Genomic DNA, 57,671 nt, shown 5'->3' with positions numbered 1-57,671 from the left:
TGGGTAAAGGCCATCGCTTCGAGGAGTGTGTGACTTCCATAGACGGCGTCAATGTAGAGACAAAAAGCGGTGTAGTTATCCATTCCTACGGCATCCGTGCGTGAGAGCCAAGCGGAGGAAAAGCGTGGAGCAAACGCGATGCGAGAGATAAGCGGGAAGATTTGAAGATTGAGATAAGCTGTGAGGTCATCGCGAGTACAAAATGGGAGGCCAGACGAAGGTATTTCGCCATTTATCATATCACGCGAGAGCCAGTAGAGAAAGAGTCGCTCGCCAAGCACGCCGTTTGCCCACGGTTCTGGGGCTGTGTAGCCGGTTACTCCGGGAAGAATGTAGTGGCCATATTCATGAGCCAGCTCGCGGCACCATTCGATAGAAGAGCGTTTGGCGTAGATATTGTAAATGTAAATTTGATCTCGGAACTGTTCCCCGCCAACGTCGGCATTTGCATAGTTTGTTGGGGAGAGCCAAACAGAAACCGGTTGTTGGGCTGGATGATCGAAATGGAGATGTTGGTGTACCTCATGGTAGAGAAACAGGTAAAAACGACCTACTTTGTCCGCAAGCTCGGCATCCGAGGTGTCAGGAGCATAGATGCGGAAGCGGAGTGAGTTGTCTTCAAAGGGGGCCGTGTAGCCCAAAAGTTCAAAATGATACATCTGCCGATCGTGGGGGTTAAAAATGGATGTCGTTTTATCGAGAGGAACTAATTTCCCAAGTTCTTTTAGGGTGGCTGTTTGATAGATTAATAGGGAGGAGCTACCTAAGAGCCGCCTCATGATGCAGTAGGATGGAGATGTGAGCGGGAGGCAGAGGGCGTGCTGAGATTGGGCAAGTGGCAGAAAACAGCACAGGAGTTTAAGTAAAAAAGGTCTCATTCGGTAGCACAAAAGTGCCGAAAATAGATCACAAAGTCGGTATAGGGTTTGAAACATGGAGCTTTCTCAACTCGAAATACGGATTGCACGCACGCCATCCCTGCCTTTGCTGTCGAGCGCAGCGAGCGAGATCATGGGGATGGCCGATCACCATACAAATATTCGCGAATATGAACGTATTATCCTACGTGATCCCGCGTTAGCCGCAAATATTCTGCGAGCGGCCAACTCTGCTTATTATGGCGGTGATGGAAGCCTGACCAATTTGTCGCAGGCGATCGCGCGACTTGGGATCAACACCGTGCGCTCCATCTGTATTACGGCCGCTTTCCATTGTTCTCTCAACGGAAGGCGCCTTCACAAACTCTTCGATTCGCAATCGTTTTGGCAGCATTCGCTGGCGGTGGCCTGTAGTTGTAAGATACTTGCAGCCATGATCCATTACTCAGATCCCGAGCTGGCCTTCATTGCAGGGCTGTTGCATGACATAGGCAAACCTGCGCTCTACATGTTTCTGCCATTACAGATGAATCTGGTTCATGAGACGGTGCAATCGGAAAACTTAACTCAATTTCAGGCGGAGTATGCCATCATGCAGTTTACGCATCAAGAGTGTGGGAGGTTGGTTGCAGGCCGTTGGCAGCTGCCGGCTGTGTATCATGAGGCTATAGGGAATCATCATGACCCGATGTCATACGGGCAGGAACCTGATACGCTTGCCTTGCTCGTTCATATGGGCAACGCTTTGGCGCATCGTGCCGGGATAACCTGCATTCTTGGCGAGGCTGACGCAGGATTTGATGAAGCTGTAGTGGCCGAACTGGATTTGGATGTTGAACAGTTCGATGCTCTTGCGAAAATCATCGCTGCGGAGGTTGCGAAGCTGAGCTTTCAACAGTAGGGCAAGATGTTGCTACGGACAAGAGCGTACGAAGCCTTGAGGTGTTATATCTGGGCATGCGTTGCAGGAGAGAGAAAGCTTCAGGGAATGTGAGGCGGATGAAAAGTTTTTAACTGTGCGAGCGAGGTGGGGGGGACGATTTTGCCTTCAATGATCATCTGCTGAATGACCGCCAATTTTTTCAGAACAGCAGGTGGAATAAGCTGTTTCGTATACCGCATCTCACTTAGTCCGACGCCACCCTCTTTCAGTCCGTAGATATGCTCACCGGGGGTGAAGCGGTTGTCTACGACACGTTGGATGGTATCACAAACCGCCCGGTCTACGTGCTTGACCATGCTGGTAAGAACGCGGCCTGGGGCAAGATAGTCCTGATCCTGGTCAACTCCAATAGCAAAATAGCCCGGCCCTCGCGCCTTGGCCGCCTCGATAACGCCTAATCCCGCTTTTCCTGCGGCATGATAGATAATATCGTCTCCGGCAGCAAACTGCTGTTCGGCCTGACTACGCCCTTTGAGCACATCGTTCCAATCGCCGGTGTAGGTTGCAGTGACTTTCACCGAGGGGTCTGCAGTCTCCGCCCCGGCCCGATAGCCCGCTTCAAACTTCTCGATGAGAGGGATTTGTTGCCCACCCACAAAACCGATTTTCTTTGTTTTACTCATGGAAGCGGCCAGGAAACCGGCAAGGAAGGAGCCTTCTTGTTCTTTAAAAACGAGGCCGGCGCAGTTAGGGAGATTAGGACCGGGGTCATCTATGATGGCGAATTTCGTGTTAGGAAACTGGGGAGCCACCTGTTTAAGGGCATCTTCCATGGCGTAGCCTACGGCAAAAACCACTTTATAACCTTGACGGGCCATGTTGGTAAGATTAGTTTGGTAATCGGAGGGGCTGTGGGATTCGACCCATTTCAGAGAGTCTGGTGCGAGGTGCAGCTTCTGTTGGGCGCACTTAAGGCCGTTGATGGCGCTCTGGTTGAAGGAGCGATCATCAGGCCCACCGACATCGAGCACCAGGGCGGCGATTTTGGGCGCGGTTGGCGCCTTCGCACACCCAGTGGCGAGGGCGGCACCGAGCAGAAGTAAGGCCACGGCGAGTAAGTGACGACGTTGCATTGGGCTAGGGTCTCAGTTTATGAATGGCAATCCCTTGGGTATCTAGGGCCGCTTCGCCCATGGCTTCGGAAAGCGTTGGATGCGCATGAATAGTAGACATTAGCTCCTCGACAGTCGACTCAAGCTTGATGGCGACTACGGCCTCGTGAATCAGCTCCGTGGCATAAGGGCCAACGATATGCACGCCGAGTACCTCGCCGTATTTTCTTTCCGAGACCACCTTGATCATGCCTTCTTGTTCGTTGATAGCCATGGCACGGCCAAGGGGACGAAACGGAAAACGGCCGATAACCACATCGTATCCTTTGTCGCGTGCCTCCTCTTCGGTGAGGCCTACGGATGCCACTTCGGGTGAGGTGAAAATGGGGGCAGGAACGGCACGGTAGTCCATTTTAACCCTGTGCCCCATTGCATTTTCGGCAGCCACGATGCCCATATGTGAGGCGAGGTGGGCGAGAAGTTGCTTGCCCGTTACATCTCCGATGGCGTAGACATGGGGCACATTGGTCTGCAGGTACTCGTCCACCACGATGCCACGGCGCGAGAGAGGGCCGTCGGTGACCGTTTGAACTCCGATGGTTTCAAGGCCGAGGTCTGCTATGCGGGGGCGCCGTCCGGTGCCCACGAGAACGACATCGGTTTCTATTTCCATCTGCTTGCCGTTCCCGTCTTCGATGGTGACCAAGCGGGAGGAACGTTTGTGTTGAACGGCGGTTACTTTTGAGTTGATATGGAAAGTGATACCCTGTCGGGTCAATGCCTTTCGAAGCTCTGCGGCGATCTCTCTATCACCGGTAGGAAGGATTTCGGGAGCTATTTCTACAACGGTTACATCCGCACCAAGTCCACGGAAGGTATAGGCGAACTCAAGCCCTACAGCACCCGCTCCGAGAATGACCATGCGTTTTGGGCATTCTTTGGCGGAAACCGCTTCATCGCTTGTCCAGATGCCGTTACTGCTTTCCCCTCGCTTGTCTTTGGGATTCCGTTCGAGGCCGGGAATAGGAGGGAAGATCGGCTCTGAGCCGGTGGCAATGATTGTGTTTTGGGTTGTAACGATCTCTGTGGAGCCATCGGGTTTGGTAATTTCGATAGTATGGGCATCTTTGAAGCGGCCTGTACCGATGATGCTTCGCACGTGATTGCTTTTAAGGAGAGATTGCACTCCTTTGCGGAGCGTGGTAACGACCTTTTGTTTGCGTTGCATCATCACATCGAAATTGAAGGCGATGGTACCCTGAATCTGCACCCCCATAACGTCGGCCTGCCTAACGTGATGCAGTCGCTCGACGCTAGCGATCATGGTTTTGGTTGGGATACAGCCCCAGTTAAGGCAGGTTCCACCCCATTCGGCGTCTTCTTTTTCAATGCAGACGGTTCGGGCACCAAGTTGAGCGGCACGAATGGCGCAAACGTAGCCCCCTGGGCCGGAGCCGATCACGACTACATCGGCATCAAAGGAGGATGGCGACGTCATAAGTTGTTAGTTCTCCGAAGATTGTTGTTTCTGGAATCGGTGTACAAAGGCAGTAGAAACGCAGGTTATGAGAGTGAAGAGGATAGTATTATAGGGACACGTTGACCTCATGTTGAAAGTATAGCACACATTTTCTGAGGAGGTCAATGTAGAGAACGGAGAGGAGTGCCGTTTGTAGGATTAGCTGGCGGCTTGCAGCAGCGCTTCTAATTCGCGAATGTGGGTAATACGGTTGCGTCCGTTCTGCTTGGAGTGATAGAGCGCGCGATCCGCTTTTTCTATGAGTTCAGCGCGATGCTGGATCTCCGGCGTAAGGGAGGCCACGCCGATGCTGATGGTGATGGGCCGAAAAGCCCAATTCTCCGAAGCGATCGTGGTGCGGTACCTTTCTGCGAGTGCTAAAGCTCCATCGGCAGGGGTGTTAGGTAAGATGACGGCAAACTCTTCACCACCATACCGGCAGACGAAATCTGTCTGTCGCGCCACTAAAGTCAGCAGGCGTGCCACATGCTGAAGGACTTCATCCCCGGCGAGATGGCCATAGGTGTCGTTATAAAGTTTAAAGTGGTCAACATCGAGCATGAGCAGGGAGAGCGGCAGTTGATAGCGCCTTGCTCGGCGGAACTCGATCTCGAGTTGTTCCTGAAAGACACGATGGTTTTTTAAGCCCGTAAGGCCGTCTATAGTAGCTAGGGTAGAAAGCCGAGCATTCACGCGTTCCAGTTCGCGCTTTTGGCGGGTCAGCTCTTTTCGGCTAGCGTTAAGTTTAGCTAAGAGATTCTCGCGCTCGGTTACATCACGGGAGGCGCAAAGGATGGCCTCGGGACGTCCCTCGTTGTCTACAAGAAGTGTAGCCTTTGTTTCTAGGTAAAGGAAGTGCCCGTCCTTATGACGGCATCGCCAAACGATCGTACGCGTTTTATTACGGCTCTGCTGCATCAACGCAAGGGGACGCAGACGTTTGAGATCGGAGGGGTGCGCAAGGTCGGTAATAGCGCTATGCATAAGTTCAGAAGGAAGGTAGCCAAGGACTTTCTGGACTGAAGGACTAACGAACAGGAAGGCTCCATTAAGTGTGTGAAGGCTCACGACGTCATCTATCGCAGTAGCTACCAGTTCATAGATATCGGCGACATTGGTGAACTGTGGGGTTGGGCGGCTAGATTTCTCAGCAGCTGTAATCATCTGCAACACCGGTTCTCCGGTGTCTCCTGTGCATTTCTTCATGATAGACTTTTCATCCCCAGAAGGGGGCTGTTTGTACACTGCGGTCACCGACTTATCCTATTGGCTGCATTCTACTGATATTGACCGATTGAAAGTCCAATAAGTTCAGTCGGCCCGTCCTCAGTTTTATACGTTAGATCAGGCTCTATCTTCGCAAAAAGCTTTGTAGGGCAAACCAGAGGTTGGCAGGACGTTCGGCCAGTCGGCGCATTGTGTAGGGGTACCAATGATCGCCAAAGGGGGTGTAGATGCGAATGTTGTAACCTTCCTTTGCGATCTGCTGTTGGAGAGGGCGTCGAACACCGTAGAGCATCTGGAATTCAAATCGGTCTTTCGAGATGTTATGCTCTTTGGCAAAAAGTTTCGCCGCGGTGATTAGTTGCAGGTCGTGTGTGGCTAGGGCCGGGTAGTTCCCCTCGAGCAGAAGACGTTGCATAAGTTTGAGGTAGTTAGCACGGATGTCGTCCGGTTTCTGAAAGGCGATGGCGGGTGGCTCTTTATAGGCCCCTTTGCACAATCGGACACGTGCTTTAAGGCGAATCAACTCCTCGATGTCTGCCTCGCTGCGATAGAGATAGGCCTGAATGACGACACCGAGATGGTTCTGATATTCCGGTCGTTTTTTGAGTATCGTGTAGAAAATGTCGAGAGTTTTTTGCGTATAGGCAGAGCCTTCCATGTCTATACGAATGAATAGGTCGGGCAGTGCTGCCTTCACCAGGGTGTCGAGGTTTCGTTGTGCAAGATCGGGGTCAATATCGAGGCCAAGCGAAGTGAGTTTAAGCGAGATGCTTGCTTTCAACTGTTCTCGGCGGATGAGGCTCATGAGATTGAAGTAAGTGGTAACAACCTGTTCAACCTCTTTTGGGGAGGTGATGCTTTCGCCAAGATAATCGAGGGTAGCGGTCATACCGGCCTGATTCAGTGCACGGACGGGTTCTACGATCTCTTCAAGGGTCTCCCCGGCAATGAAACGCCGAGCGATGCGGACTGCAAGGGAGTTTTTGCGGGCGAAAGTTTCGAGGCCACGATTTTGGGCCATTTGCAGTAGAAGGGTACGGGTTAGCATGAGAAACTCTCCTCATTGAGAAGTTTCGGCAAGGCTCTTGTTAAACTTAAGCATAAGGATACCATTTGAACCCTCTTCATTTCGGAGTACGTATGGAAGCACAACGGAGGTTTCAAAGAAGGAGATGTGGATAGAATGGAGAAATTAAGTAAAAAAAGAAGTCACTAGAGGAGTGGCAGTTGAAATATCACGCGCTTGATACACCTGCGCTGCTTGTTGATCGCGAGCGGTTGGAGGCCAACATCCGTAACATGGCAGAGCTAACTCGTTGTCATGGCAAGATGTTGCGACCCCATGCGAAGACCCATAAAACACCGGAGATCGCCCATATGCAGCTTGCCGCCGGGGCGGTAGGTTTGACCGTTGCGAAGTTAGGTGAAGCGGAGGTTTTCGCCGAAGCAGGGTGCACGGAACTATTTATTGCTAACCAAGTTGTAGGAGAGCACAAGTTAGAACGCTTAGTAAGGCTTGCACGCAACTGCAAGGTTCGGGTTGGGGTGGATAGCCTGGAGGTAGCCGTTCCTCTGAATGAGGCAGCTAAGCGTGCGCGCGTTCGCATCGGTGTGCGGTTAGAGGTAGATACGGGCTTGCATCGGGCCGGCGTTCGCACAAAGGACGAGGCGATGGAGGTGGCACATGCCCTCGCGCGGCTGTCGAATCTGGAATTGGACGGCCTTTTTACTTACGAGGGACATCTCTACCAGGCAAACAGCGATCAAGAACGCGCTTCTGCGATCGCGAAGATGGCAGAGGAGTTGATCGATCTAAGAGAAAGTCTCGTAAGACAAGGGATTCCAATTTCTGTTGTCAGTGTCGGTTCCACTCCGGGGGCGCGGTTTACCGCTCCGATTCCGGGGCTTGATGAGTTGCGGTGCGGGGTTTACGTTTTTAATGATCGCATGCAGGTGGCGCGGGGAGCGCCACATGAGAGTTGTGCCCTAGCGGTGCTGGCAACGGTGACAAGCGTTCGACCGGATGGCCGGGTTATTGTGGATGCTGGCACCAAAGCCTTGGCCGGTGATAAGCCGTTTGCCGATCAGACGATGGGGGAGATTTTGGAAGACCCCTCTCTGCGTTTTGTGGCAGCAAGTGAGGAGCATGGGCATTTGCAGGCCGAAGGAGGCACCCGATTACGGGTGGGAGATAAGGTGAGAATTGTGCCGAACCATGCCTGCACTTGTGTGAATCTGCACGAGCGCATGTATGTGGTGAAGGGAGAGGAGGTGGAGGATGTTTGGGAGATCAAGGCTAGAGGGAAGTTTCTTTAGGAAGGCAGGAGTCCGCACCTCGCTCTTTGGTATGTGCGGTGACGATGGGCTAGATGAGATTTGCGTATGAGAAGTCAAAAGTTTAAGGCAAGGGGGTATGACAGGTGAAAAAATTTTTAGTCTGTTTCACAAGCCTCTTAACCGCGCTCTATGGGGGACCTGCGGCGAGCGCCAGCCCGCCTAAGCATCCGCATGCGAGAGTTGCAAATCAGGCGATAGTTGTGAAGGCTGGGACGCCGAAAGCTTTGCGGGAAGAGCTGCATGCCCTACACGGGCATGTGGTGTTGATCAACTTTTGGGCTACATGGTGTGGTCCGTGCGTCGCCGAATTCCCAGAGCTTGTGGCACTGGCCAAAAAGTATACATCTCACGGACTGCGCTTGATAGCGGTATCGGTGGATCAGCCTAGCGATAAGAAGCAAGTTGTCGCTTTCTTAAAAAAGCACCGTGCACCGATGTCTGCCTATATCGCTTCCACCAACGACGCACTACAGTTTTTAAAGCCCTATGATCCGAAGATGGACGGGGCTATACCTCGGACTTACGTTTTCGACAAAGCCGGCAGGTTGAGAGCGCGTATTGTGGGGCAAATTGACCCCACTAAGCTTGAGTTAGAGATACGCGATTTGCTGGCAGTAAAGAGCCGACTATCAAAGAAATAGATAAGAGGACACAGTCATGCCGACCGAAGCCCAACTGCTTGATCCCGCTTTTCTAAGAAAGCTTGAGCAACTATCCTTGGTGTGTAGGAAACCGTTTCCGGGCCAGATGAAGGGCGAGAAACGTTCCACACGTCGTGGGAGCAGCGTGGAGTTCACCGATTATCGCGAGTATATCCCAGGTGATGATCTGCGTTATGTGGATTGGAATATGGCGGCTAGAAGCGAGCGTTTCTATCTTAAGCTATTTGTCGAAGAGGAAGACCTCTTCCTGGCGTTGTTGGTGGATAGTAGTCGTTCAATGGGGTTCGGAGAGCCACGCAAAATAGACTATGCCAGACGGCTTGCGGCAGCAGTAGGATACATCGGGCTTGTTAATTACGATAGAGTGGTCGTTCAGCCCTATTCATCCTCACTGGAGAAACCTTTGCCTGTTCAGCGGGGAAGGGTTGGGATCGCGCCCCTTTTTGCCTATCTGCGCCAGTTGGAGGCTGCGGAGCGAACCGACTTTGCGGTAGCCCTTCATCGCTTTGCTGCTGGGACGCGAAGTAGGGGGCTGGCTATGGTCATTTCCGACTTTTTCGACCCACACTGGCGTGATGGCTTGAAATCGCTGTTTGCCAGAGGTTTTCAGGTAACCGTGTTACACCTGCTGGCTCCTGACGAAATAGAGCCTGTGTTAAGGGGGGACTTGAGAATTATTGATAGCGAAACAAGTGAAAACCGCGAACTCAGCATAACGCCTCAACTTTTGCAGCGTTACCGGCAAACGTTAGATAGTTTTTGCGGGGAGATTGCCGCCTATTGTCGCCGATATGGTGCAGATTATCTGCGCATCTCTTCCGAGCAGTCGTTGGAGGAGGTGACTTTACGCTCCTTACGAAGGATGGGTTTATTACATTAATCTCATGTGCGGGAGAAGGATATAATGTGGCCTAAGTATAAATTTTTGAGAACGACTTGCAAAATAAAATGCGATCTGGTATACTAGAAAAGAACTCAAACGAACAGACGTGTGGTAGGTTCGTTCGAGGAATTAAAAGTGTGGATGCTGCTATCCATGCAAAGCAAATTCAAACTCGTTTATAGGTAGGTACCTGGATCATGTCTCGAGTGAAGCATTTCATGGGCGACATTGAGGAGTGGGAGCGATCGCCGGTAACGGCGCAGGAGTTGTCTGCATTAGCTCCTCAAAGTGACGATCTGTCGTTGCGGGAGCAGGCGGAGCGACTAGAAGAGCTGCTGCCTTATCTCGTGCGCTGGCTTTACGCGCTATCTCTGGATCATCCCACCAGTGAGATGCCGCTTGCCCAGTTGCGGATGTGCACGCTGCTGCAGTACGGCCCTCGAAACCTTTCGTCGTTAAGCGAGGAGATGGGCATCACGGTAAGTGCGGTTACACAGCTTGCAGATCGTTTGGAGCAGGCCGGACTCGTGGTACGGATGGTAGGGAACCAGGACAAGCGCACGCGCATGCTGCAGCTGTCGGAAAAGGGGCGACAACTGATGGAGGAGCGCAGAGCTTTGCGTGTACAACGTGCCGAAGCAGCCTTGGCGCAACTTCCTCAGGCGAGGCGTCGTGCCCTTTTACAGTCGCTACAGATGCTTTTGCGGACGGCACCCACAGTGGCGGACTGGTATGCACCCTCTCCTCGATATGGGATGAGACGCAAGGGGGGGCAGCGTCTGGGTTAGTCCCTTATCACCTGTTTATGCCCGTTGGCTAACCGTTCCTCCTAGAAAGTGTTGGGATGTAGGTGCGACGTAATGCTGGTCGGCTTGCGTCGTAGAAGAGGTCGTCCTGTTTTTTTTAAGTTGGTCGTCCCTCGTTTCAGGGGGACGACCTTCTGTTTTTGGTATAATTTGTCAGGGCTGACAGGGTATTCTGTCTCAGTACCGCGTGAGCCAGAGAGGAGTTCGAAAAGGAGAGGATGGTGCCTGCTGTAGATCGTGTTGTGGGGGTGCATTCGCGCTCACTGGTTACCGGAGCCGGAGCGATATGGCGTTTTCGCGAGGTTCCTCGTCCGAATGTTTCTCCGTCCACACAGCTTGATTGGCTGCCGGCATCGGTGCCGGGGTTTGTACACCTAGACCTGTTGCGGCAGAAGGCGATACCGCACCCCTATATCGATCTCCAGGAACGCAGCGTGCAGTGGGTAGACGAGCGCGATTGGGAATATGAGGGAGTGTTCTTCTTAGAATCCCTACCAGATGGAGTTGTCTATCTTTGTTTTGAAGGACTCGATACAGTTGCCGAAATCGAGCTGAATGGTCGGCCTTTAGGGATGGTGGATAATATGTTTGTGCCCCACGAGTTTGAGGTGAGGGAGCTTTTGAACTATGGGGACGGGGAGGCGGGGAGGAACGTATTGCGTGTTCGATTCTACTCAGCGCTACGTATTGGCCGCGAACGTTTACACGCATGGGGCAAGGCTGGCAACGTTACGCTCCCCGAACAGTGGTTTAGTTGGGGGCCGCGAGCCTTTGTTCGCAAAGCTCAGTACATGTATGGTTGGGATTGGGGCCCAGAGTTGGTTTCTTGTGGAATTTGGAAAGACGTGAAATTACTGTTTGTGCCGGTAGCGCGCTTCCTGCATCTTCGATACCAGATACTTTCGTTGTCAGAGGAGCGGGCTATCGTGCGGCTATATGCAGAGGTCGAGCGCAATCCTCAGTGGAAGCAGCATGCTCTGACTCTAAAGGTGAGAATGCGCGGAAAGAGCGGCACGATCTTTGGCGAAACGGAGATACCGCCCGATTCGCAGCATATGGAGGCCAGTCTAGATGTAACGATTGAGAAGCCCCATTTATGGTGGCCTAATGGGTGTGTGGATGTAAGTGAAAGGGGAACTGCCTATAGGACAGAGTGGATTCTGGAGTGCGAGGGACGAACACTAAATGTTGCTCGCTGCCAGATAGGTTTGCGAAAAGTAGAGCTTGTGAGGCAGCCGGACGAATACGGTGAGAGTTTTGGATTTCGGGTAAACGGTCGAGAGCTGTTTATGAAGGGAGCAAACTGGATTCCGGCAAGTTCTTTTCCTGAACACTCGGCCTCTACCCATACCGACGCAGACTCCGTCTATAATCTCCTACGTCAAGCGGCTGATGCCGGTATAAATATGCTGCGGGTATGGGGGGGTGGGCTTTATGAGTCCGAGCAGTTTTACTCGTTATGTGATCAGTTTGGCATCCTCGTGTGGCAAGATTTTCCTTATGCTTGTTCCTACTACCCAGATACGGACGAGTATGCTGAGAAGGCGGCCGCAGAAGCCCGGACGGCTATTCGTCGTTTGCGCCTGCATCCTTCGCTGGCCTTGTGGTGTGGGAACAATGAGAACCAGCAGATGCATTATGATGGCTGGGTCGGTAAGTCGAATCTCCCGGCACGATTTTTGGGCGAGAAGCTCTATGAGGAGATACTGCCTAGGGTTGTGGCGGAGGAGGACCCTGATCGGCCTTACTGGCCTGGATCACCTTATGGAGGGGAGAACCCAAACAGTGAAGAGAGGGGAGATCGGCATAACTGGAACGTATGGCATGGTGCCGGCGACTGGGTGCACTATCGCGAGGATAAAGGCCGCTTCATTTCCGAGTTTGGGTTCGCTTCCTCTTGCAGCTTAACTTGTTGGGAACGGTGGCTTTCACCCGAGATGCGCTGGGCCCATTCGCCTGCCGTAAGATGGCATGATAAGACCCGAAAAGGGTATGAGACCTATTTGGGGTTGATCGCTCTCCATTTTCCCTACCCCCGTCAGTTGGAAGACCTTGTCTACTATTCACAGTTGAATCAGGCAGAGGCACTGCGTTGTGGCATTGAGCATTGGCGGCGAAATAAGGCGCGATGTCGGGGCACGCTCTTTTGGCAATGGAACGACTGTTGGCCGGTGCAGTCCTGGTCTGTTATAGATTATGAGGGCGTACCAAAAGCGGCTTATTATGCTGTCAAGCGCGCCTACGCACCGCTTCTGGTATCTTTATTCTTAGAGGAGAATGCCCTTGTGGTTTGGCTCGTGCAGGATTCGGAGGAACCGTTGCAGGGCGTTCTGCATGTACAGGTTTGCGATTTTTGTGGGCAGGTTCTCGTGCAGAAGTCTTATGAGGTGCAGGTAGCTGCTGATGGCGCTGTGGAGGTTGACCGCTTATCTTTAGGCTTATCCGAAGCGATGCGTCGAGAAAGTTTTGCGTGGGGGCGTTTTGAAGGGGCACACGGTAAGCATTCCGAGTCCTTAATTCTATTATGTGAGCCAAAAGATATCGTTCGATCCGACCCCGGCTTGGAGTGGGAACTTATTGGGGGAATCGAGCGATGGATTATACGATGTCGCGCACAACGTTTTGCCCCCTATGTCTGGCTGCGTTTGGAGGGGGGAGTGCCCGGACGGTTCAGCGATAACTTTTTCTGTTTACGTCCAGGTGAGGAAAAGCAGGTTTCGCTCGAGCTGGAGGAAGCAGCGATTTCAGAGGAGACCCTACGTCAAGCTCTGCGTATTAGAGTGTTTTAAGAAGATTAAGAAAGGGTAGAAGTGTTCTATGACGGAGTACGAGGCTTGTATCGGTATGGAATGCCATGCCGAACTTCTGACAGAAAGCAAAATGTTTTGCGGCTGTAGAAACGAATTCGGAGGAGAGCCGAACACGCGTTGCTGCCCGGTCTGCACGGGAATGCCGGGAAGTTTGCCGGTGGCAAACCGGCAGGCGGTGGAACATGTAATCCGGGCCGCGCTGGCTCTTAACTGTGAAATCAATCCGAAGGCCAAGTTCGACCGTAAAAACTACTTCTATCCCGACTTACCGAAAGGTTACCAAATCAGCGAATACGATGAGCCGATCGGTCGTAACGGGTATCTGGATATCGAGGTCAATGGCGAGATTAAGAGGGTACGTATTCGTAGGGTGCATCTAGAGGAGGATACGGGCAAACTGTTTCATATGCCTGGAAACGAAAGCTACATTGACCTCAATCGCAGTGGTGTTCCGCTGATGGAGATCGTAACCGATTTTCCGCCCGATATCCACACACCCGAAGAGGCGAGGGCCTATTTGGTGAAGCTCCGAGCTATTTTGACTTATATCGGCGTATGCGATGGCAAGATGGAGCAAGGTTCTCTTCGGTGTGAGCCAAATGTTTCTGTGCGGGTAAAGGGAACAAAAGAGTATGGAACGAAGACCGAGATAAAGAACTTGAACTCTTTCCGCTCCGTTCAGAAGGGAATAGAGTATGAGATCGCACGACAGATCGCCTTACTGGAACGAGGAGAGAGGGTTGTGCAAGAGACGCGCGGGTGGAACGAAGCGCGACAGGCTACATTTCCTCAGCGTTCTAAAGAGGTTGAGCAAGAGTACCGCTATTTTCCCGATCCAGACCTGGTGCCGCTGCAGATCACCCCAGAGTGGATTGAGGCGATAAAGGCCACGATGCCGGAACTGCCCGATGTCAAGAAGGCACGGTTTATGCGCGAGTACGGCCTATCGGATTACGATGCCTCCTACCTGACGGAGACAAGGGCGCTCGCCGACTATTTTGAGGAAACCGCGAAACATGCCGGCGATGCCAAGGCCGCTGCCAATTGGATTATGGGCGACTTGAGTCGGCTTTTGAATGCCGAAGGGAAAGAGATAGATGCCTGCCCTATAACGCCGCAACAGCTCGGCAGTATGATTCGGATGATAGCCGATGGCACGATTAGTGGTAAAATCGCAAAAACGCTCATCGAGTATATGTACCAGAGTGGGGAAGACCCCGACAAAATTGCGGCTCGAGAGGGGCTTATCACGCTACGTGACGAATCGGCGATACGGCAGATGGTTCAACAGGTGTTTACAGAGAATCCGAAGATTGTGGCCGATATCTTGGAAAAAGGACTCGTACAGAAAAAAGGCTTCCTTGTAGGTCAAGTGATGAAGCTCTCGCAAGGCAAGGCCGATCCAAAAGAGGTAAATCGTTTGATAGATGAGATTTTGGCAGCCGAGCAAAAGGTTCGTTAGGCCCATCTTGAGATGCCTTCTTCTCAAGGCCGAACCTAGGTTTCCCAGGAGAGCCTATGCTCTTCTAAGACAGGGCACTCTTTCTTTTACCCGCAGAAGAATGGGCAAGATGCCGGTGATGCTGTGGGTAGTTTGCCTCTTATGGGGTGTTCTGACGGTAACGGCAGCCAGGGCCGATCGGATTGATGAGTTAATCCATGCCCTCTCTTCACCGCAGGTCTCGTTACGTGTAGATGCTGCCCAGGCACTGGCGACGGTGAAAAGCCCACGCGCCATACCGGCTCTGCTGAAGGCCTTAGGCGATCCGGTTGCCTCTGTTCGGGCCAACGCGTTGCGCGGGCTAGCCAATACGCTAAAACCCAAAGAGGCACCGTTGCTTGTGCCCTATCTTAGAGACCAAAGCGTTTATCGCCGTGCTGGAGCAGCAGAACTCTTGGGGATTCTGGGTGATCGAAGGGCACTACCCGCGCTCGAAACGGCTGTTAATGATAGGTCACCTCTCGTTCGAGTTGAGGCGGTAACCGCCCTAGGAGAGATAGGGGATCCAAGTGCGGCAAAGGTTTTATGGGGGAGGCTAACGGACGTTAGTCCGCGTGTGAGGTTAGAGACGGTTGTTGCCTTAGGGCGACTGCGTGACGCCGCGTCTGCAGATAGGCTGTTGCCTCTTTTACAAGATTCCAATGAGAACGTGCGGATCGCCGCAGCCGTTTCTATCGCACAGATCGGCAATCGGAGTGTGGTGCCCGCTTTGTTACACCGGATGCAGATGGTGAGCACCGACCCTGATTTGAAGTATTATGCTGCCTATGCTCTTGGTCGTTTGGGAGATAAGCGTGCCGAATCCACCCTCATCAACGCGCTTAAGTATGGCAAAAATCGCTATCTTCGCGCACAAGCTGCCGCCGCTTTGGGAGGGTTGGGAATGAAAAGCACCGTGCCGGCATTGATCTTTGGGCTGCGAGATCGCTTTGTATTGGTGCGGTTTGCTTCCGCTCAGGCGTTAGGATGGTTGCGTGATAGACGTGCGGTTCCTGCACTCATACGTTCCCTGCATGACCCCAACGAGGATGTGCGGGAGCAGAGCGCCAAAGCGTTAGGACTTATTGGTGACAAGGCAGCTGTGCCTGCCCTCATCTATGCCGCATTTCACGATACGGACGATGCGATTCCCAAAGCAGCGGCGCTTGCCCTTGGACGTATAAAAGATAGGCGTGCGTTGCCTGCGCTTGAGAAACTTTCACGAAGCGCCGACCCGATTGTGCATGAGGCGGCCAAGTGGGCATTAACGCAGTTCAAACGGTAGTGAGTCTCAAGGTGCAGGCTGTGGTAGACAAAAATAGAGTTGTGGGAATCCGTTCATTTTACCGTATACTTAGTTTGAATGGATTTCTTCGGCGAGTGGGATTTTAACAAGGATGTGGAGATTATGTACCAAGACCAGATTGACCGCTTAAGAGGTGCTGTCGGGCGCTGTATCGGCTTGATAATCATCCTGATGTCATCTACCCTTATAATCGGTAGCGCGTTGGGTGAGGGGCCTTCTGGCAATAAGAAGCCGCACCCCGTCTCTTTCTCAAACGCCAAAACGCCGGAACAGGTAGATGCGATTGGTAGCCGGATATTAAGAGACGTGGCTGCCGAGCCGGCTACGGCAGATGCCATAACAGCAGAGGCGTTACGCGATCTGTATGAACAAGCCGATGCACATTTCGATGCGGGCGAGTACAATCACTGTATCAACCTCAACCAGATCGTCGCCCAGGGTGATCCTCATAATGTTGAGACCTACGCAAACAACGCTTGGCTTTTATGGTCTACCGATCGGGCACAGGAGGGGATCGCTACTCTGAAACGGGGTATTGCAGCGAATCCAGATACCTATTATATGTACGATGAGATGGGGGATTTCTATTGGCTCTATTTGAAGGACCCCAAGTCGGCCATTCCGTATTATGAAAAAGCCGTTCAGTTCAAGTGTCCTTGGTTCACATGGCATAATCTTGCCCACTGTTACGAGCAGTTAGGGGAATGGAGCAAAGCAGCAACAGCTTGGGAGCACGCAGCGCAGTATCCTGACGACCCCATTGCAAGCATTCATCTGAAACGCGTGAAAGAAAAGCTGGCCCAGCAGCATTTGGGAGGATAGGACAATGTATTTCGGGGAACCGATGGGGATAGGTAGCATTATTCTGTGGGTCTTGAACCTACTAAACCTGCTTTTGTTGGTCTATGTGATCGTCTCATGGCTTCAAGTGTTCCGCGTGGATTTGGGGCCGTTTCGTCCGGTAGCGCGTTTTTTGGATTCCATCTTCGAGCCGATGTTAGCTCCCATACGTAGGCTTGTTCCACCGGAGAAATTAGGTGGTTTAGACTTGTCACCTCTCATTCTAATTATAGCCTTACAATTTGTGGCTCAGTTGGTGGTACGTTTGATCGGCCCCTAGTAACTGATAGGTAAGTATCTGTATCCCCATTAAGATTAAGTATCAAAAAAAACCGCCCCGGAGCTGCTAACGGGGCGGTTTGCTCAGAAGTGAGCCATTTTAAGGATGAGCTGGAGCTGCTTGTTGTCTCGTCTGATTCATCATTCTCTGTTGGGCCTCTTCATTGATCTTTTGGATCATTTTGAGTGCCTCCGGTGGTGGACCTCCTGGAGGCGGTTTGCTCTCCATGCGCTTTATGTCCGCAGGCGACATGGTGTTATCCACGTTGCAGCCCATAAGGCTTATGGTTGCGCTCAATGTGGCTAATAAGGCGAGCGCCAGCCGTTTATATTGGACTTTAGGCATTTTGATCCTAGACCTTTCTTGGAATATCGGTGCTAAACTTACTGCCGCGTTGCATCCCACATATTATTTTGAGGTTGGTTGATCGGGTCTGGATCGGTAGCCGTAGGCGTCATAGCTTTTACATGACCGTCGGCAAAGGCAAAGTTAGCTTTTTGTGCGTGCACGGCAGTGACGGCTCCGTTAGGCCCGTTGGGATCGTAGGGATTGGTAACAGAGTTGGCCGGGATGGTGCCATTCGGAATCTCGCCAGGCGAGAAGCCATCCCACCAGTTCACACCGGTGAACATACAGCCGGGGCCAAAGTCGAGCAGGTTGCCCGGAATCGAGTTGATGTTAGGTTGCAGGGCATCCTTCTCGGTAAAGAGAATGGTTTCTGCAGGGCGCCCGATCCGAGCTTGTGATGTGGTAGTGTTGCCCATCCAGCTTTGCGACATGCCCATAACACCAAAGACGCTCCAGTTGGAACCATCCCATTTCATATAGCCATTGGAGGCATAGGAAAGGCGAATTCCACCCCAAGGTTGGGTCCAGGAGGGAGGGGTTCCAATGGGATCATCGGGGCAGCGAAACACCTGCAGATTTTGCACGTAGGGTTGTACGAGCACGTACCAGGTATTCGCATACCAGCTCTGTTGCAGGCCGGTGGGGAAAACCTCGTCATAGTCTTGGGTATACATGAGGATCGAGGTTGCAAGTTGCTTCTCATTAGAGACGCAGGAGATCGCCCGTGCTTTTTCCCGTGCCTGAGCGAACACAGGGAAGAGAATAGCTGCCAGAATCGCTATAATCGCGATCACGACAAGCAGTTCGATGAGCGTAAAAGCTTTTCGTTGCATTTACTTGTCTCCCAATAGGTTGTATAGATAAACAGCCGTTGAATTTAGTTCAGAACAAGGGAAACGAGCCTCGATAATCGAAACAATTCAATTATCGTTTTCTGTATCATCTTCATTGAGATGGGATGTTCTCGTATCCGTTGTCGAACTGTTTCGATTATACCCCCTGCAGAATGGACATGTCAATAGCAGTCCTACGAGTTTTTATTGGCTATGAAATTAAGAGGGGCTAGAGGTTTAAATATCGGATTACAGCTTCGTAAGCCATACTCGGAGTTTAGGGGTAACAGGAGATTTTGCGTTGAGCGTCGAAGTTAAACTTCAAACTTTTGAGAGAAAGGGGTTTCGATGGAAAAGTCCATACGTATTGGCATTATCGGTTGCGGCCAGATCGCTCAGATACACCTTCAGAACTACGCCCGTATCTCTGGAGTAGAGGTGGTAGCTTGTGCCGACATTGATCGGGTGGCTGCAGATAGCACAGCGGCAACATTTTCCATTCCAAATGTACATTATCGGACACAAGAACTGCTTAAACGAGACGATCTGGATGCTGTAGATATATGTCTGCATAATAACCTCCATATGCCCGCAACCGTCGCTGCTTTGGAACGGGGGCTGCACGTCTACTGCGAAAAGCCAATGGCCGGCTCCTATCGTGATGCGGTAACGATGATAGAGTGTGCCCGCGAGAAAGGAAAAATGCTGCACATCCAACTCGGTTTTCTCTATTCCGACGAGACCCGGGCCGCGAAAGAGCTTATTGATAACGGTTGCTTAGGAGAAATATACCACGCACGCTCTACCGGTTTTAGGAGGCGAGGACGGCCCTACGTGGATGGCTATGGAAAAGCCCCCTTTGTGCAAAAAGCCATGTCCGGCGGAGGTGCTCTTTATGATATGGGCGTCTACCATATCTCCCAACTCCTCTACTTGCTTGGCAACCCAAAGGTCGAACGTATAACCGGTAAGACCTATCAGAAGCTGCCGATGGATGAAGAGAGGCGACGAGCGGCCGGCTACAGTGTAGAAGAGCTGGCGATGGGTTTTGTGCGCTTTGAAGGGGATTTAACGATGGATATCATCGAAGCGTGGGCGATTGAGTTAGATGGATTTGAAGGCTCATCGCTTGTAGGAACAAAGGGCGGTGTGCGTCTGCAACCCTTTGGATATTACCAAAGCGTGGGCGATCTTGACCTCAATGCAACCACGAGTTTAAGTGCTGCGCGATTCCGTTGGAATAGTCTTCGGGGAGAGGGAGACCTATTCGGTAGCTCTCAGCAGCACTGGGTAGCCGCTTTGCAAGGGCGTGTGACGTTGTTGCCGACGGCTGAAATCGCTTTGAATACCATGCTTATCTCCGAGGGCATCTATCTTTCGGCAGAGCGCGGTGAGGAGATATCGGCCGAGGAGGTAATGGCGTTATCTAAATCTACAGCACTCCCGCTATAGGCTCGATACGCATATTTTTGCCGTTTGCCTAACGCCGGCAAGGTAAAAGCTACCACTTACCAGTAGGCCAGGTATTAGGGGCGGAATGCCCCAAAGGTCCCGGTAGTTGCCATGGTAATGCCACCAGCCCAGCCCAAGGTCTAGGAAGGCGATGAGGGAACCATAAAGCATCGCCTGAAAAGCGTAGCGGGCTGGGATTTTCCATTTTGGTGGACATAGGTAGGCGCCGACCAGTGGCAACAGCAGTCCCGATACGATGAGATTACCAAAAAGATACCACTGTTCTACCACGGAACGTACCATCAAGGCGATCCCAATAGAGATAAATGAAGTAAGTAAAAGGCCGATACGAGTATAACGTGGAACGTTCTGTGGCCCGGCTTCGTTTCGAAGACGCCATATAAAGTCTCTTCCGATGGTCATGGCCGAGATAAATGTATAGGAGACGGTTGCGGCCATAATGGGGGCCAGCATCCCGACATAGAAAAAGCCGCGAAGGCCGTGTGGCAGAACCCGTGCTGCAATGAGAGGAAAGGCTAAGGTGGGATCGCTTAGATTCGGGAAAAGAACACGAGCAAACGTTCCTGTAAGAAAAGTAAGGGAATCGAAAATAAACCAGCAGACAACGGCGACGAGAATGCCAAGCGTGGCGATGCGTGGGGTTTTGGCGGCATAGCAGCGCTGATGAAACCCCGGATCGGTAAACGTTTGTAGTGCGATGACGCTCCATGCCAGAAGCCATAACACATTGTGGTTGCCGAGGGCAGTAAAGTAGTGGGGCGGGAGTGGGTGCGTACGAAGAAGGGGCCGAATACCCCCGAATTTTGTTAAACAGAAGACCACCGTAAAAATGAAGCCGGAAAACATGAGCAGGAATTGTAGTGTGTTAACACGTACATCGGCCAAAAAACCGCCTATGAGTGCATAAATGATCGAGAAAAGCGTTCCTATCAGCATCGCCAACCAGAGAGGCCATCCAAACAGGAGTTGAAGCAGAATTCCAAGCATGAGCACATACTGCGATGGAGTGGCGTAGAGAAAGGCTAGCAAGGCTCCAAGTAGAGCGGTTCCTCTGTCGTACTCCATTTCCAGCCGATCGGGAATGGTATAGAGGCTGGCGCCTGCTTGACGAACACGCTTTGCTAGAAGCAAAGCAAAAAGGATGGCAAATAGATAGTAAGGTAGACCGTTCGCTGCCCAAGCTGCAAGGCCATCGGTATAGACGAACTCGCCGGCGCCCAAAATTCCACCGTACCATGTGGCCACTAGGGTCGCAACAAATACAGGCAAGCCAAGGTTGCGATTTGCAATTAGGTAGTCTTCGGTGGTGATACGGTTTCTTCGTAGTCCAATCCACAGAAGAAAAGCCAGGTAGATGATTAAAAACGACCAGTCGTAAAGAGAAAAATGCGGGTTTGTCATGGGGTTGGTGTCTCCATGATGGAGGAGCTTAATAGGCAGAGGAAAATCGTTCCCTGCACTATCTCGACATCAACGCTGTGCCCGAGCGCCTTATTGCTTACCGCACGCGTTCCGGGTTGTAACAAGAGGTGATCGGCCTCCCATAAGACACCGCGGATAGAAATGATAGCAGGTTCTGGTGCAATAACTGAGATTATATCGTTCGGCTGAGTGGGGATTATATGCTTATTCGGGATACTGCTAGCAGCAGAAAGGCACCACACAGAGGTGTCTGCTTCCTGAATGCAGAGCCCCATTTTTTGATGCCAAGACAGTAGAAGCGCGAGATTTGCAAGCGTATGATCGAGCCTGCCGCCGGTGGCTCCTAGTATGGTAACCTGAGTCGCACCACGATCTTTGGCCAGTTGAAGCGACTTTTCTAGGTCAGCATAGTCTTGATTAGCTGCAACGATGATTTCCGCTGAAGGAAACAGTTGGCGCGCCTGCGCTTTATCTATGGAGTCAAAATCCCCACAAATGAGGTGAGGTTGAAGCCCAAGGTCAAACGCTTTTGCGGCAGCGCCATCCGTAGCGATGATAAGGTCTGCGGTACTTGCAAGACGTTGGGCTAGATCGTGCGGAGGTGGTGAGCCGTTAGCGAGGATAAGTACGTGCATATTCTTAATCGCAAAGCCAATAGTAGGTAGGTGGGTTTCCCGGATTGCCATCGGTGGCAGCGTTCGGGTCGAGTTGTCCGCTGCGTTCACCACCCGGACACACAACCTCATTGTCGAATGCAGCGCTTGAGACGATGAACTTGCCGTGTCCATCGGCAAACACAATTCCTCCGCCGCGCGGATGCCACTGTTGAAAATAGCCTGGAATGTAGCCATAGCTTGGATTTGTGCCAAACCAAGGCATCATCTCATCTCGCATGAGGCGTGTTTCTGCCGGTAGTGCTAGGGACGCCAGAGTAACCACCTGGGTAGTAGTGTAGAGAATATTGTCTTGGCTCGATTCGTTTGCGATAGTTGTGAAGACGCCGTGATCGAAGCGATAACTTGAACCGTAGCAGTCAAAATAGGTGTTGGTGTTTGGGCAACCATCATTTTGATAGGTGGTATAGAGCGAGGGACCGCCCTGATCATCCGGGCATTTAAAGATGAGATGGTTTTTGACATAAGGCATCAACTCCACTTCTACCCCTTTATGTGCAGGCGTCCCTGAAGGGGCGGGGACATTGTGGATGGGGTCCCAGGTGTTGTAGGCATAGAAGATCGGAAACGTTTCATCGTAATCTTGAAGGTACATCTGCACGGCCATACTCAGTTGTCTGACGTTTGAGGTACAAACGGTTTGACGGGCCTGTTCACGGGCTTGAGCAAAAACGGGGAAGAGGATGGCCGCAAGAATCGCTATTATGGCTATAACCACTAAAAGTTCAATCAATGTAAACGCCTTTTTAGGAGCAGATAGATTCATCGTTTTCTCCTTAGCGCTAGGTGCGCTTTCATTCAACGAGCCGAGGCGATAGCGATGAGCAAAAAGCCATCGCTCCGAGCTTTGGGAGCGATGGCTATATATAGTAGATAAGTCATTGCTTCCCTCCGTCGGCATTACCCGAATCAGGTTCATAGGGTTGGGCTAAGAAAACCCTCTCAGCTTTGCAGCACCCCTAGCATAGAAATAATAGATTATCGCTTAGACTCTACCCCTACAAGGAAGCTTTTGTCAACTGGGAATAGGATTTATGTACAGGCTGCTCATTCGGCCATGACGTAGGCCGATTCGCCATGTTGAGTAAGATCCAAACCTATATTTTCATCTTCTACGCGAACGCGCAGCCCCATGATGGCGTCGAGAATTTTCGTAAGTATCCAGGTTCCTACGGCTGCATAGGCGACTGCGCTGGCGACTGCGATAGTCTGTTTAAGGAACAGGGTTAGTCCTCCACCGTAGAAAAGGCCGTTGCTGCCGGAGCTATTCACAAGCACAGAGGCAAAGAGGCCGGTTGCGAGCGCTCCCCAGATTCCTCCCATTCCATGAACTCCAAATACATCAAGAGCGTCATCGTAATGAAACTTGTGTTTGAGTTTAATGGCATAGAAGGAGATAAAGGCCACTCCAACGCCTATGAGCAGAGCCGGAACAGGACCCACGTATCCGGAGGCCGGTGTAATGGCCACGAGGCCTGCCACCGCACCGGTGGCAAAGCCCAACGCGGTAGGTTTTTTGTAGATACTCCATTCAATAAGTATCCATGTAAGTCCGGCGATGGCTGCGGCAATATGTGTGGCGACGAAGGCGGAAGCGGCAAGCCCACCGGAGGCCAAGGCGCTGCCGGCATTAAAACCGAACCACCCAAACCACAATAGTGCTGTACCTACCAAAGTCATAGTAAGGTTGTGAGGGCGCATCTCTTCTCCAGAATGGAGCATGTCCGTATGGCGCCTGCCAAGGGCTATGGCAAGGACAAGAGCGGAAACGCCGCTACTGATGTGCACTACGGTGCCCCCGGCAAAATCGAGTGCTCCAAGACTGTTAAGCCAACCGTTGTGTCCCCAAACCCAATGAGCGAGTGGACAGTAGACGAAAGTGCTCCAAAGGGTAATGAAGACCACATAGGTCGAAAATTTCATGCGTTCGGCGATCGCCCCGCTGATGAGCGCCGGGGTGATGATGGCGAACATCAGTTGGTAGATCATGTAAACTTGGTGCGGGATGGTGGGGGCATAGTAGGGGGAAGGGTTTTCACCGACATGGTTAAGCCCGAACCAGCGTAAGCTGCCGATGAAAGGGTTTCCCGGTGCGAAAGCGAGAGAGTAGCCCCACAGAAGCCATACAAGGGTCACGATACCGAGGGCCACGAAGCTTTGCATAAGCATGTTAAGCACATTTTTTGAGCGCACCATACCCCCATAGAAGAAAGCGAGCCCAGGGGTCATCAGCATAACGAAGGCAGCAGCGACGAGCATCCAGGCAGTATCGCCCGTGTTAATCGTAGAAGCGGGAGAAGCGGGCGTTTGAGCGCATGCACTTGCGTTGCTAACCATAATAAGAAGAAGCGTTGTGGCGAAGGTTAGAGCCGTTTGGATGCTCGATTTGGTAAACTTGTGAAACATACTTTGTTAGGTTCCTCCTGTGGTAGATAGGCTACATTGCGAAGATTCGGACATTGAGAGTACATAAGAGGGACGCCACCGTCTGAAGGAGGAACCCCGTTCCCCAGACAGACGGCTAGCCGAGACACATTCTTAGTGCGTATCGAGCAGGAAATAGAGTGCACCAATGTGCCATAAGGTTTGAGGCCATTGGGCTAGAGGTGGCTCGGCCACTAGGCGGCTCTAAATGCCGACCACGCCGTCGGTCTGGTAAGAGGATTGCGAAGCGCTCACAGCTATGTGAGTTTGATGGTTCTATTTTGGCACGCCATGAGGATGTGTGTCAATATCTAAATTCGATGCTGACGTAGTGCAAGCAGAATCATGAGATAGCGGGTAAGATAGGCAGAGAAAAAATTGAAGCGAGGAAGGAACGCCTATGCCGCGATTTGATGGACGTGGGAGTGCCCAGTTGCGACCGACGAAGATCACGCGAGGGTTTATGCCCAACGCGGAGGGTTCGTGTTTGATCGAGATGGGGAATACGAAGGTAATCTGTACGGCATCGGTAGAGGAAAAGTTGCCGCCGTTTAGAAAACTCGAAGGAGAGATGGGGTGGGTCACCGCGGAGTATGGGATGTTGCCACGCTCGACTAACATTCGTACGCCTCGGGAGGGGCGAAATGGACCATCTGGCAGGACCGTAGAGATTCAGCGGTTGATAGGAAGGAGCTTGAGGGCGGTTGTTGAGATGCCAGTTCTGGAAGAGCGGACGATCTGGATAGACTGCGACGTGCTTCAAGCAGACGGCGGAACGCGTTGTGCCGCCATTACCGGCTCCTTCGTGGCGCTTGCTGAGGCTTGCAGAAAATTAGTGAATGAAGGTGTTATTGCAAGAATGCCCCTGACAGGAATGGTGGCCGCGGTAAGTGTAGGTGTGGTTGGAAGTGATGAGTTGCTTGATCTCTGCTATGAAGAGGACCATCGTTGTGCCGTGGATATGAATGTGGTAATGACCGACAAGGGCCGTTATGTTGAGATACAGGGGACAGCCGAGACGACACCGTTTGATCGGAATCGCCTTTTGCGTCTTCTCGATCTCGCGCAGGTGGGGCTGGAGCAACTTTTCAAGCTGCAACGTGCGGCACTCGAAGGGATTCTGTAGGCTATGAAGAAGGAGTTACTTGTTGCGACCACGAACCCGAAGAAGGGGCGGGAGATGCTTCAGATTCTTGGGGCGTATTGCCCTGAATTGACGTTGTTGACCCTAAGCGACATCGAGCCGATGCCTATGGTTGAAGAGACTGGGGAGACGTTTTATGAGAATGCCCGTTTGAAAGCGGTCGCCGCAGCGAAACATGCAAGAAGAGTTGCCATTGCAGATGATGGAGGGTTGGTGATTGATGCGTTGGATGGGGCACCCGGCGTTCACTCGCATCGTTTTTTAGGAGCCGATACCTCCTTTGACGAAAAGATGGACAAAATTCTCGAGATCATGCGCCATGTCCCTGATGAAAGGCGCACCTGTCGTTTTCAATGTGTCGTGGTGGTCGCAACTCCTGATGGACAAGAGTTCGTTAGTGAAGGAAGTTGTGAGGGGTTAGTGGCTCATGAAAAACGTGGTCACTATGGATTTGGATATGATCCGATTTTTTATCTACCGCAACTTGGCAGGCACATGGCAGAACTGACGCCCGACGAGAAGCATCGCATAAGTCATCGTGGGGTGGCCTTACGAGGTGTGATCCCGATTCTAAGAAGCCTATTTCAACTCGATTCGAGAGAGTGCTGATGGATAAGTTAGAACAGTATCGAAAGGCTGTAGGGGCTGTTCCTACGGAGATGTTCCGATGGAATTTGTATGGGGCAGGCTTCGAGAACTTTGGACGAAATGGAGCGCCCGAAGTGGAGGAGACGCCGAAATGTGGCACGTATGAGCTGTTAGTACGTCATGATGCTTGTGGCCTATGTTATTCCGACACAAAGGTAGTTGCGCTTGGCGAGCAGCATCCGCGGCTGATCGGGCGTGACCTTACCAAAGAGCCGGTGACGCTAGGGCACGAGGTGTGCTGTACCGTGGTAGAGGTGGGGGCCGATCTGGAAGGACGATTCAAACGTGGAGAGCGCTACGTTATCCAAGCCGACGTGTTTTATAAGGGCAAGTCTATGGCCTATGGCTATGTGTTTCGCGGAGGCTTGTCTGAGTACGGTATCATTCCACGAGAGTTGATCGAGGGGGATGAGGGTTGCTATCTATTGCCAATTCAGGATACAACAGGCTATGTAGAGGCCGCATTGGTAGAGCCTTGGGCCTGTGTGGTCGCGTCCTATGCGATCGCTCATCGCTCACATCCTAAGCCGGGAGGCCGCTTTCTGCTTGTTGTTGGGGAAGGTGGCGAGAACGTTGAGCTGGTGGAGATGTTCTGTGGAGCGAACCTGAGGGAAATCGTTCTTGTAGCTTGTGAGGGACTCGATATTACCTCTATCGTGCGGCAGTTGGAGGCAGCTAGTGTAAAGATGACCCAGCTGTCTGTATGCGATCTGATAAATGGCAGCATCGAAAACTTTGATGATATTGTGATTACCGGTCGTTGGGATGCCCAGGTCGTAGAGAAAGTTTGTGATATGCCGGCCGATGATGGTGTGGTGATCCTTGCATTAACCGAGCCTTTGCCGTCGAAAATTGCCATTGACATCGGACGAGTTCATTATAACCGTCGCTTTTATGTGGGTGTGAAGGGAAATAAGCTGGTGGACGCTTACCAAGAATCGCGTACAGCCGAATTGCGTGCAGGAGGATGCGCCTGGTTTATCGGAGCTGCAGGGCCTATGGGGCAAATGCACGTTCAACGGGCATTACAGTTGCGCGAACCTCCTGAGCTTATCGTTGTAACCGATAGGCATGATGACAGGTTGGCCAGCTTGAATGAGCGCTTTGGGGGCTTAGCTAGACAGCGCAAGATAGAGTTGATTACGCGCAATGTGCGGGGAATGAGTTTCGACCAGCAGGCTGAAATGCTGATAAAACTGACTCGTGGCCGGGCATTCGATGACATCGTTAGCATGGTAGCTGATCCGGCTGCGATAGAAGCGGCCATAACGCTTCTCGCAAAAGGAGGTTGGTTTAATATCTTTGCTGGGGTCGCCAGAGGAACGAAAGTAGAAGTTCCTTGTGAGCGCATTGTGCGGGATGGTTGCCGATTGATCGGCAGCAGTGGTTCCTCCCTAGCCGCCATGCGGGATACGTTGGCACGTGTAGAGCAAGGTGATCTCAACACAAATGCGTCCTTAGCGGCAATTGGGGGGATGGAAGCAGCGCGCGATGGTCTTCAGGCCGTGAAGGAAGGAAAATTTCCTGGAAAGACCCTTATTTTTCCTCACATTCACCAATTGCCGCTAACTGCCTTGCCCGATTTGAAAAGTGTGCTGCCTTCTGTGTATGATAGGTTAGAAGATGGTAAATTTTGGACGAAGGCAGCTGAAGAAGAGCTTATGCGTTTACTGCTTTAAAAAAGGGTCTAACGGTCTGTTTTAAACTGGTATATCGTTGTTTGACGGTAGGTAGTGTTCGGTGTTAGTAGAATTGATGGAAAGTGTGCATGATGCAGCGAGTCGGGAAAATGCTGAGCTTCTAGGCAGAACGCCGCATGAGGGGGATAGGGCTTTCCTTCCCGGCTAGATAGGCTGTCGGGAATGCGATTCATCGTGTAGAGCTGTACCCCAGGCTCGGTTGTATAGGCTTCCATAATACGACCTGTTTTCGGAGCGTAGACTCGTGCCATGAAGGTGAGAGCCATGGCAGCTTCGTTCGGTTTATGAAGGATGAAGTTATGGTCATATCCTCCGATAGCCTCGGGGAGTTCATGAATACGCCTACCGATTGCAGTAGGTTGAGTAAAGTCGAGAGGAGTATTCCTAACGCCCCAGATTTCTCCTGTTGGGATAAGCTCGTCGTTAGTAGGTGTGTAGAGATGGGCGTTGAGCATAAGCTCATGATCAAGGATATCGCCTTCCCCCGATAGGTTAAAATAGGTGTGATTTGTGAGGTTAACGGGGGTATCTAAGTCGGTTGTGGCCAAATAGTCAAGGCGAAGAGCGTTGTCTTCGGTAAGGGTAAACGTAACCGCTAGTTGAAGATTACCCGGAAACCCCTCTTCTCCATCTGGGCTGAGGCGGGAGAAGGTAACAGCGTTTTTGGCCGGTTGCGGAGTTGCATGCCAAAGCTGCTTATCAAACCCCTGTTTGCCGCCGTGAAGGGTATGTGCGCCGTGGTTGGCCGCTAAGACATACTGTCTGCCATGGAGAGTGAACTCTGCATTGGAGATGCGGTTAGCAACCCGCCCGATGGTTGCACCGAAGTGGGGGTGTGGGGCGAGATAGCCCTCTAACCGATTGAAGCCGAGGGTGACCTCACCGATGTTCCCCTCGCGATCGGGTACGGCCAGGGAGGTCAGAATGGCTCCGTAGTTCGTGACGCGAGCGATGGAGCCACGAGAGTTGGTTAGCGTAAAAATAAAGACAGGTTCCTCAAGGCCGACGCCCTTCCCCTCAAGGCCGACGCCCTTCCCCTCAAGGCCGACGCCCTCCCCCTCAAGGCCGACGCCCTTCCCCTCAATACGAAGTTTTCCAAATATCTCCTGTTGAATCAACTTACCCTCCTATTGCATTTTGCCAGATTATTTCAAGGATGACGGAATCGTTTTAAGTGTGATGCTTGCCGATGAGAGACCATTCGATATAGCTCGGATACGAATGAGGCCAGGATGTTCGCCAGCGCGTATAATGAGCAGGCATTTGCCATTGAAGGCATTGCGATAATTGGCAATATTGGGTTGATGACAGCTTGGATCCCCATTTCCCACACCGGCGATTTCGCCTGCTCCCGTCACTTGGAAATGCACGAGATTATCGGCTGTGGGGACTATTCTGCCTTGTGCGTCCACAATATCTACTTCGATGAGAGCCACCTCTTCCCCATCGGCAGGAAGAGTTGTGAGGTTTGTGGAAAGATGCAGGGCAGCTGGAGGGCCTGTTGTCTCGACAACATCGGTGGCAACCACCTTACCGGCTTCATCGTAGGCCTTCGCTTCAAGTTTGCCCGGTTGGTAGGGCACGTTCCACTCCACATGTCCCCATGTAGGCATGGGTTTTTTGCCTAGGCTCTGGCCATTCAGAAACAGTTCTACTTCACTCGCATTACTATAGCACCATACCGTGATGGGTTTTCCTTTAAGGCCGACGCCCTTCCCCTCATATCCCGGCCAGTTCCAATGGGGGAGGATATGGACGAGCGGTTTATCCCCCCACCATGCTTTATAATAATAGTAGTTATCTTTTGGAAATCCACACATGTCCATAATGCCAAAGTGAGCATTGATGCAGGGCCACCAGTAGGGGATAGGTTTGCCCCGATAGTCAAAGCCGGTCCAGACGAAACAGCCTGCAACGAAAGGACGCGTTACAACTGCCTTCCAAGCCACTTCGGCTGTTTGTGCCCATGGAGGCGCGTAAAGGTCATAGGCAGCGACGTAGCCCTTTTGAGGGTCGTTTGTGTAGATGCTTCTATCGCACACCGTGCTAGCCGACTCGCTAGCGAAGAATGGTTTATCTGGAAACTGTTTGTGGAACCAATCGTAGTCTTGGGGGTGGTAATTGCCTCCTTGAAGGTCTTCCACTAGGGTAATGCCACGACCCCAACCACCATTCATGGCACATGTAATAGGGCGTGTAGGATCTAAAGATTGAACCACTTTCTTCATAGCTTCAAAGAGGCGTGCGCCTTCAGGGGTGCCCTGGAGCGGCTCTTCATTGCACATAGACCACATGATGATGCAAGAATGGTTACGATCTCGACGAATCATGTCTGCTAGATCGGATAGATTCGAGTAGGGGGCATCAGGGAGGGTTTTGGGAGTGTAGACAGCACCCAGATGGCGGTTTTCATCCATAACGAGCATTCCAAGATGATCGCAAGCATCGAGCAACGATTCATCTTGCGGATCATGGGCAGTACGATAGGCATTGGAACCCATTTTCTTCAGTTGTTCTATTCTCCACCACTGCAGGTTGTCTGGCAATGCGTTCCCCAACCCTGCGAAATCTTGATGGTTGCATGTTCCCTTAATTTTAATGGGTTTTCCATTGAGGTAAAAGCCGCTATTGGGACGAAACTCAATTGTTCTAATCCCAATGTTTGTGCTGACTTCATCGAGCCTGCGATGATCTTGCTGAAGAATGCATACAACTCGATAGAGATAAGGTGAAACGAGAGACCAAAGATGAGGATGTAAGACAGTTACCTGCTGCTGGGTGTGCGTTATGTGATCCGCTTGAAGTAGGAGGTGAGTGGAAGTGCTCGTTACTTTTTGCCCTGTATTGTCCAATACCAAAGCGATAAGGCGGATAGGAACAGAGCTTTGCCGATTGTTCGTGATATCTATTTGCAGTGTGAGAGTTGCTCGATCAGCTGAAGGGAGCTTTGGGATAGCAAAAACACCCCATGGAGTTATGTGAATAGGATTGGCAATCGTGAGCCAGACATGGCGATAAATACCTCCTCCTTCATACCACCACCCTTCTTCGCCTCGCGCATCCACTCGAACAGCTAAAGTGTTCCATGCCCCATAGTGTAGATAGGGCGACAGATTATAGCGTACTCCAATATACCCGCTGCGATGGCGACCAAGAAAGTGACCGTTAAGCCAAAAGCGGCTATCCCGATAGATGCCTTCGAAGTAGACCCAGATACTCTTGCCTTTTGTTGAGGCAGGTAGATAGAAATACTTTCGGTACCAGGCCACATTTGTCGGCAGATATCCATGAGAGCCATCGGCGTTTTTATCGTAGTGCCCCTCAATGACAAAGTCGTGCGGCAGATGGACGATGCGCCAGCCGCGATCGTCATAGTTTGGGAGAGCTGGGCCTTCAGGGAGATCTAGGTTCGGTAAGAGTGTCACATTCCCAATGCCGGTGATACCGTCGGTACGATGAAGGAGAACGAGAAGGCTGTTTATATTTTCGGTGAGCCATTTACGGGGCAGTGGAACGCTAAAAGGAACATTCCATTGTGAGTGATGATAAAGAAAATGACCATTAAGAAAAACACTCACATCATGGCCCATACTATCGAAGTGTAAGAGGGGATGGTGATAAGGGATAGACGGTAGGAGTGTCCAATATATATTGTAACCTGATTGGCCATGAAAGGTATTCTGATTGGGAGACGTGGTAGGCCATGATGTTACATCCAGGTGTTTTGAGAGATAAGGCACGATATTCGGAGGGCTATTACCTATCTGCGTCCAGCGCCAGTTGGTGATAGGAATGCCCTCATGGGATAGAGGTATATCGCCGAGGTGAAATCGCCATTTGTCGTCCATGCGAAGTCTGACTCTAGCGTTCGCCGCAGTGGAGATGAACAGGACGATGAGGGAGGCAAGCAGAAGGAAGGCGTGCCGACGTTGTAGGGTAGAGCGGGGCATTCAGGATTTCTCCGAAGTTAGACTAGGGCGTATATGATATGATAATAGAACATACCTAGAGTTCGACGTGATATAGGGTATTTCCTTCTCATTGTACAAATCCATTCAGGAGCGAGGCGAAAAAATGGAGCGTTTGAAAGATCAGGTAGCCATTGTTACCGGTGGCGCACAGGGTTTGGGAGAAGCAATTGCTCACCGTCTTGCGCGGGAGGGCTGTCGTGCCATCACCATTGCCGATGTAAAAATTGAGAAAGCCCATGAGACGGCGGAGGAGATAACTCGGGCTACGGGAGCCGAGACGTTGGCGCTGCAGGTAGATGTCACGAACGAGGAGCAGGTAGAGGGGATGACGCAGGAGACCGTTCGGAGGTTTGGTGCGCTGGACCTCCTCGTGGCCAACGCCGGCATTTTAATCGCCTACGATATTACCGAATTCCCTGCCGAGGCCTGGCGAAGGGTGATTGATGTGAATCTATTTGGCTATTTTTTATGTGCCCGTGCGGCGGCAAGGGTCATGGTAAAGCAACGGAAGGGGAATATTATACAAATTAACTCAAAATCGGGCAAGAAGGGGAGTTTTCGCAATAGCGCTTATTCTGCAAGTAAGTTTGGAGGAATAGGGCTAACTCAGTCAATTGCTCTTGATCTAGCGCCTTATGGGGTGCGCGTGAATGCAGTGTGCCCCGGCAACCTTTTAGATGGCACCTTGTGGCAGGAAAGTCTTTATGAGCAATATGCCCGCACGCAAGGCCTCACCAAGGAGGAGGTACGCCTCAAGTACGAAGCGCAGGTGCCTTTAGGGCGAGGATGCACTTATGATGATGTATGTAATGTTGTTGTTTTCTTGGCTTCGGATGAGGCCAGTTATATGACAGGGCAGGCGATCAACGTTACCGGTGGTCAGGAGATGCGCTAACTTGGGAGAAGTGAGGAGGATAAAGGAGTATTCCGCTCCTACAAAGGAACTGTTTGAAGAGGAGTGGCCTCCTCTTGTGTTGGTGGCCACTCCCATTGGGAATTTAGAGGATATAGGCTTACGTGCCCTCAGAGCGTTGCGAAGCGCCGATATTATTGCCAGCGAGGATACACGAAAGACAGGTCTTTTGCTGAAACGCTATTCTATTGAAAAGCAACAGATTTCCCTCCATGAACACAATGAGGAACGGGCTATCAGGCAAATACTGGCTTTTATTCGGGCAGGGAAGCGTATCGCAGTGGTGACGGATGCCGGAACGCCGGGAATTGCGGACCCCGGCTACCTGCTCGTCAGAGAGGCTATTACCGAGAATATACCCTTCACGATGGTGCCAGGCCCGGCCGCATTCGTCATGGCACTGGTTTTGTCGGGGTTGCCGTGTCATAGCTTCACTTTTCGTGGTTTTCCTCCGCGTAAGGCAGGGCCTCGACGACGTTTTTTTGAGGCGGATAGAAACTCTCCTTATACCCTTATCTACTATGAAAGCCCCTATCGCCTCATCGAGAGTCTGGAGATGGCTTTAGAGGTCTTTGGAGATAGGCTGGCGGCTCTTGCGAACGACCTGACTAAGAGATTTGAAAGGGTAGACCGCGGTCTGCTATCGGAAATTTTGGACGTTGCCCGAGGGATGACCCTGCGAGGGGAATTCGTGTTGCTGATAGCCGGTTGTGAACGATCCTCTGTAGAAGATAGGCTTTGATCGCGCTGCGTTACGCGATCAAAGCCTTTTGATGCTCTATCGGTTTAGAGGTCGTATTGGCGAAGTAGGCGCTCAATTTCTGCAATTTCTTGTTCGGAAAGCCGAAAGGTAAGTGCTCCTAGCATTTCGTGAACCTGATCGGGGTGTCGAAAACCAACAATGGCACCAGTTACTGCGGGATGGCGAAGTGTCCAGGCGATAGCGACGACCCCAGGAGGCTGGTTATGACGTGCGCCGATCTGGCGCAACCCCTCAACTAATCCAAGGATGCGTGAGAGACGTGGCTTGTGAAAATCTGGACTTCGCTTGCGCCAGTCGTCATCAGGAAGCGCACTAACGCGCTCAGGGGTCATCTTCCCGCTAAGGAGTCCTGACTGAAGGGGCGAGTAGACAATAACCCCGATACTATGTTTTTGACAGTAAGGGAGAATCTCGGCTTCGATTTCACGTCGTACGAGCGAGTAAGGAGGTTGCAAGGAGGTTATCGGGGCGATAGACCGCACACGTTCCATTTGTTGGACGTTGAAATTGGACACACCGATATAGCGAACTTTTCCTTCCTCTTTCAGTTTCGCTAATGTGCTCCACCCCTCTTCGATGTCTTCTTCGGGTATAGGCCAATGTATTTGATAAAGGTCAATAACATCGGTTTGAAGGCGACGCAGGCTATCTTCGACTTCCTTGCGGATTGATTGAGATTTAAGACTATGTAGAACCTTCCCCTTGTCGTCCCAGAGAAGAGAGCACTTCGTGAAGATATAGGGGCGATGAGAGCTTGTTTGAACGGCTTTTGCAACAATCTCTTCCGAGTGCCCCATACCGTAGACGGCTGCCGTATCGATCCAGTTGATGCCGGCATCGAGAGCTGCGTGAATGGCAGCGATAGAGTCGCGATCGTCTTGGGCTCCCCAGCCATATTCCCATCCTGGTCCGCCGATGGCCCACGCGCCGAAACCGATGGGAGTGATTTCGAGATCGCTGTTGCCGAGCCTGCGTTTTTCCAGTATTGTCATCTCCATGAACTCCTTTCTTAGGGTGTGTTTAAGATTGTATCGCCTGAGACAGAAGAACTATTGCCAACCTCTCCGGCCAGATGAGCAGGTGGTGGCGGAGGATAACCCTCTTTAGGAGGTGGTCGTTCCCTTTTACGAATCGGTGTCGGGCGGAGTCGGCGAAAGAAGCGTGTTTTTTTGACTAGAGAGATCGTCGGTATAATAATACTTCTGTCGAGGGGTGGAGAGGATTCACTAATCAGCGAGGATTTGAAGAGAGAAGTTGGGTAAAGAAGGGACGATCCCAGCATTTATCATCACATCGTCTTCACGGGAGGATGGGGTGGTAGGAAGATGCGGACTACTGCAATTGCCTCATGCTACGGTGGAAACTCCCGTGTTTATGCCTGTAGGCACGCAGGCCACGGTGAAGGCGATGACACCCGACGAGTTGGAGGAGATCGGTTTTGGTTTAATTTTGGGAAATACATACCATCTCCATCTCCGACCTGGCGAGCAACTCATAGCCAGAGCTGGAGGGCTACACCGTTTTGAGGGTTGGAGCGGTGCCATTCTAACGGATAGTGGTGGCTACCAGGTTTTTAGTCTGTCGGGCTTGCGTCGCATTGGGGATGAAGGGGTGGAGTTTCAGTCTCACATCGATGGAAGTCGTCATATCTTCACCCCACAGAGCGTTATAGAGATCGAGCGTCAGTTAGGGGCCGACATCATCATGGCATTCGATGAGTGTCCGGCTTCTACGGTTTCCGAAGAGTATATTCGGCAGGCGATGGAGCGAACACATCGTTGGGCGAAGGTCTGCTTGGAGGAGCATGTACGGCACGGGCGCAAAGCCATCGGTGGGTGGCCTCAGGCGCTTTTTGGGATTGTTCAGGGGGGAATAAGCTACGACTTACGTGCCGAAAGCGCCAGATTCTTGACGGAGTTAGATTTTGATGGCTTTGCCATAGGTGGCCTTGCTGTGGGGGAGGAGGCTGCGGTTAGAAATGAGATTGTGGAGTGGACGGTTCGGTTTCTGCCTGAGGATAAGCCGCGCTACTTAATGGGGGTGGGGACGCCGATAGATATTCTGGAAGCCGTGCGGCGGGGAGTAGATATGTTCGATTGCGTTTTGCCCACTCGTAATGCGCGCAACGCACAGGCATTCACCTCAGAGGGCGTTATCAATCTGAGGAATGCCCGTTATGAGCAGGATTTTACACCGCTTGACTCGAAATGTGACTGTCGAGTTTGTCGGCGTCATACGCGGGCTTATATACGACACCTATTCAAAGCCAAGGAGATTTTAGGTCCCCGACTTATGACGTACCATAACTTAGCGTTCTATTACCGATTGATGAGAAATATAAGGCATCATCTACGCGAGGGAACCTTTAAGACTTTTTACGAGGATATTCGGAACGCCTACCAGGCTAAGGAAGAGACGATAGATGAGTGACTCCAGAGAAGTCATTGCCCAGAATCGGGTGGCATCGCCGCCCCCCAGTAAAACTGCCTCACCTGCGGAAAAGTCTCCGGCAATAAAAGAGGTCGAAGAGCCGATTCTGGCGGCTCAGGAGAAGGCGGCAGAGGTCATTACCCTGCGGGACATACGGAATAACGAGCGGATTCGTGCCTATATTGATGCTGCTAATCGGCAAATGGCAGCAATAGGCTATTCGGAACATGGCTTGCGCCATGCCGGTCTAGTGGCCTCAATCGCACGCAACATCCTGTTGGGACTAGGAGCGGAGCCTCGTACCGCAGAGCTTGCTGCCATCGCCGGCTTCTTGCACGATATCGGGAACTGCATCCACCGCGTCTATCACCCGCAGATCGGGGCCACGATGGCGTTCCAAATCCTAGAGAAGATGAATATGCCGGCAGCCGAGATCGCGCTTGTTGTGGGAGCGATCGGAAATCATGAGGAGCCAGAGGGCGTGCCGATCAATGCGGTAACGGCAGCAGTGATCATTGCGGACAAGTCCGATGTGCACTACACGCGAGTTCAAAATCCCGATCCTTCCACGTATGATATCCATGATCGTGTAAACAATGCCGTGCAAAAATCACACATACTCATAGATGCAGTCCAAAAGATCATTTCACTCGAGCTGGTAGTAGACACAGAAAAAGCGACTGTTATGGAGTATTTCGAGATTTTTGCCGAACGAATGGTTATGTGTCGGAAAGCTGCCGGAGTACTAGGTTGTCGCTTTCGACTCGTGATCAACGATGTACAGATGTAGGTTTAGGATTCGGAAACACACATTAAGGGGGAGACGATGTCTTACATGAGGACAAGGTTCTGGTTGTTTACCTTATTGGCGCTTGTGCTCATCGGGATGGGGGTAACCGCGAATCCATCCTCCTGCCATGCAGAAGCTCGGTTTGTGCCGTTATTCGATGGAAAGGATTTAAACGGGTGGGTTTACGTTGGGCAGGCGCCGGGCTATGAAGTTAAGGATGGGATTATTGTCTGCCCTGCGGGGTGCTCTGGAAATCTCTTTACCGAGAAAGAGTACTCCGATTTTGTATTGGATGTCGATTTTCGGCTATCAGCAAACGCCAACAATGGGATCGGCATACGCGCTCCTTTACAGGGAGATGCGGCCTATATGGGCATGGAAATCCAGATTCTCGATGATAGTGGTTCCATGTATCGGCACCTGCAGCCTTGGCAGTATTGTGGTTCCATTTACAACGTTGTGCCGGCGAAGAGAGGGGCGTTGAAGCCGGTTGGAGAATGGAACCACGAAGAGATTACGGCTATTGGTCGGCATATCAAGGTTGTGATCAACGGAAAAACAGTGGTTAATGCCGATCTGAATAAGGTCGTTGATCCTACGACATTGATGCATCATCCGGGGATGTTGCGGGATACAGGGCATATTGGGTTGTTAGGTCATGAGCCGACAGAGGTGGATTTCAAAAATATCTACATCAAGGACCTAAGCCGTCCACGACCTGACAACGTTCCTCCACCGGGCTTTAAGGCGCTATTTGATGGTAAGGATTTGAAAGGTTGGCGTGGGTGGGTATGTGACCCACCTACCCGTGCGAAAATGACGGAGGCCGAATGGGATGCTGCCGTAAAGCGCGCCACGGCTGAGGCTTTCAAACACTGGAAAGTTGTAGATGGGGTGATAACCTACGACGGTAAGAACAATAATCTGTGTACTGTTAGGGACTATGGGAATTTCGAGTTACTTGTAGACTGGAAAATCTCGCCGCATGGAGATAGTGGTATCTATCTGCGAGGTAGTCCGCAGGTACAGATATGGGATAATCCGATCGGTTCAGGCGGGCTGTACAACAATCAAAAGAACCCGAGTAACCCCACAGTATTTGCAGATAATCCTATAGGAGAATGGAATCGGTTTCGGATTCTGATGATCGGCGATAAAGTAACCGTCTACCTGAATAACAAGCTGGTTGTATGGAATGTAACCCTAGAAAACTATTGGGAGCGAGACAAGCCCATCTATCCGATTGGTCCTATTGAGCTGCAGCACCACTGGACGCCTTTGTGGTTTAAAAACATCTATATCCGCGAACTGCCGCTCCTTCCAGAACAGCGAGCGGCTATAGAGCAGCTGCACTGGCCAGGGCTACCGCGTGATTTGGTGAAACGATAAGGTTTAGAGTAGAATATAGGCGCACAATTTTCTAGTAGGTAAGAAAGGCGCCATCTTGTACTCAGGGGTAATCGCACGATATAGAGAGTGGCTGCCGGTAACTGCAGCCACTCCTATTGTGACTTTGCTGGAGGGGAACACGCCTCTGGTTCCTCTACCACGGCTCGCTGCGGCCATAAGTCCTCATATCACTCTCTATGCCAAATATGAAGGCCTCAATCCAACCGGTTCTTTCAAAGATCGAGGCATGACGATGGCAGTGAGCAAGGCTGTGGAGGCCGGGCAGAGTATTGTGATGTGTGCTTCGACCGGCAATACTTCCGCTTCCGCAGCAGCCTATGCAGCTCATGCTGGGCTTAGTTGCGCAGTGCTGATTCCTGGTGGCAAGATTGCGTTGGGCAAGCTCTCTCAAGCTCTGATGCATGGAGCCAAAGTATTGGCTATAGACGGCAATTTCGATGAGGCCCTTGCGCTTGTCCGTTCGATTTGTGCGGAGTATCCCATTGCGCTTGTCAACTCGGTTAATCCTCATCGTTTACAGGGGCAGAAGACCGTGGCTTTTGAGATTGTCGACGCCTTAGGGGACGCCCCAGATTATCATGCTATGCCGGTAGGCAATGCTGGCAATATCACCGCAGCGTGGATGGGGTACTGCGAGTATCATCGCGCGGGGCGATGTAAGAGACTTCCAAAAATGCTTGGTTTTCAGGCAGCCGGGGCTGCCCCATTGGTTGAGGGTAAACCGATTGCGAAACCGGAGACTGTGGCAACGGCCATTCGCATTGGGAACCCTGCAAGCTGGAAAGGAGCCATTGCTGCCAAGGAGGAGTCGGGAGGTGTGATTGAGGCTGTGACAGACGAGGAGATTCTGGAAGCTTATCGCCTATTACCCACTCTAGAAGGCATTTTCGCCGAACCTGCAAGTGTCGCACCCATAGCGGGTCTTAAGAAACTAGCTGCGAGCGGATTTTTCTGTGAGCCGGCTACCGTTGTGGTTACCCTAACCGGTCACGGCTTAAAGGACCCTGATATGGCCATGCATCTTTCCTCCGAGCAGATTGTTTGCATCCCGCCCAAACGGGAGTCTGTATTACAGGCTTTAGGTGTCTAGACATGAGCGATAAAGTTCGCGAAACCATTCCCAATTTCAACTATTTGAAGATGGCGCTACTGCTCCATCATGTGCCTTATATTGGCCCAAAGCAGATTGATCGGGCTCTCAGTCGCCTTATAGTAGAACCGGTAACACCAGGACAATTTCTGAATCTTTCTCCCGTTGAACTGAGGGAACGCTTCGGCCTGACTTCTCGCGCAATCGCATATCTCCTATCTCATAAGGAGCCTCTCATGGAGAAGGCCGAGGCCCTTGCACGTGTTGTTCGCTTTTATAATTTGCACTGTGTAACACGTGCCCAACTAACCTATCCTGCGCGGTTAGAGACCTACGATCCCTCGCCGCCACCTATTCTCTACGGGTTAGGATACTATAAACTTCTAGACAACTCTTCAAGAAGCTTTACGTTTACTATCTTGGTTTCAAACGGTGCTTGTGAAGAGACCTATGTAACGCTCGAAAGGATCGCCTCGGAACTCATTGCTTGTAAAGGCATTCCGGTAACCGGTCATGATCGGCTTCCATATCAAAGGCTCGCATTGACAGCACAGCGCGACAGTCACCCCGTGATCTATCTTCTTGATCGAGGGCTTCGTGAGGCTATGGGGGAGCATTTTGATCAGGCCCTCTTTTCTGCTGCCCGCATTCATTCTATAGATTTCTGCGATGAGCGTGACCTTGTACTCTCCCCATTTCGGTTGGACGACCACTGTTTAGGGCAGCACAATCGTCGCCGTGATCAGCTGATTATCGCTCTCTCCGATGTCGTTGTTGCACTCGATGTGCGCGAAAATGGGGTTTTGTATCAGGAATGTTTGCGGGCGATCCGGCGTGGGCAATGCGTTTGCGTTGCGAAGGCAGGCCGAGAGGGTAATCGCCTGCTTCAGAATGCCGGTGCCGAGCTGATGCCATCTGATTTTCGCACGTGGTTGCAAACTAGGTCTGAAGAGGTAGGCGAGCTATGACGGACGCAGGGTTTGACAACCGTGTCAGCACCTATGGGTATGGAGGGATATCTGCTGTTGCGGGTGTGCCGCTCGAGCCTGATGAGCTGCATAAAGTCGTACGGAAAACGGTGGAGGATGCCGCAAAGGCGCTTGAATGTACCCACATGGTGGCCCTGTCGCATGTGCCTGGCGAGCAGCGCATTTGTGGAGTATTAACGGTAGGTTATACCGACGAGAATTTTCGGCTATGGGGGGTTCCGCTAGACGATGCCGGAGCTATTGCTACGGTTATCAGAACGGGGGAACATCAGCTTATAGAGGACTCGAAGTTATTGCCGACTCCGTTGTCGGAGCGCTTCTGCGATCGCATTCTGATCGTGCCATTGCTTTTTGAGAAGCATGTCTTGGCGGTTCTCGTAGGTCAGGTAGAACCAAGTGCGGATGTAGAAACGCCAGAATGGCGTAAACGGGTACGTGCGGTCTCGCAACGAGTAGGGCTATTTGTAGAACTACAGCGTCTCGCAAACGCCTATCAGGAAGAGATACAGCGACGCCAGTATTTGCGTGACGTGATTGCGGCCATTCTTGAGGAACGATCTCTTCAGGATATTGGCCAGATGCTTTTGGAGATGGTGGCAAGTCGGTTTCGCGTAGAGATGGTGGGGTTGTTTTTGAAGGATGGGAACGAGATCAAACCGGTAGCCCTGCGAAACATCTCTGCGGAGTTTGGTCGCGATATTGCCCGTATCGCGAGTAAAAGCGTTAGGCCGCGTGCTTTCGCCTCTACGGTGCCAATTTATCGAACGGTAAACGACCGTTCGGTGGTAACCCCTGAGATGCAACAACGCCTTCTGCAGGAAGGAATTCGTGCAGTTTGGATGGCGATGTTGCAACTTCACGATCAGATCGGTGGGGCGCTTGTAATCTATTTGAGGGACGAGCGGGTGTTTGCGCCTGCGGATACTGCGGCTTTTCAGGCGCTGGCCGATATCGCCACGCTTGGGATTGCGATGTCGAGGCTATTAGAGGAGCAGCGAAGATATGCCACTTTTCAAGAGCGTGCAAGGTTAGGTAGAGAGATGCATGATACGGTCGCCAGATCGCTAGGGGCTTTGGTTTTGACGTTGGAGACAGCACAGAGTTTTTTGCAGCAAGAGAACATCACTGAGACCGAGAAGCTTTTGAGTGCTGCTCTCGAACTAACACGCGGAGCGCTATCCGACACACGGCGTGCTATTGAGGCTCTTTCACCTCCTGAACTTGAGACAATGACACCCGCACAAGTGATCACACAGGAACTACAAGGACTTGAACGCGCCGGCATACTGACCCAGTTTGTGATCTCCGGCAACGAGAGGCCGTTATCAAGAGATCAAAGCCTTGCGCTCTTGAGAATCGCGCAGGAGGCTCTTAACAATGCCTTGCGCCATTCTCAGGCGAGCCGTGTGCGCGCCGGATTGCTTTATGAGCCGGAGGCTGTGATCCTGAGAATTGAAGACGATGGAGTTGGCTTTGACGCTACGCAGCCGATGGCACCAAACCGACAGGGTGGCTATGGACTTTTCGGTATGAAGGAAAGGGCACGCGCCCTCGGGGGGGAGTTGGAGATTGAGAGCACCCCAGGGTGGGGCACACAGATAACCGTTCGACTGCCCTATGAAACGCCGTCGGATTTGGCGACGAGTCAGGCACCACCTGAGAGAACAGGCAGCACCAGCTTGCCGGCACTACCCAAGAAACAAGAGGTTGTGGTTGAGAGTTTACCGTCGGAGAAATCATCGCAGAGCATTCGTCTGCTTATTGTAGACGATCATCCTTTAACAAGGCAGGGGATGCGTGCCGTGCTTGAGCAAACAGGACCTTTCCTCGTGGTGGGTGAGGCGGGAGATGTAGATGAGGCTGTAGAAAAAGCACGGCAACTTCGCCCGGATGTTGTTTTGCTCGATCTGCAGATGCCCGGAGGGGGAGGCATAGCTGCGCTTGAGCGGATCGTAAGTTTGGAACCCTCTCCAACGGCGCTTTTAATAGCGAGCATTCCTACCGAAGACTCGGTGGCAGCGGCATTACGTTTGGGTGCTCGAGGATTTCTCCTAAAGGATGCTACTCCATCGGAACTTGTATCCTCCATTGAGGCGGCGCATCGGGGTGAAGTGGTGTTGTCGCCCGGAGTAAGCGCTTGGCTTACCGAGTTAAAATCCCATCGCCGTGACAGTGGAGGGGATTCTGAACTCAATGAAAGAGAGCTAGAAGTTCTCCGTTTGGTTGCCAAGGGAGCGCGAAACAAGGAGATAGCTCAAGAGCTGTTCATCGCGCCAAAAACTGTGGAACATCATCTGTCAAATATCTATGCGAAACTTGGCGCCTCTAACCGAACGGAGGCCGTGAGATTGGCTATTGAAAAGGGACTTATTTAGAGCTTACGACAATGGCTCGGTCCAAAATGAGCGCTCCTCACCGATGCCTTGATGAAGCGCTTTTTTATAGACATGGGTGGCCACTGCAACATCCTCTAATGCAATACCAAGCGATTTGAAGAGGGTGATCTGTTCTGGTTTCGTGCGACCGGGATGCTTCCCATGAACAATTTGCGCCAGCTCCATAGCCTGTTCCCATCGGAAGTAACCTCTCTCAAATGCCGGTAAGAGATCGCCGGCTTCGAGGCGTGCCTGCTCGAGGGAGTCTACGACGATAAGGTCGGAGCGACGTATGGTCTCTATATCCAACTCTTGACGAATAAGCATGTTGCTGCCGACAGCATTGATATGGGTACCCGGCTGAAGCCATTCGCCTTGAAACACAGGACTTCTTGAGTTGGTTACCGTAATGATCACATTACTATTGCGCACAACCTCTTCGGGAGATTCCATAGGGCTTATATCTTGCTGTAGGAGTGTGCCCATCTTATTGCAAAAAGCCTCACGACGTTCGGGGGAACGACTATAAACGAGCACTTGTTTCACGGTGCAGGCTGTGCAGACAGCTTCTATCTGGGTTTCGGCCTGCCAACCGGAGCCAAAGAGGCCAACACACAGTGGATCGGCACGGTTGGCGAGGAGTTTTGTAGCGATGCCCGAGGCGGCTCCGGTACGCACCTGGCCGAGTTTATCGGCTTCCATAACGGCCAGCAGGTCCCCATTTTGCGATGAGTAGAGCAGGAACAGAAAGCGCGTGCGAGGGGGGAAGGAAGTGTAAAGCTTAATCCCAAATGTTGCCGATTTTAGATCGGCTGCCGCCATCATATGATAGATGCCCCTCGGCATGATGATGCGGCGGCGTGGATGTTGAATCACCTCCCCAGCGGCGACATGTCGAAAGGCTTCCTCAACGACTTGGAGGGCCTCCGACATGGTAAGCAGTTCGGAAACCTGTTTTTCGGAAAGAAAAAGAGTCATTCCATTCACTCCGCAGTAGCCTCTAGATAATCATTGTATCCTAAATTCAGAGGTAGCGTATGAAAAGGTCAGAGATTGACAGAATCGGCCTGGTTATGAGAAAATGAGAATCGAATCTGCCGTCGTAGCTCAGTGGATAGAGCGCCTCCGTCCTAAGGAGGGCGTCGGGGGTTCGATTCCCTCCGACGGCGTTACCGCTCTCTTTCGAGACGGCTAGATATGCTTTGGAGAGATGTCCGAGTGGTTTAAGGTGCGGCTCTCGAAAAGCCGTGGGCCTAAACGGCCCCGTGGGTTCGAATCCCACTCTCTCCGTTGGGAACCGGTAAATTAGCGGTGTAGAAACGGCGCCTGCTCATGATTTGGGCAGGCGCCGTCTAATTAAATTCAAAAGGTTCCCGCCGCGCCTTGCAATGGTGAGGCTGATTCGAGAGGGAACCTGATTTGGAGCGTGAAGCACCCAAATCGTTTCCCACACGTTACCTCCCCAGAGCAGAGAAGGCGCTCTTGCAAGCCGAAGAGAGGCACCTTGAGGGATAAGATGTAATGTCTGGAGGATATTGGCGCTTGCGAAAGCCGCTTGGGTTTGGGTTTTTACGGTAACTGGCAGCGTTGTATCCCATACCGCCTGATAGTTTTCACGGTTGAAGTAGGTTAGGTTGTTAGAGTGGGCGTCGAATATCATTTGAACGGGGCCGCTAGGGGTGATCCCCGTGGTCTCCCATATGTCGTAGGATTGGCTTCGAGGGCCGGCCCAGTAGTATTTGGGGTGATAGATGGGTTGCGTTAGCGCGGTGCAGTGTAGGAAACTTTCCGAGCAGATTTCATCGGCCCGTTGTATGATCGTTGCGGCTCCATTGGATGCATGAGCTTGTTTGAGCGAGTGGCTAGGAACAAACAGGAGAAGGAGCCACGCTCCCAAAACGGTTCCGAGAGCGACGTAGATGGTCGCATATTTTTCGATACTTTTGCCCATGAGGTGTCTCTATCCTTTCCTGAAGGTTTATATTCATAATTGCCGTCCACCTCATTGTGACTGGGCGAAGCACAAATTTGACTCTGTTTTGAATATGTTGGCAGAGTTCGCGAATTCGTGCATCTATATACTATAATAGGTAAATCCTGAAAAAAGTTTCATCCAAAGCCATTCCCTGTCATTATCTTAGTCGCTTGGAGTGGGCGAATGTTGCAGGAGGACTTCTTCCTGAGGTATGTTTTGCGTAGTAGGAGTCGGGAGGAAGATTTTGGAAACAAGAGTGTTTTCCATTACGAGGGCGGAGGAAGGCGAACGGCTTGATAGGTTCATTGTGCGGGTGGTGCCGCAGATTTCCCGTTCCTTGGCCGCCCGCTGGATTGAACAGACCTCAGAAGGGTGGGGAGGGATTTGGGTTAATGGCAAGACATCACGCCCTAGTTATCGTTTGCGGGGAGGGGATGAAGTTACCATTCAGATTCCGCCGCCAGAGCCTACCACGCTCCAGCCGGAGGAGATACCGTTAACAATTCTCTATGAGGATGAAGAGCTCCTCGTGATCAACAAGGCTCAAGGCATGGTGGTGCATCCTGCTCCCGGCACTCCTCATGGCACGCTGGTTAATGCGGTATTGGCTCATACCGATGAGCTTTCAGATGCCGGTGGCGACGAGCGCCCTGGTATCGTACATCGTCTTGACAAAGATACGAGCGGTCTGCTTGTGGTTGCAAAAACCGATCGAGCACTTCGCCAGTTGCAAGCACAGCTACAGGCAAGGCAGATGGAAAGGCGCTACCTTGCAGTAGTGTGGGGAACGCCAAAATTTGACGAAGCAATTGTAGATGCCCCCATAGGAAGGCATCCCGTGGATCGTAAAAAGATGGCTGTCATTGAGGATACACGGCACAAGGCACGTGAGGCGAGGACCGAGCTAAAGGTGTTACGGCGTTTTGGTTCGCTATTTACCCTCCTCGAAGCGAAGTTACAGACGGGAAGAACCCACCAAATTCGGGTTCACTGCGCCTATATTCACCATCCTGTTGTGGGTGATCCGGTATATGGGGGAGAGCGGCACTTACCTCAGAAGGAGGTTGCTTTTGACATACGCAAGAGACTAGAGGGTCTGTTAGAGAGGCTGCCAGGTCAGGCTCTGCACGCCTATTCACTAGCGTTTGTTCACCCTGTCACAGGAGAACCATTGTGTTTTCAGGCCGATCCACCAGAACCTATGCAAGCGTTAATCACGGCCCTAGAAGAGATATTTGTGCCTATGGGCAAGGCCAAATGAGGATGACATTGAGGCAACCCGAGCGACTGCTAGAAGGGGCTAGAGAATTGGGGATATCTCTCGATGAGAGGCAGTGCGAGCTGTTTGCAACTTTTGGGTCTCTGCTTTATGAAACCAATAGATTCATGAATCTTACGCGTATCCCCGAAGACCGGATGATTGAACTCCATTTCTTGGATTCTCTTGCGATTGCTAAGATTGTGCATCTCGCTCCAGGTGCGAGGGTGCTTGATGTAGGAACTGGTGCTGGATTTCCCGGCATTCCACTGGCCATTGCCTTTCCGCTTCTCCATTTCGTGCTGATAGATGGTACACGCAAGAAGATCGAGTTCGTACGCAGGGTCATCGAAGTCCTTGATCTCCAAAATGTGATCGCTTTTCACTATAGGGCAGAAGACTTTGCTAAGGTAGGTTCCAATCTCAATACGTACGACTTTGCCGTTGCCAGAGCGGTTGCCCCTCTCGAACGGCTGCTTCCGTGGCTTCTGCCCTTTGTAAAGTCGGGCGGCTATGCCGTCGCTTATAAAGGCTTAGATGTGGATGCTGAGTTGGATAAGGCGAAAGCGAGGGTCAAGGCGTTTGGTGGCTCTTTAGATAGAGTGGTCACCGTTACGTTGCCGTTTATTGGGGTCGAAAGGAAGTTCGTGCTGGTGAGAAAGCAAAGCAACTTGTAGGCAGGAAAGCAGCTACGCTGTGCGGAAACAAATAAAATAGGAACTTTTCTAGTCTCTTTTTGAACCTGGAGGTAAAAATGCCTAAAAAGCGATTAACACTGTTTCTTCTGATGGCCGTTGGCTTCGGATGGCTTTTCACTCTGACCGGACATCAAGCAGCTCTTGCCCGGGCGGAACATTTCGGGATACTGCTAACCGTATCTTCGGGTGGACAGAGCGTCCAAGCCTTTACCGACGAAACGCCACCGGAAGGGGGCCTAAACAAGCGGCCCGTGCTCACCGTGATGGCAGGTAGTGAGCTGAAAGTGCATTGGCGTATGGAGTGCGAATATCCGCACGGTGTGCTTAAAGATGTAGGTGTTCACTTTTTTGTGGTACGTGAGCAGAAGGTCGGCCAGAAACCGGTGCCCGATCCGAGCGGATCGGCTGGGGTCGTTGATAACAGCTTCACCATGGATTTTAAACCTCATGCCGTGGCCACCGGCATGATTCGTTTCCGGATCACAGACCCCGGCACCTACCTAATTCGCATCCAGAGCGAAAATACCTATCAGATAGCTGGCCATGAGCACTTTTCTGCTGTAGACCTCGTGGTGCAGTAGCCTATATCAAGGAGCGTCATACTGCAGGGTCTGTATACTCGCCGCGTTGCTGCGCACGCATCTCCTTTAAGATGCTATTCCCTGCCAAGATAAACAGAATCGCAGAGGGAATCAGCTTAATGGGGAGCAATAAAGGCTCAAGGAAGCCTGGGAAAAAGGGAATAAGCCGACCCAGAGGCAGTGCCCATAGTAGAAGCAGCCAGAAGCCCCATCCGAGGTAGCGGAATGCCTTCTGAGCGTTTCTTCCACGGCATTTGCCAGATACCCACTGCGCTCCGATGCCAAGCAAAATGGGCAGTACCCACAGAAGAAAGAAGCTAAGCATAGAGAGTCTCCTTCAGCAAGGCGAATTTTGAACGGCTGTCAAACCTGATGTACCGTCAATCATTTATATACTACTACGCAAGGGACAAATTTAGGTTGCAGCATTTTAAGGGTATTCTCTCTTGTGCAGAGCAGTGGGTTCTCTGGGGATAGGGTATTTCGGGTAATCTGAAACAGAGCAGTTTTGAAGAGGAAGAACAGATGTCCCCTTGGCAACTGAGAATATCGAAAATTATCTGTACTGTCATGGTTGTTGCTGCCTTATGTGCTCTGGAGGGGTGCTTTGCGCCTGAAGTACCACCCGGCAAGATCAAATTAGTGGTATGGGGCATGCAGCTCGGCGAGGAGACGGCAGGGCTAGAGGCACGCATCGCGGCATTTGAAAAAATGCACCCAAACATTGTCGTAAGCGTGCTGGGTATGGGAGCCGGAAACATGGACCCCCAGAAGCTAATGACCTCTATTGTCGGCAAAGTGCCTCCGGATGTTATCCATCAAGACCGCTTCACAATAGGGGATTGGGCTTCGAGAGATACATTTTTGCCTTTGGATAATCTCATTGCTCGGGATCGGAATAAGCCTTTTGGGGTTCGGCCAGAAGATTACTACCCGGCCTGTTGGCGCGAAGCGACCTATACAAACCCCAAGACTGGAGAGAAGCATGTGTTTGCCATACCCGACTCCACAGACGACAGGGCTTTATTTTACAATAAAGCGCTGTTTCGTGAGGCTGGAATTGTAGACTCGAACGGGAACCCCAAGCCACCACGCACTTGGGATGAACTTCTACAGGATGCCGTTAAGCTCACGAAGTATAATCCCGATGGCACGATCAACCGTATCGGCTTTATCCCGAACTACGGGAACTCTTGGCTCTATCTGTACGCCTGGCAGAACGATGGCGAGTTTATGTCGCCTGATGGTAAACGCTGTACGATGAATGCCAAACCCAATGTTGAGGCATTGGCTTATATGGTAAAAGTCTACGATGCATTAGGCGGTATTGACAAAATCAGCGCCTTCCAGTCGGGATTTCAGCCCAACGAACTCGATCCTTTTTTGACGGGCAAGGTTGCAATGAAAATAGACGGTTCATGGGTTCCGGCATCCATTGCGCGATACAAACCTGATCTTGATTTCGGCGTTGCTCCCGCCCCGGTGCCGGCCGACCGGTACTATCATCGTGGCCGTTTTGCTCACGACAAGGATACCTTTGTGACTTGGGCCGGGGGATTTTCTTATGCCATCCCTCGAGGGGCACGCCATGTTGAAGCTGCTTGGGAGTTCATTAAATGGATGACAAGCCCGCAGGCCGCCTTAATTGATGCAGAAGCTACCAGAGAGTATGATGCTTCCAAAGGACGTCCCTTTGTACCGAGTTTGTCGGCGAATCGGGTGACGAACCAGGTTGTCTTTGCTAAATATGGCCCTAAAGACCCAAAATTCAAAAAGGCCATGGGACTGTTTATCTCTATGATGGACCATGCGCGGTTTCGACCGGTAACCTTTGTGGGGCAGCGACTGTGGGACGAGCAGGTGAGGGCGATGGATGTTGCAACGCACCATCAAAAGTCCCCACAAGCGGCTCTAGATGAAGCGACACGCGTTGTGCAACATGAGCTTGACAAAGTGTTTGAAGAGGATACCTATCCATTGATTCCTGCTGCTGTGCCTATTGCCTTAAGCATTGTAACCGGGTGCATGGTACTTGGCCTTGCCTTGTGGCGAGTGTTCCAGATTCGACATATGCGGCAACTAGGAAGGGCGGAGGCGATCGCGGGATATGTCTTCATCGCGCCTTGGCTGCTAGGCTTTTTGATATTTACCGCCGGACCCATGATCGCGTCACTCTACTTCAGCTTTTGCGATTACGATGTCCTTCATCCGGCTCGATGGGTTGGTTTGCATAACTATGCCGAGATGTTTGGGCGTGACGATGGATACTACCTGCGTGTTTCCCTTTTCAATGCGATGTATGTGGCTGTCATCGGCATCCCTTTGGGGATCGTCACGAGCCTCTCGGTTGCCATGCTTCTCAACGCGAAAGTGAAGGGTATGAGCTTTTATCGAACTGCCTTTTACTTGCCGTCTATTGTTCCGGTAGTCGCCAGTGCCGTTTTATGGATATGGCTTCTCAACGGCGACCCGAATCGAGGGCTAATTGATGCTGCCTGGAGAGCGACGCTTGATCGGTGGTTTGGTCTGGCACCTCCCGGATGGTTAGCAGATGCTGCATGGGCGAAACCGGCGCTCATTCTGCAAGGGTTATGGGGAGCAGGTTCGGGGATGATCCTTTGGCTGGCCGGTCTGCAAGGTATCCCACAACATCTCTATGAGGCTGCTGACATTGATGGTGCGGGCTGGTGGGCGAAGTTTCGCCATGTCACCATCCCTATGCTTTCCCCTTACATTTTCTTCAATGTGATCATGGGCATCATAGGCACGCTACAACAGTTCGATAGTGTCTATGTGCTTTCCGGCGGCGACTTAAGTCAACCGGCCGGCCCGTTGGATAGTCTTCTCATGCCTGTGCTGTACCTCTTCAAGAACGCATTTCAGTACTTCAAGATGGGTTTTGCTTCGGCATTAGCATGGTTTCTATTTGTTATTATCCTTTTGCTTACCCTTATCCAGCTAAAGCTAGCACCTAAATGGGTTTACTACGAGGCGGAGAAGCGATGAACCTACAGCTTGACCCTGCCCTTAACGAAACAGAGAATGCGGATGCTTTGCAAGGGCAGCTTGAGCAGCACGACCTTGTTAGGTTACTTCTTGCTGACCGCAGAAGTGAGAACACCCGTCGCGCCTATGCTGCCGACCTCAACGACTTCTTTCGATTTAGCTTTCGATCCCTGCCGTCGCCGGAGTATGTACGGCAGTTTTTGAACCTACCGGTTTCTGAAATGACCATGTTGTTGTTCCGCTACAAGGCCAATCTCATGGAACGGGGGCTGGCAGAGGCTACCGTAAATCGAAGGCTAGCTGCGGTAAAAAGTCTGGTACGCTTCGCAAGGCGTATAGGCTTGACGGATGTGGTCTTAGAGGGGCGTGTTGTGGGAGAGCGGATAAGGCCCTATCGTGACACCACCGGTATAGATGGCGCTTTAGCTCGTGAACTGGTGAATTCCATAGATACTACGACGCTTGTTGGGAAGCGTGACGTCGTTTTGCTGTTACTCCTCTTGGAGAATGCATTACGACGCGCCGAAATTGTAGCCCTGCGCGTTGGCGACTATGAGGCAGAAAAAGGAACACTCTCCATAACGGGTAAAGGACGCGGAACCCAAAAAGAGATAGTACGCCTTTCTCCACGCTTGCAGCAGGCTCTCAGGGATTATCTCAGTGCTAGCGGGCACGCGGAGAGTGTCACTGCGCCCTTATTCATCAGTTTGAGCAACTGCCACCGAGGGCAAGCTCTTACTGCCGATGGAGTTTACAAGATCGTCCGTGCGCGGGCGAAGGCCTGTGGGATAAGAAAGCCTATTAGTCCGCATCGTTTACGGCACACGGCCATCACTTTAGCCCTTGATCTTTCGCAAGGCGATATTCGTCGGGTTCAACGTCTTTCGCGCCATGCGCGTTTAGAGACGCTGCGCATTTATGACGACAATCGGCAAGATTTACAGGGGGAGATCAGTGAGACGCTTTCGAGGTATTTATCTGAGGGCGAATCGTCGAAGTCTGTATAACACTCATTATCAAGCCTAAAAACGAGACCACTCCAAGGACACGCAAATGCATTCCGCCGATCAAAATGGGGGTCATGTCTGTCGTGGGGTAACCATTACGGAAGCCGCTCGACGGCTTGGCGTATCCGAGCGTACGATCTATCGGTATGTCAAAAATGGCAAATTAAAGACAGACGATGTGTCCGGAAAAATCCGCGTGATTTTGCCCGAAACCAACTTGCCAAATCGTGAGATGTCTGATGATGTCAGTCAAATGTCTGAAAAATTTAGACAATATGACGAGCGATTTGAGCGCCTTGCTGCCTTGCTGAACAGCCTTCTGCATGAGCAAGAGCGGCTCTATCTTGAGATAGATAGAATCTACTCCTTGTTGAGAGATACACTGCAGTCCAACGAAAGGCTTCAGCAAGCCCTTATAGATTTGCTGAAGGCTAAGGGACAAGAGGCGATGCATCAACAGTCGGATGAACCTGGTAACGGCAGGCGGGGGCTGCCTACGTTATTGGGGCGCATTCTTAAGCATGACAATAGCAATAGGGGTTGAGGAGAGAGGAGATGTACAGTTCTGCATTAGCACCGATATGGGTTGTGCTAGCCGTTTTAGGCGCTGCTGTGTTTGTAGGCGCATGGATCCCCCTTCTGTTGGGCGCTCTCCATGCGCGAGCACGGTCTATTGCGCTCCTATTAGCCTGTTTGCTGCCCCTCTGGGTGTTGATAATGGCTGTGCTGCCGTTTACACCTGTGTGGAAGACTTTAATAAGCTTGGTCCCATGCCTTGTCGTTGAGTGGGGAATATACCGATTTTTTGTGCGCCGTACTTTCTCCTGGCAGAGCTTAAAGTACATGAGGGAATCGGCTCGTCAGACGATCCTTCATATGATTCTCATCGCCGGCTCGATACTTTTTTTGATTCCGTTTGCGTGGCTCGTTTCCACTTCGCTGAAAGATGATTCTCAGATGAGTCGATTCCCGCCGGTTTGGATACCCACGCAACAAGATAAGGTACGCCTGCGTGGGGTCGAGTATCCAGTGTATTGGGTGGAATATCACGGGAACAGGCTTCGTGTGGCGGCGCTAGGTGATGTTGCACATGGGGTTCGGCCTGTGGAAGTGATTTCAAAAGGGATTTATCACGGGCAGCGCTTATGGATTCCAAGCACGGCAATGCATGAGGTACGGCATTTTGCGCCGAAATGGCAGAACTACTCTGATGCCCTGCGCTTTCTTCCACCTGAAACCCATTATGGGCTGGTTTTCCTCATCAATACGGTTGAGATCACGGTGCTATCTATTTTGGGAGCCTTGTTTTCTGCTTCGACAGTTGCCTATGGTTTTGCCCGCCTGAGGTTCCCGGGCCGAGACTCTCTCTTCATGCTCGTGCTGGCGACGATGATGTTGCCATCGGCAGTCACAATGATGCCGGTCTTCTTAATTTTCCGCTGGCTTGGTTGGATAGATACGCTTAAGCCGTTATGGGTGCCGGCCTTTTTTGGTTCAGCGTTCTATATTTTCATGTTGCGCCAGTTCTTTCTTGGCATCCCTAACGAGTTGGAAGATGCAGCAAAGATAGATGGTTGTTCATTCTATATGATCTATTGGCGCATTATGCTGCCACAGATTAAGCCGGCTCTGGCCGCCGTCACCATTATGACTTTCATGGGAGCTTGGAACGATTTTCGCGGGCCATTGATCTACATCAGCTCTCCTGCCCATGAAACGCTAGCCTATGCGCTTCAACTTTTCCAGAATGCGCATGGGGGAGAGCCAGGGATGATGATGGCGGCCTCTACGATGGTTATGCTTCCGGTCTTAGTGCTCTTCTTCTTCACGCAACGTTACTTCATCGAGGGGGTTACGCTCACGGGCATTAAGGGATGAAGATCGGCTATAATGGCAGTGAAAGTGTTATGGAGAAGGAGTGAGATGCCTTTTCAGCTATTCCAAAAGATACGAAACACCATCGAGCAGGTTGTAGCGGGGGGTAGGAAGGTTGATGAGGAGCTTTACGAGGAACTTGAGGCCACGCTCATTCAGGCAGACATCAATGTGCAGACGACACAGCGTCTGATAGGTGCCCTTCGTCGTGCGGTAGAGGAAGAAGGTATCCGCTCGATTCAGCAAGCGGTAGAAGCTTTGAAACGGGAGATGATCGCCGTATTGGAGTTGGGTGATCCATCCAATATGCGTCTTAAGGAGGCACCTTCTCCGCCCACTCTCTATCTTATTGTTGGGGTGAATGGGGTAGGGAAGACAACCACGATCGCGAAGATGGCCTATATGTTACAGAGCCGTGGGAAAAGCGTGATACTTGCAGCGGGGGATACTTTTCGGGCGGCTGCTATTGATCAACTGGCGGTATGGGCACAACGAACGGGAACCGATTTGGTGCGGCATCGTGAGGGAGCCGATCCTTCGGCTGTTATTTACGATGCCATTCGAGCTGCTCGTGCAAGGGGGACGGACTATGTCATCGCGGACACGGCAGGGCGTTTGCATACGCGGGTGAACTTAATGGAGGAGTTACGGAAAATCCATCGCATTGCAGAGAGAGAGCTTGCGCGCGTTCCGGACGAAGTGCTTTTGGTTCTTGATGCGACGACAGGGCAGAATGCCATAAGCCAAGCGAAGTTGTTCATGAAGTTTATCCCGATTACAGGGATCGTATTGACGAAGCTAGATGGGACGGCGCGCGGGGGAATTGTCCTTAGCATTGCCGACGATTTAAGGTTACCGATAAAGCTGGTAGGGACAGGAGAGCGCGTTGAGGCATTAGAAGCGTTTGACGCGCGTAGTTTTGTGGATAGGTTGTTGGGGGAGTAGGGAGCAGCGGCGCCGAAGGCGCCGCGCGATGTTTTTTTTGAAGCCCTATAGGGCTTCAAAAAAAACATATTTAACATTATCGGACATTCTGGCGCACCGCCAAAAGGCCATCCCCTATTGTAAAGCTTCCATCAACCGGGAATCACGGCTATCGCCTCGACCTCTACGTCCACATCCAGCGGGAGACGAGCTGCTTGAATGCAGGTTCGAGCAGGCTTTACCAGACCGAAATACTCGGCATACACCTTGTTTAGCCTTTCGAAGTTATCCATGTCTTTTAGGAAAACGGTCACTTTCACACAGTGTTCTAAACTCGTGCCCGCTTCAACCAAAACTCGTTGTACATTTTCGATGCATTGTCGCACAGCTCGCTCGAAGTCATCCCGCACTATCTGATGGGTGATTGGATCGAGCGGCACCTGCCCAGATACAAAAACCAGGTTCCCTACACGTATCCCTGGAGTATAGGGCGCTGTGGGTAGTCCCGACCCTGTATACACCGGAATTTTCTCCATGACCCTCTCCCTAAAGCATCACTGTATCGCTGTAATCAGAATACCCCCTAAATCACCGCCCCGTGAAATTATTCCAGATCACAGAGGAGGTGCGCCGCTTGAAATAACACTTCCCGAATCGTCGGAACATGATCTTGCATCATTTTCGAGACAGCCTCGTGCTCAATGGGTTCGAGACTAAGGCCGGCCGCATAATTTGTCACAAAGCATAGGGTGCCATATTCGATGCCGGCCTCACGTGCAAATATCGCCTCTTGTACGCCTGTCATTCCGACAACATCGCCTCCCACAAGCGCGAACATGCGTACCTCCGCCGGAGTTTCGAAACGCGGGCCATCTACACCAACGTATACCCCTCTCGATACAACCGGAACATCGAGATCCTCTGCGGCACGAGTGATAGCGTTCCGAATGAGCTGGCTATACGGCTCAGAAAAATCGGTATGTCGCCATTTTGAACCGACAAAGTAGCTTAGCATTCGCTGACGGGTAAAGTCTATGAAATCATGAGGAATAAGGAGCGTCCCAGGGGGGAGATCGCTTCTCAAGCTGCCAACTGCATTAGTTGCCAAAATTTTGTTTACTCCCAACTCGACCAAGGCCTCTATATTCGCTCGATAATCAATTTGATGCGGTGCCAAATGATGCGTGTCTCCGTGACGAGGTAGAAAGTAAAGAGCTTGCGGCTCAACATAATTGTCCGCAATACTGATTACTTTTACTTCTGCATTGGCTAGGTGCACCGACACAGTCTCTCCAAAAAATTCTGGTGGTAGATTCTCGAATCCGGTGCCCCCTATGATGGCCAGATTACTCATATACGCTCTCTCCTTGCTGAATAGGCGATATTGACGTATTGTTCAGAAGCGTGCTAAACTCCCTGCATCATGTGATGCGCTATCTAGATAATGTCCTTCAACGTTTCTTCGGAAAGCCGAAATCGGTGGCTCGCTCGGTACAGTAGAATACCTCAGCGCTTCGGCGAAGCGACAGTTTTCCTTATCTTACTCGGTTACACTCTGCTACTTTATCGCGAATTTCTTGAAGGTAAAGCTCTCTATTGGGGGGATATCCTCTACTATTTCCAGCCCATGGCCCATTTTGCTGCTAGGGAGATACGACAAGGACGTTTGCCTCTTTGGAACCCTTTCTTATTGTGCGGACAACCTTATGCCGGCAACCCCCAGATAGGCTTACTTTACCCTTTTTCCTTCCTGCTGCTTTGGCTCTCGCCGTGGAAATATATTACTTTAGCCGTTCTGATTCACACGTATCTTGCTTCTCTATTTTTCTATGGCTTCCTGAAGCTGAGAACACAAAGCGCCTATGCTGCCCTTATCGGAGCGATCGTCTTCGTTGGTAGTGGGGCTTTCTTAGGGAAAGCCCAGTTTCCTCCGATGCTCTTTAGTCTGTGCTACCTTCCAGGGGTGTTCTATAGCGCTGAGAAAGCACTCCATGTACGCAAACCATTAAGCATCCTTCAACTTACCCTCATCGTTGGTCTATTAGTCCTCGCGGCACATCCCCAGGTAACCTATCTTACCTTTCTTTTGCTTGGTGCTTACCTTCTTTTTCGTCTTCGGGAGCTTAAAACCGCTTCCGCACCGGTGAAACTGACAGCATGTGACGATCGGCAGACTTTACGTGGCTGTGTTGCAGGAGTTGTTGGAGGGATACTCCTAAGCAGCTGCCAACTGCTGCCTGTCCTGCAACTGGCTTTCGATAGCTCACGCGAGCACCTTACTCCTTGGCAAGCAAATCGTTTTGTACTCCATCCCCTTGGCCTTCTCACACTGCTATTTCCTCATTTCTTCGGCAGCCCGGCCGATGCCGACTATTGGGGAGCAGGGAACGCCTGGGAAGTTGCCGTTTTTATCGGGTGGATTCCATTACTCTTTATCGGATATGCCCTGCTGTTCTGGAGGCGATCTGCAGATGTCCGCTTTTGGCTGGGAGCGCTGCTTCTAGCGCTATGGATGAGCTTCGGCATTATGGGCGGCCTTTTTTGGGTTGCCTTCTATGTATTACCGGGTATCTCCCTCTTTCACGATCCGGCTCGATTCCTGATTATTTTCCACTTCGCAGCCTGTTCCTTGGCCGCATACGGCTATAACGCCTATCTAAGCCGGAAACAAAAAACAGGGGAGGTCTACATAACATGCCTTTTTGTGATACTTACCGCCCTTCCTCTCGTATACTACTCAACGGATTGGCTGCCTATGGTCTCTCCAGATCGCTTGGCGCATATACAGACACCGATTCCGCCGTCCGCTACTTCGCGAATCTATACGCCAGAACACGCCACCTACTGGAACCGCTTCGTCACCGAGGGCTACGCGGACTACGGCGAGACTTCTCGGCGATTCCTACAATTACGACTACGTACACTCCTCCCCAACCTCAATATGGATGTGAATCTCCCTTCTGCTTCCGCCTACGAACCCGTCCCCATTGCTGCAGCGGCACGTGTTGACGGAATGGTACGCGTTGCGCTCTTCCTTGGGGAACCTAACGCCGCCCGTTTGGCATCGTTGATGAACGTTTCTACCCTGCTGCTGCCACGTATCTATCACCTTTCGAGCCCATGGTTTATCGCGGCTCGAAGAAGTAGCTACGGCCCGCTGAGAACCTATTTGAACCTCTATCCCCACCCACAGGTTTGGACCGTGAAACAGCTCCTTGTGGCCGATAACCCCATGCGACAGGAAGCCATTATGGCTTCTCCGCATTTCGACCCGCTCAGACAGGCTGTTGTAAAAAGAATACTTCCACAATGGGAACGTAATTCGGTAATAGCCTCAAAATCGGTTGTCGCTGAGACTATGTGGGAGTCGCCAGATAGGCTATCGGTATTTCTAAAAACAACGCACCCCACATTTGTTGTCTGTTCCATAACCGCTCAACCCGGATGGCACGCCACCGAAAGCGGTCATGATATAGCCATCTATTCCGCGGATATGGCGTTTATGGGATTTCCGCTCGGGCCAGGGGCACATCACATATGTCTTACCTACCGCCCATCTACTTTCACCATTGGAAGCTACGTATCTCTATTAACCTTATCGGTATTGATCGGCATCGCCATCTCTCAATACATCCGAAAATGGAGGAGCACTCTTCGTGCTGTTAGGAACTGATCGTTTGAAAAAGCCTCTGTTCTGCTTTTTTGTACTTATAGCCATTGGGCTTATGGTTTTCTTTCGTGTCTACGCGTTAGCCAGCGATGCCTATCCTCGTCTTTCCTGGAGCAGCGCCCTCCTCACCGATGAAGGCTTCTACCTCCATAACGCCAGAAACCTCCTCCTCTTCCACCATACCACCACCGATGAATTCAATAACGACCTCATCATGCCCTACCTCCACTATGCCCAAATCCTCACCTTCCACCTCC

Annotated in this window: 51 protein-coding genes, 2 tRNA genes and 1 riboswitch (1 of these 54 running past the window's edge); of the genes, 34 read left to right on the top strand and 19 right to left on the bottom strand. The window is 51.6% G+C overall.

The annotated features are described in order from the left end of the window. Nucleotides 1-659 carry the 5' portion of a hypothetical protein gene (locus tag VKV18_RS09345; RefSeq protein ID WP_324203938.1) on the bottom strand. 304 nt of this gene lie to the left of the window's left edge, so only the first 659 of its 963 coding nucleotides appear in the window; the start codon lies at nucleotides 657-659; its stop codon lies off the left edge, out of view. 274 nt (nucleotides 660-933) lie between these two features. Here VKV18_RS09345 and VKV18_RS09340 point away from each other — a divergent pair, with 274 nt between their 5' ends. Next, nucleotides 934-1,779 carry an HDOD domain-containing protein gene (locus VKV18_RS09340; RefSeq protein ID WP_324203937.1) on the top strand — a complete coding sequence of 282 codons (846 nt, stop codon included), beginning with the start codon at nucleotides 934-936 and terminating at the stop codon, nucleotides 1,777-1,779. An 80-nt stretch (nucleotides 1,780-1,859) separates the two neighbouring features. On the opposite strand, the gene VKV18_RS09335 is transcribed toward VKV18_RS09340, so the two are convergent. From VKV18_RS09335 to VKV18_RS09320, 4 genes are all read right to left on the bottom strand, one after another. Next, a complete protein-coding gene (locus tag VKV18_RS09335) occupies nucleotides 1,860-2,894 on the bottom strand; it encodes a BMP family ABC transporter substrate-binding protein (protein ID WP_324203936.1) in 1,035 nt (344 codons plus the stop codon). A 4-nt stretch (nucleotides 2,895-2,898) separates the two neighbouring features. Then, entirely contained in the window at nucleotides 2,899-4,371 is a 1,473-nt protein-coding gene (gene lpdA, locus VKV18_RS09330; protein WP_324203935.1) for a dihydrolipoyl dehydrogenase, read from the bottom strand. A gap of 180 nt (nucleotides 4,372-4,551) precedes the next feature. Beyond that, nucleotides 4,552-5,598: a GGDEF domain-containing protein gene (locus tag VKV18_RS09325; RefSeq protein WP_324203934.1), complete on the bottom strand. Its 1,047-nt coding sequence runs from the start codon at nucleotides 5,596-5,598 to the stop codon at nucleotides 4,552-4,554. Nucleotides 5,599-5,743: 145 nt separating this feature from the next. Then, on the bottom strand, nucleotides 5,744-6,667 hold the full coding sequence (locus VKV18_RS09320) for a proline dehydrogenase family protein (RefSeq protein ID WP_324203933.1): 924 nt from the start codon (nucleotides 6,665-6,667) through the stop codon (nucleotides 5,744-5,746). Between the two features lie 179 nt (nucleotides 6,668-6,846). Here VKV18_RS09320 and VKV18_RS09315 point away from each other — a divergent pair, with 179 nt between their 5' ends. From VKV18_RS09315 to VKV18_RS09275, 9 genes are all read left to right on the top strand, one after another. Next, nucleotides 6,847-7,935, top strand: a complete 1,089-nt coding sequence (locus VKV18_RS09315; RefSeq protein ID WP_324203932.1) for an alanine racemase — start codon at nucleotides 6,847-6,849, stop codon at nucleotides 7,933-7,935. Nucleotides 7,936-8,039: 104 nt separating this feature from the next. Continuing rightward, a complete protein-coding gene (locus VKV18_RS09310; protein WP_324203931.1) occupies nucleotides 8,040-8,597 on the top strand; it encodes a TlpA disulfide reductase family protein in 558 nt (185 codons plus the stop codon). A 16-nt stretch (nucleotides 8,598-8,613) separates the two neighbouring features. Further along, nucleotides 8,614-9,498 carry a DUF58 domain-containing protein gene (locus VKV18_RS09305; protein ID WP_324203930.1) on the top strand — a complete coding sequence of 295 codons (885 nt, stop codon included), beginning with the start codon at nucleotides 8,614-8,616 and terminating at the stop codon, nucleotides 9,496-9,498. Nucleotides 9,499-9,698: 200 nt separating this feature from the next. Further along, the gene (locus VKV18_RS09300; RefSeq protein ID WP_324203929.1) at nucleotides 9,699-10,289 is read left to right on the top strand and encodes a MarR family winged helix-turn-helix transcriptional regulator; all 591 of its coding nucleotides are present in this window, start codon (nucleotides 9,699-9,701) and stop codon (nucleotides 10,287-10,289) included. 236 nt (nucleotides 10,290-10,525) lie between these two features. Further along, a complete protein-coding gene (locus VKV18_RS09295; protein ID WP_324203928.1) occupies nucleotides 10,526-13,096 on the top strand; it encodes a beta-mannosidase in 2,571 nt (856 codons plus the stop codon). A gap of 28 nt (nucleotides 13,097-13,124) precedes the next feature. Beyond that, nucleotides 13,125-14,579, top strand: coding sequence for an Asp-tRNA(Asn)/Glu-tRNA(Gln) amidotransferase subunit GatB (gene gatB / locus VKV18_RS09290; protein WP_324203927.1), 1,455 nt, complete (start codon nucleotides 13,125-13,127; stop codon nucleotides 14,577-14,579). Nucleotides 14,580-14,688: 109 nt separating this feature from the next. Further along, entirely contained in the window at nucleotides 14,689-15,882 is a 1,194-nt protein-coding gene (locus VKV18_RS09285) for a HEAT repeat domain-containing protein (RefSeq protein WP_324203926.1), read from the top strand. Nucleotides 15,883-16,005: 123 nt separating this feature from the next. Beyond that, the gene (locus VKV18_RS09280) at nucleotides 16,006-16,725 is read left to right on the top strand and encodes a tetratricopeptide repeat protein (RefSeq protein WP_324203925.1); all 720 of its coding nucleotides are present in this window, start codon (nucleotides 16,006-16,008) and stop codon (nucleotides 16,723-16,725) included. A 4-nt stretch (nucleotides 16,726-16,729) separates the two neighbouring features. After that, on the top strand, nucleotides 16,730-17,023 hold the full coding sequence (locus VKV18_RS09275) for a YggT family protein (protein ID WP_324203924.1): 294 nt from the start codon (nucleotides 16,730-16,732) through the stop codon (nucleotides 17,021-17,023). 99 nt (nucleotides 17,024-17,122) lie between these two features. Here the strand turns inward: VKV18_RS09275 and VKV18_RS09270 are convergent, their stop codons facing one another. Both VKV18_RS09270 and VKV18_RS09265 read right to left on the bottom strand, forming a co-directional pair. Beyond that, nucleotides 17,123-17,368 (bottom strand): hypothetical protein, encoded by a 246-nt coding sequence (locus VKV18_RS09270; protein WP_324203923.1) that lies wholly within the window; start codon nucleotides 17,366-17,368, stop codon nucleotides 17,123-17,125. A gap of 38 nt (nucleotides 17,369-17,406) precedes the next feature. Continuing rightward, nucleotides 17,407-18,204: a DUF1559 domain-containing protein gene (locus tag VKV18_RS09265; RefSeq protein WP_324203922.1), complete on the bottom strand. Its 798-nt coding sequence runs from the start codon at nucleotides 18,202-18,204 to the stop codon at nucleotides 17,407-17,409. Nucleotides 18,205-18,552: 348 nt separating this feature from the next. Between VKV18_RS09265 and VKV18_RS09260 the strand changes: the two genes are divergently transcribed. Then, the gene (locus VKV18_RS09260; RefSeq protein ID WP_324203921.1) at nucleotides 18,553-19,656 is read left to right on the top strand and encodes a Gfo/Idh/MocA family oxidoreductase; all 1,104 of its coding nucleotides are present in this window, start codon (nucleotides 18,553-18,555) and stop codon (nucleotides 19,654-19,656) included. Here the strand turns inward: VKV18_RS09260 and VKV18_RS09255 are convergent. From VKV18_RS09255 to VKV18_RS09240, 4 genes are all read right to left on the bottom strand, one after another. Further along, entirely contained in the window at nucleotides 19,651-21,078 is a 1,428-nt protein-coding gene (locus VKV18_RS09255; RefSeq protein WP_324203920.1) for a sodium:solute symporter family protein, read from the bottom strand. The two genes, VKV18_RS09260 and VKV18_RS09255, sit on opposite strands and share 6 nt — an antisense overlap. Continuing rightward, entirely contained in the window at nucleotides 21,075-21,734 is a 660-nt protein-coding gene (locus VKV18_RS09250; RefSeq protein WP_324203919.1) for a thiamine diphosphokinase, read from the bottom strand. The genes VKV18_RS09255 and VKV18_RS09250 overlap by 4 nt, the downstream gene beginning before the upstream one ends. Nucleotides 21,735-21,738: 4 nt before the next feature. Then, nucleotides 21,739-22,539: a type II secretion system protein gene (locus VKV18_RS09245; protein WP_324203918.1), complete on the bottom strand. Its 801-nt coding sequence runs from the start codon at nucleotides 22,537-22,539 to the stop codon at nucleotides 21,739-21,741. 103 nt (nucleotides 22,540-22,642) lie between these two features. Further along, nucleotides 22,643-22,744, bottom strand: a riboswitch (TPP riboswitch). 76 nt (nucleotides 22,745-22,820) lie between these two features. Then, a complete protein-coding gene (locus tag VKV18_RS09240) occupies nucleotides 22,821-24,179 on the bottom strand; it encodes an ammonium transporter (RefSeq protein ID WP_324203917.1) in 1,359 nt (452 codons plus the stop codon). A gap of 418 nt (nucleotides 24,180-24,597) precedes the next feature. On the opposite strand from VKV18_RS09240, the gene rph reads away from it, so the two are divergent. Genes rph through VKV18_RS09225 form a run of 3 tightly spaced genes read left to right on the top strand, consistent with a single transcriptional unit; the run spans nucleotide 24,598 to nucleotide 27,668 of the window. Further along, nucleotides 24,598-25,323, top strand: coding sequence for a ribonuclease PH (rph, locus tag VKV18_RS09235; RefSeq protein ID WP_324203916.1), 726 nt, complete (start codon nucleotides 24,598-24,600; stop codon nucleotides 25,321-25,323). Between the two features lie 3 nt (nucleotides 25,324-25,326). After that, a complete protein-coding gene (gene rdgB / locus VKV18_RS09230; RefSeq protein ID WP_324203915.1) occupies nucleotides 25,327-25,950 on the top strand; it encodes an RdgB/HAM1 family non-canonical purine NTP pyrophosphatase in 624 nt (207 codons plus the stop codon). Then, nucleotides 25,950-27,668: an alcohol dehydrogenase catalytic domain-containing protein gene (locus VKV18_RS09225; protein WP_324203914.1), complete on the top strand. Its 1,719-nt coding sequence runs from the start codon at nucleotides 25,950-25,952 to the stop codon at nucleotides 27,666-27,668. Before rdgB ends, VKV18_RS09225 begins: the two co-directional genes overlap by 1 nt. An 8-nt stretch (nucleotides 27,669-27,676) precedes the next feature. Here VKV18_RS09225 and VKV18_RS09220 read toward each other — a convergent pair whose 3' ends face one another. After that, nucleotides 27,677-28,807, bottom strand: coding sequence for an aldose epimerase family protein (locus VKV18_RS09220; protein WP_324203913.1), 1,131 nt, complete (start codon nucleotides 28,805-28,807; stop codon nucleotides 27,677-27,679). Between the two features lie 27 nt (nucleotides 28,808-28,834). Further along, nucleotides 28,835-31,639 (bottom strand): beta-galactosidase GalA, encoded by a 2,805-nt coding sequence (gene galA, locus VKV18_RS09215; protein ID WP_324203912.1) that lies wholly within the window; start codon nucleotides 31,637-31,639, stop codon nucleotides 28,835-28,837. Nucleotides 31,640-31,763: 124 nt separating this feature from the next. Here galA and srlD point away from each other — a divergent pair, with 124 nt between their 5' ends. Then, a complete protein-coding gene (gene srlD / locus VKV18_RS09210) occupies nucleotides 31,764-32,555 on the top strand; it encodes a sorbitol-6-phosphate dehydrogenase (RefSeq protein WP_324203911.1) in 792 nt (263 codons plus the stop codon). A 10-nt stretch (nucleotides 32,556-32,565) separates the two neighbouring features. Continuing rightward, on the top strand, nucleotides 32,566-33,315 hold the full coding sequence (rsmI, locus tag VKV18_RS09205; RefSeq protein WP_324203910.1) for a 16S rRNA (cytidine(1402)-2'-O)-methyltransferase: 750 nt from the start codon (nucleotides 32,566-32,568) through the stop codon (nucleotides 33,313-33,315). Between the two features lie 44 nt (nucleotides 33,316-33,359). Here the strand turns inward: rsmI and VKV18_RS09200 are convergent, their stop codons facing one another. Then, a complete protein-coding gene (locus VKV18_RS09200) occupies nucleotides 33,360-34,319 on the bottom strand; it encodes an aldo/keto reductase (RefSeq protein WP_345786407.1) in 960 nt (319 codons plus the stop codon). 301 nt (nucleotides 34,320-34,620) lie between these two features. Here VKV18_RS09200 and tgt point away from each other — a divergent pair, with 301 nt between their 5' ends. Genes tgt through VKV18_RS09170 form a run of 6 tightly spaced genes read left to right on the top strand, consistent with a single transcriptional unit; the run spans nucleotide 34,621 to nucleotide 42,420 of the window. Continuing rightward, nucleotides 34,621-35,766, top strand: coding sequence for a tRNA guanosine(34) transglycosylase Tgt (tgt, locus tag VKV18_RS09195; protein WP_345786406.1), 1,146 nt, complete (start codon nucleotides 34,621-34,623; stop codon nucleotides 35,764-35,766). Further along, nucleotides 35,759-36,556 carry an HD domain-containing protein gene (locus tag VKV18_RS09190; protein ID WP_324203908.1) on the top strand — a complete coding sequence of 266 codons (798 nt, stop codon included), beginning with the start codon at nucleotides 35,759-35,761 and terminating at the stop codon, nucleotides 36,554-36,556. The genes tgt and VKV18_RS09190 overlap by 8 nt, the downstream gene beginning before the upstream one ends. A gap of 45 nt (nucleotides 36,557-36,601) precedes the next feature. Beyond that, complete coding sequence (locus VKV18_RS09185) at nucleotides 36,602-37,945, top strand: DUF1080 domain-containing protein (RefSeq protein WP_324203907.1); 1,344 nt, start codon at nucleotides 36,602-36,604, stop codon at nucleotides 37,943-37,945. Nucleotides 37,946-38,000: 55 nt separating this feature from the next. Next, complete coding sequence (gene thrC, locus VKV18_RS09180) at nucleotides 38,001-39,056, top strand: threonine synthase (protein ID WP_324203906.1); 1,056 nt, start codon at nucleotides 38,001-38,003, stop codon at nucleotides 39,054-39,056. A 2-nt stretch (nucleotides 39,057-39,058) separates the two neighbouring features. After that, nucleotides 39,059-40,024 carry a hypothetical protein gene (locus VKV18_RS09175; RefSeq protein WP_324203905.1) on the top strand — a complete coding sequence of 322 codons (966 nt, stop codon included), beginning with the start codon at nucleotides 39,059-39,061 and terminating at the stop codon, nucleotides 40,022-40,024. After that, complete coding sequence (locus VKV18_RS09170) at nucleotides 40,021-42,420, top strand: response regulator (protein WP_324203904.1); 2,400 nt, start codon at nucleotides 40,021-40,023, stop codon at nucleotides 42,418-42,420. The genes VKV18_RS09175 and VKV18_RS09170 overlap by 4 nt, the downstream gene beginning before the upstream one ends. Before the next feature lie 3 nt (nucleotides 42,421-42,423). On the opposite strand, the gene VKV18_RS09165 is transcribed toward VKV18_RS09170, so the two are convergent. Continuing rightward, nucleotides 42,424-43,398 carry an ornithine cyclodeaminase family protein gene (locus VKV18_RS09165; protein WP_324203903.1) on the bottom strand — a complete coding sequence of 325 codons (975 nt, stop codon included), beginning with the start codon at nucleotides 43,396-43,398 and terminating at the stop codon, nucleotides 42,424-42,426. A gap of 118 nt (nucleotides 43,399-43,516) precedes the next feature. On the opposite strand from VKV18_RS09165, the gene VKV18_RS09160 reads away from it, so the two are divergent. Both VKV18_RS09160 and VKV18_RS09155 read left to right on the top strand, forming a co-directional pair. After that, nucleotides 43,517-43,589 (top strand) — tRNA-Arg (locus tag VKV18_RS09160). A gap of 35 nt (nucleotides 43,590-43,624) precedes the next feature. Then, nucleotides 43,625-43,710, top strand: a tRNA-Ser gene (locus VKV18_RS09155). Between the two features lie 40 nt (nucleotides 43,711-43,750). Here the strand turns inward: VKV18_RS09155 and VKV18_RS09150 are convergent. Then, the gene (locus VKV18_RS09150) at nucleotides 43,751-44,371 is read right to left on the bottom strand and encodes a hypothetical protein (RefSeq protein ID WP_324203902.1); all 621 of its coding nucleotides are present in this window, start codon (nucleotides 44,369-44,371) and stop codon (nucleotides 43,751-43,753) included. A 268-nt stretch (nucleotides 44,372-44,639) separates the two neighbouring features. Between VKV18_RS09150 and VKV18_RS09145 the strand changes: the two genes are divergently transcribed. From VKV18_RS09145 to VKV18_RS09135, 3 genes are all read left to right on the top strand, one after another. Continuing rightward, on the top strand, nucleotides 44,640-45,656 hold the full coding sequence (locus VKV18_RS09145; RefSeq protein ID WP_324203901.1) for an RluA family pseudouridine synthase: 1,017 nt from the start codon (nucleotides 44,640-44,642) through the stop codon (nucleotides 45,654-45,656). Beyond that, entirely contained in the window at nucleotides 45,653-46,330 is a 678-nt protein-coding gene (rsmG, locus tag VKV18_RS09140; protein ID WP_324203900.1) for a 16S rRNA (guanine(527)-N(7))-methyltransferase RsmG, read from the top strand. Before VKV18_RS09145 ends, rsmG begins: the two co-directional genes overlap by 4 nt. A gap of 77 nt (nucleotides 46,331-46,407) precedes the next feature. Continuing rightward, nucleotides 46,408-46,932, top strand: coding sequence for a hypothetical protein (locus VKV18_RS09135; RefSeq protein WP_324203899.1), 525 nt, complete (start codon nucleotides 46,408-46,410; stop codon nucleotides 46,930-46,932). Between the two features lie 16 nt (nucleotides 46,933-46,948). Here VKV18_RS09135 and VKV18_RS09130 read toward each other — a convergent pair whose 3' ends face one another. After that, nucleotides 46,949-47,257 carry a hypothetical protein gene (locus VKV18_RS09130; RefSeq protein WP_324203898.1) on the bottom strand — a complete coding sequence of 103 codons (309 nt, stop codon included), beginning with the start codon at nucleotides 47,255-47,257 and terminating at the stop codon, nucleotides 46,949-46,951. Between the two features lie 200 nt (nucleotides 47,258-47,457). Between VKV18_RS09130 and VKV18_RS09125 the strand changes: the two genes are divergently transcribed. The 5 genes from VKV18_RS09125 (at nucleotide 47,458) to ftsY (ending at nucleotide 53,765) form a co-directional block, all read left to right on the top strand. After that, nucleotides 47,458-49,938, top strand: a complete 2,481-nt coding sequence (locus VKV18_RS09125; protein ID WP_324203897.1) for an extracellular solute-binding protein — start codon at nucleotides 47,458-47,460, stop codon at nucleotides 49,936-49,938. Next, complete coding sequence (locus VKV18_RS09120) at nucleotides 49,935-50,945, top strand: tyrosine-type recombinase/integrase (RefSeq protein WP_324203896.1); 1,011 nt, start codon at nucleotides 49,935-49,937, stop codon at nucleotides 50,943-50,945. The genes VKV18_RS09125 and VKV18_RS09120 overlap by 4 nt, the downstream gene beginning before the upstream one ends. A 46-nt stretch (nucleotides 50,946-50,991) precedes the next feature. Beyond that, entirely contained in the window at nucleotides 50,992-51,489 is a 498-nt protein-coding gene (locus VKV18_RS09115; protein WP_324203895.1) for a helix-turn-helix domain-containing protein, read from the top strand. Nucleotides 51,490-51,662: 173 nt separating this feature from the next. Continuing rightward, nucleotides 51,663-52,823: a carbohydrate ABC transporter permease gene (locus VKV18_RS09110; protein WP_324203894.1), complete on the top strand. Its 1,161-nt coding sequence runs from the start codon at nucleotides 51,663-51,665 to the stop codon at nucleotides 52,821-52,823. A gap of 45 nt (nucleotides 52,824-52,868) precedes the next feature. Further along, a complete protein-coding gene (ftsY, locus tag VKV18_RS09105; RefSeq protein ID WP_324203893.1) occupies nucleotides 52,869-53,765 on the top strand; it encodes a signal recognition particle-docking protein FtsY in 897 nt (298 codons plus the stop codon). A 131-nt stretch (nucleotides 53,766-53,896) separates the two neighbouring features. Here the strand turns inward: ftsY and VKV18_RS09100 are convergent, their stop codons facing one another. Then, entirely contained in the window at nucleotides 53,897-54,280 is a 384-nt protein-coding gene (locus VKV18_RS09100; RefSeq protein WP_324203892.1) for a Rid family detoxifying hydrolase, read from the bottom strand. Nucleotides 54,281-54,348: 68 nt separating this feature from the next. Further along, nucleotides 54,349-55,098, bottom strand: coding sequence for an MTAP family purine nucleoside phosphorylase (locus VKV18_RS09095; RefSeq protein ID WP_324203891.1), 750 nt, complete (start codon nucleotides 55,096-55,098; stop codon nucleotides 54,349-54,351). 90 nt (nucleotides 55,099-55,188) lie between these two features. Here VKV18_RS09095 and VKV18_RS09090 point away from each other — a divergent pair, with 90 nt between their 5' ends. Beyond that, nucleotides 55,189-57,417: a YfhO family protein gene (locus VKV18_RS09090; RefSeq protein WP_324203890.1), complete on the top strand. Its 2,229-nt coding sequence runs from the start codon at nucleotides 55,189-55,191 to the stop codon at nucleotides 57,415-57,417. A gap of 4 nt (nucleotides 57,418-57,421) precedes the next feature. Continuing rightward, the coding region (locus VKV18_RS09085; protein WP_324203889.1) for a hypothetical protein at nucleotides 57,422-57,671 on the top strand (250 nt) is incomplete at its 3' end.

Origin of the sequence: Chthonomonas sp. (assembly GCF_035294505.1) — a bacterium.
Lineage (GTDB): Bacteria > Armatimonadota > Chthonomonadetes > Chthonomonadales > Chthonomonadaceae > Chthonomonas.
Note: the sequence above shows the minus strand (reverse complement) of the source record. Positions and strands in the feature narration are given on the sequence as shown.

Bases quoted from the DNA above. Each gene is read 5' to 3' on its own strand.
- gatB (WP_324203927.1), top strand. From the start codon at position 13,125: ATGACGGAGTACGAGGCTTGTATCGGTATGGAATGCCATGCCGAACTT.
- lpdA (WP_324203935.1), bottom strand. From the start codon at position 4,371: ATGACGTCGCCATCCTCCTTTGATGCCGATGTAGTCGTGATCGGCTCC.
- VKV18_RS09185 (WP_324203907.1), top strand. From the start codon at position 36,602: ATGAGGACAAGGTTCTGGTTGTTTACCTTATTGGCGCTTGTGCTCATC.
- VKV18_RS09275 (WP_324203924.1), top strand. From the start codon at position 16,730: ATGTATTTCGGGGAACCGATGGGGATAGGTAGCATTATTCTGTGGGTC.
- VKV18_RS09125 (WP_324203897.1), top strand. From the start codon at position 47,458: ATGTCCCCTTGGCAACTGAGAATATCGAAAATTATCTGTACTGTCATG.
- VKV18_RS09100 (WP_324203892.1), bottom strand. From the start codon at position 54,280: ATGGAGAAAATTCCGGTGTATACAGGGTCGGGACTACCCACAGCGCCC.
- VKV18_RS09175 (WP_324203905.1), top strand. From the start codon at position 39,059: ATGAGCGATAAAGTTCGCGAAACCATTCCCAATTTCAACTATTTGAAG.
- VKV18_RS09320 (WP_324203933.1), bottom strand. From the start codon at position 6,667: ATGCTAACCCGTACCCTTCTACTGCAAATGGCCCAAAATCGTGGCCTC.
- srlD (WP_324203911.1), top strand. From the start codon at position 31,764: ATGGAGCGTTTGAAAGATCAGGTAGCCATTGTTACCGGTGGCGCACAG.
- VKV18_RS09225 (WP_324203914.1), top strand. From the start codon at position 25,950: ATGGATAAGTTAGAACAGTATCGAAAGGCTGTAGGGGCTGTTCCTACG.
- VKV18_RS09270 (WP_324203923.1), bottom strand. From the start codon at position 17,368: ATGCCTAAAGTCCAATATAAACGGCTGGCGCTCGCCTTATTAGCCACA.
- VKV18_RS09250 (WP_324203919.1), bottom strand. From the start codon at position 21,734: ATGCACGTACTTATCCTCGCTAACGGCTCACCACCTCCGCACGATCTA.
- VKV18_RS09300 (WP_324203929.1), top strand. From the start codon at position 9,699: ATGTCTCGAGTGAAGCATTTCATGGGCGACATTGAGGAGTGGGAGCGA.
- VKV18_RS09120 (WP_324203896.1), top strand. From the start codon at position 49,935: ATGAACCTACAGCTTGACCCTGCCCTTAACGAAACAGAGAATGCGGAT.
- VKV18_RS09170 (WP_324203904.1), top strand. From the start codon at position 40,021: ATGACGGACGCAGGGTTTGACAACCGTGTCAGCACCTATGGGTATGGA.
- VKV18_RS09280 (WP_324203925.1), top strand. From the start codon at position 16,006: ATGTACCAAGACCAGATTGACCGCTTAAGAGGTGCTGTCGGGCGCTGT.
- VKV18_RS09285 (WP_324203926.1), top strand. From the start codon at position 14,689: ATGCCGGTGATGCTGTGGGTAGTTTGCCTCTTATGGGGTGTTCTGACG.
- ftsY (WP_324203893.1), top strand. From the start codon at position 52,869: ATGCCTTTTCAGCTATTCCAAAAGATACGAAACACCATCGAGCAGGTT.
- VKV18_RS09240 (WP_324203917.1), bottom strand. From the start codon at position 24,179: ATGTTTCACAAGTTTACCAAATCGAGCATCCAAACGGCTCTAACCTTC.
- rdgB (WP_324203915.1), top strand. From the start codon at position 25,327: ATGAAGAAGGAGTTACTTGTTGCGACCACGAACCCGAAGAAGGGGCGG.
- VKV18_RS09150 (WP_324203902.1), bottom strand. From the start codon at position 44,371: ATGGGCAAAAGTATCGAAAAATATGCGACCATCTACGTCGCTCTCGGA.
- VKV18_RS09305 (WP_324203930.1), top strand. From the start codon at position 8,614: ATGCCGACCGAAGCCCAACTGCTTGATCCCGCTTTTCTAAGAAAGCTT.
- VKV18_RS09295 (WP_324203928.1), top strand. From the start codon at position 10,526: ATGGTGCCTGCTGTAGATCGTGTTGTGGGGGTGCATTCGCGCTCACTG.
- galA (WP_324203912.1), bottom strand. From the start codon at position 31,639: ATGCCCCGCTCTACCCTACAACGTCGGCACGCCTTCCTTCTGCTTGCC.
- VKV18_RS09335 (WP_324203936.1), bottom strand. From the start codon at position 2,894: ATGCAACGTCGTCACTTACTCGCCGTGGCCTTACTTCTGCTCGGTGCC.
- VKV18_RS09090 (WP_324203890.1), top strand. From the start codon at position 55,189: ATGTCCTTCAACGTTTCTTCGGAAAGCCGAAATCGGTGGCTCGCTCGG.
- VKV18_RS09165 (WP_324203903.1), bottom strand. From the start codon at position 43,398: ATGACTCTTTTTCTTTCCGAAAAACAGGTTTCCGAACTGCTTACCATG.
- VKV18_RS09095 (WP_324203891.1), bottom strand. From the start codon at position 55,098: ATGAGTAATCTGGCCATCATAGGGGGCACCGGATTCGAGAATCTACCA.
- VKV18_RS09260 (WP_324203921.1), top strand. From the start codon at position 18,553: ATGGAAAAGTCCATACGTATTGGCATTATCGGTTGCGGCCAGATCGCT.
- VKV18_RS09135 (WP_324203899.1), top strand. From the start codon at position 46,408: ATGCCTAAAAAGCGATTAACACTGTTTCTTCTGATGGCCGTTGGCTTC.
- rsmG (WP_324203900.1), top strand. From the start codon at position 45,653: ATGAGGATGACATTGAGGCAACCCGAGCGACTGCTAGAAGGGGCTAGA.
- VKV18_RS09325 (WP_324203934.1), bottom strand. From the start codon at position 5,598: ATGAAGAAATGCACAGGAGACACCGGAGAACCGGTGTTGCAGATGATT.
- VKV18_RS09245 (WP_324203918.1), bottom strand. From the start codon at position 22,539: ATGAATCTATCTGCTCCTAAAAAGGCGTTTACATTGATTGAACTTTTA.
- rph (WP_324203916.1), top strand. From the start codon at position 24,598: ATGCCGCGATTTGATGGACGTGGGAGTGCCCAGTTGCGACCGACGAAG.
- VKV18_RS09340 (WP_324203937.1), top strand. From the start codon at position 934: ATGGAGCTTTCTCAACTCGAAATACGGATTGCACGCACGCCATCCCTG.
- VKV18_RS09255 (WP_324203920.1), bottom strand. From the start codon at position 21,078: ATGACAAACCCGCATTTTTCTCTTTACGACTGGTCGTTTTTAATCATC.
- VKV18_RS09115 (WP_324203895.1), top strand. From the start codon at position 50,992: ATGCATTCCGCCGATCAAAATGGGGGTCATGTCTGTCGTGGGGTAACC.
- VKV18_RS09190 (WP_324203908.1), top strand. From the start codon at position 35,759: ATGAGTGACTCCAGAGAAGTCATTGCCCAGAATCGGGTGGCATCGCCG.
- VKV18_RS09130 (WP_324203898.1), bottom strand. From the start codon at position 47,257: ATGCTTAGCTTCTTTCTTCTGTGGGTACTGCCCATTTTGCTTGGCATC.
- VKV18_RS09110 (WP_324203894.1), top strand. From the start codon at position 51,663: ATGGCTGTGCTGCCGTTTACACCTGTGTGGAAGACTTTAATAAGCTTG.
- VKV18_RS09265 (WP_324203922.1), bottom strand. From the start codon at position 18,204: ATGCAACGAAAAGCTTTTACGCTCATCGAACTGCTTGTCGTGATCGCG.